This window comes from Paraburkholderia sp. EG286A (assembly GCF_040965375.1).
Taxonomy (GTDB): domain Bacteria; phylum Pseudomonadota; class Gammaproteobacteria; order Burkholderiales; family Burkholderiaceae; genus Paraburkholderia.
In genome coordinates, this window is sequence record NZ_JBFRCB010000003.1 from 1,193,050 (window position 1) to 1,250,169 (window position 57,120).

General features: G+C 60.9%; 48 protein-coding genes and 3 pseudogenes (2 of these 51 cut by a window edge). 15 read left to right on the plus strand and 36 right to left on the minus strand.

All coding sequences use genetic code 11. The features are described from left to right. The 8 genes from AB4Y35_RS18220 to dcm all read right to left on the minus strand — a co-directional run. On the minus strand, positions 1-629 hold the 5' portion of the coding sequence (locus AB4Y35_RS18220; RefSeq protein WP_368701981.1) for an alginate export family protein. Its footprint begins 835 nt before the window's first position; the window shows 629 of its 1,464 coding nt (coding positions 1-629); its start codon is at positions 627-629; its stop codon lies beyond the left edge, outside the window. Between the two features lie 89 nt (positions 630-718). Further along, entirely contained in the window at positions 719-1,483 is a 765-nt protein-coding gene (locus tag AB4Y35_RS18225; protein ID WP_368701982.1) for a YoaK family protein, read from the minus strand. A gap of 99 nt (positions 1,484-1,582) precedes the next feature. Next, on the minus strand, positions 1,583-2,500 hold the full coding sequence (locus tag AB4Y35_RS18230; RefSeq protein WP_368705314.1) for a glyoxalase: 918 nt from the start codon (positions 2,498-2,500) through the stop codon (positions 1,583-1,585). Positions 2,501-2,522: 22 nt separating this feature from the next. Then, on the minus strand, positions 2,523-2,969 hold the full coding sequence (locus AB4Y35_RS18235) for a DoxX family protein (RefSeq protein ID WP_368701984.1): 447 nt from the start codon (positions 2,967-2,969) through the stop codon (positions 2,523-2,525). Position 2,970: 1 nt separating this feature from the next. Beyond that, positions 2,971-4,869 (minus strand): amidohydrolase, encoded by a 1,899-nt coding sequence (locus AB4Y35_RS18240; RefSeq protein WP_368705315.1) that lies wholly within the window; start codon positions 4,867-4,869, stop codon positions 2,971-2,973. After that, entirely contained in the window at positions 4,866-5,156 is a 291-nt protein-coding gene (locus AB4Y35_RS18245; RefSeq protein ID WP_368705316.1) for a DUF1427 family protein, read from the minus strand. Before AB4Y35_RS18245 ends, AB4Y35_RS18240 begins: the two co-directional genes overlap by 4 nt. An 80-nt stretch (positions 5,157-5,236) precedes the next feature. Continuing rightward, positions 5,237-5,890: a hydrolase gene (locus AB4Y35_RS18250; RefSeq protein WP_368705317.1), complete on the minus strand. Its 654-nt coding sequence runs from the start codon at positions 5,888-5,890 to the stop codon at positions 5,237-5,239. Between the two features lie 1,183 nt (positions 5,891-7,073). Further along, positions 7,074-8,420, minus strand: a complete 1,347-nt coding sequence (dcm, locus tag AB4Y35_RS18255; protein WP_368705318.1) for a DNA (cytosine-5-)-methyltransferase — start codon at positions 8,418-8,420, stop codon at positions 7,074-7,076. A 356-nt stretch (positions 8,421-8,776) separates the two neighbouring features. Here dcm and AB4Y35_RS18260 point away from each other — a divergent pair, with 356 nt between their 5' ends. From AB4Y35_RS18260 to AB4Y35_RS18270, 3 genes and pseudogenes are all read left to right on the plus strand, one after another. After that, positions 8,777-9,397 carry a hypothetical protein gene (locus AB4Y35_RS18260; protein ID WP_368705319.1) on the plus strand — a complete coding sequence of 207 codons (621 nt, stop codon included), beginning with the start codon at positions 8,777-8,779 and terminating at the stop codon, positions 9,395-9,397. 524 nt (positions 9,398-9,921) lie between these two features. Continuing rightward, on the plus strand, positions 9,922-10,572 hold the full coding sequence (locus tag AB4Y35_RS18265; RefSeq protein ID WP_368705320.1) for a hypothetical protein: 651 nt from the start codon (positions 9,922-9,924) through the stop codon (positions 10,570-10,572). A 170-nt stretch (positions 10,573-10,742) separates the two neighbouring features. Further along, positions 10,743-10,874 (plus strand): annotated as a pseudogene (locus AB4Y35_RS18270) (NAD(P)/FAD-dependent oxidoreductase); the annotation flags it as partial. On the opposite strand, the gene AB4Y35_RS18275 reads toward AB4Y35_RS18270, so the two are convergent. Further along, complete coding sequence (locus tag AB4Y35_RS18275) at positions 10,854-11,159, minus strand: hypothetical protein (RefSeq protein WP_368705321.1); 306 nt, start codon at positions 11,157-11,159, stop codon at positions 10,854-10,856. The pseudogene AB4Y35_RS18270 and the gene AB4Y35_RS18275 sit on opposite strands and share 21 nt — an antisense overlap. A gap of 869 nt (positions 11,160-12,028) precedes the next feature. Between AB4Y35_RS18275 and AB4Y35_RS18280 the strand changes: the two genes are divergently transcribed. After that, positions 12,029-13,684 (plus strand): hypothetical protein, encoded by a 1,656-nt coding sequence (locus AB4Y35_RS18280; RefSeq protein ID WP_368705322.1) that lies wholly within the window; start codon positions 12,029-12,031, stop codon positions 13,682-13,684. 283 nt (positions 13,685-13,967) lie between these two features. On the opposite strand, the gene AB4Y35_RS18285 is transcribed toward AB4Y35_RS18280, so the two are convergent. Beyond that, positions 13,968-14,528 (minus strand): TetR/AcrR family transcriptional regulator, encoded by a 561-nt coding sequence (locus tag AB4Y35_RS18285; RefSeq protein ID WP_368705323.1) that lies wholly within the window; start codon positions 14,526-14,528, stop codon positions 13,968-13,970. Positions 14,529-14,842: 314 nt separating this feature from the next. Between AB4Y35_RS18285 and AB4Y35_RS18290 the strand changes: the two genes are divergently transcribed. After that, positions 14,843-15,082, plus strand: coding sequence for a DUF2442 domain-containing protein (locus AB4Y35_RS18290; RefSeq protein WP_368705324.1), 240 nt, complete (start codon positions 14,843-14,845; stop codon positions 15,080-15,082). A 262-nt stretch (positions 15,083-15,344) separates the two neighbouring features. Beyond that, positions 15,345-15,641: a hypothetical protein gene (locus AB4Y35_RS18295; protein ID WP_368705325.1), complete on the plus strand. Its 297-nt coding sequence runs from the start codon at positions 15,345-15,347 to the stop codon at positions 15,639-15,641. 69 nt (positions 15,642-15,710) lie between these two features. On the opposite strand, the gene AB4Y35_RS18300 is transcribed toward AB4Y35_RS18295, so the two are convergent. The 8 genes from AB4Y35_RS18300 to AB4Y35_RS18335 form a co-directional block, all read right to left on the minus strand. Next, positions 15,711-16,112: a hypothetical protein gene (locus tag AB4Y35_RS18300; protein WP_368705326.1), complete on the minus strand. Its 402-nt coding sequence runs from the start codon at positions 16,110-16,112 to the stop codon at positions 15,711-15,713. A 62-nt stretch (positions 16,113-16,174) separates the two neighbouring features. Further along, positions 16,175-16,555, minus strand: coding sequence for an SOS response-associated peptidase family protein (locus AB4Y35_RS18305; RefSeq protein WP_368705327.1), 381 nt, complete (start codon positions 16,553-16,555; stop codon positions 16,175-16,177). After that, positions 16,555-16,821: a Txe/YoeB family addiction module toxin gene (locus AB4Y35_RS18310; protein WP_368705328.1), complete on the minus strand. Its 267-nt coding sequence runs from the start codon at positions 16,819-16,821 to the stop codon at positions 16,555-16,557. Before AB4Y35_RS18310 ends, AB4Y35_RS18305 begins: the two co-directional genes overlap by 1 nt. Beyond that, a complete protein-coding gene (locus AB4Y35_RS18315; protein WP_368705329.1) occupies positions 16,818-17,078 on the minus strand; it encodes a type II toxin-antitoxin system Phd/YefM family antitoxin in 261 nt (86 codons plus the stop codon). Before AB4Y35_RS18315 ends, AB4Y35_RS18310 begins: the two co-directional genes overlap by 4 nt. Positions 17,079-17,878: 800 nt before the next feature. Beyond that, positions 17,879-18,295, minus strand: coding sequence for a hypothetical protein (locus AB4Y35_RS18320; RefSeq protein ID WP_368705330.1), 417 nt, complete (start codon positions 18,293-18,295; stop codon positions 17,879-17,881). A 420-nt stretch (positions 18,296-18,715) separates the two neighbouring features. After that, positions 18,716-19,276, minus strand: a complete 561-nt coding sequence (locus tag AB4Y35_RS18325; RefSeq protein ID WP_368705331.1) for an HAD domain-containing protein — start codon at positions 19,274-19,276, stop codon at positions 18,716-18,718. A gap of 267 nt (positions 19,277-19,543) precedes the next feature. Then, positions 19,544-19,963: a hypothetical protein gene (locus AB4Y35_RS18330; RefSeq protein WP_368705332.1), complete on the minus strand. Its 420-nt coding sequence runs from the start codon at positions 19,961-19,963 to the stop codon at positions 19,544-19,546. 488 nt (positions 19,964-20,451) lie between these two features. Then, entirely contained in the window at positions 20,452-20,922 is a 471-nt protein-coding gene (locus tag AB4Y35_RS18335) for a hypothetical protein (protein WP_368705333.1), read from the minus strand. Between the two features lie 152 nt (positions 20,923-21,074). Between AB4Y35_RS18335 and AB4Y35_RS18340 the strand changes: the two genes are divergently transcribed. The 4 genes from AB4Y35_RS18340 (at position 21,075) to gloA (AB4Y35_RS18355) (ending at position 25,877) form a co-directional block, all read left to right on the plus strand. After that, positions 21,075-21,548 (plus strand): helix-turn-helix domain-containing protein, encoded by a 474-nt coding sequence (locus AB4Y35_RS18340; RefSeq protein WP_368705334.1) that lies wholly within the window; start codon positions 21,075-21,077, stop codon positions 21,546-21,548. A gap of 121 nt (positions 21,549-21,669) precedes the next feature. Then, the gene (locus tag AB4Y35_RS18345) at positions 21,670-22,959 is read left to right on the plus strand and encodes a hypothetical protein (RefSeq protein ID WP_368705335.1); all 1,290 of its coding nucleotides are present in this window, start codon (positions 21,670-21,672) and stop codon (positions 22,957-22,959) included. 11 nt (positions 22,960-22,970) lie between these two features. Then, a complete protein-coding gene (locus AB4Y35_RS18350; RefSeq protein WP_368705336.1) occupies positions 22,971-25,286 on the plus strand; it encodes a hypothetical protein in 2,316 nt (771 codons plus the stop codon). A 195-nt stretch (positions 25,287-25,481) separates the two neighbouring features. Then, positions 25,482-25,877: a lactoylglutathione lyase gene (gene gloA / locus AB4Y35_RS18355; RefSeq protein ID WP_368705337.1), complete on the plus strand. Its 396-nt coding sequence runs from the start codon at positions 25,482-25,484 to the stop codon at positions 25,875-25,877. Positions 25,878-25,933: 56 nt separating this feature from the next. On the opposite strand, the gene AB4Y35_RS18360 is transcribed toward gloA (AB4Y35_RS18355), so the two are convergent. From AB4Y35_RS18360 to gloA (AB4Y35_RS18380), 5 genes and pseudogenes are all read right to left on the minus strand, one after another. Then, a complete protein-coding gene (locus AB4Y35_RS18360) occupies positions 25,934-26,377 on the minus strand; it encodes a hypothetical protein (RefSeq protein WP_368705338.1) in 444 nt (147 codons plus the stop codon). 16 nt (positions 26,378-26,393) lie between these two features. Then, positions 26,394-28,373, minus strand: a complete 1,980-nt coding sequence (locus AB4Y35_RS18365) for a hypothetical protein (RefSeq protein ID WP_368705339.1) — start codon at positions 28,371-28,373, stop codon at positions 26,394-26,396. Further along, entirely contained in the window at positions 28,367-30,307 is a 1,941-nt protein-coding gene (locus tag AB4Y35_RS18370) for a hypothetical protein (protein WP_368705340.1), read from the minus strand. Before AB4Y35_RS18370 ends, AB4Y35_RS18365 begins: the two co-directional genes overlap by 7 nt. Beyond that, positions 30,267-31,712, minus strand: a complete 1,446-nt coding sequence (locus AB4Y35_RS18375; RefSeq protein ID WP_368705341.1) for a hypothetical protein — start codon at positions 31,710-31,712, stop codon at positions 30,267-30,269. The genes AB4Y35_RS18370 and AB4Y35_RS18375 overlap by 41 nt, the downstream gene beginning before the upstream one ends. Before the next feature lie 122 nt (positions 31,713-31,834). Continuing rightward, a pseudogene (gloA, locus tag AB4Y35_RS18380) lies at positions 31,835-32,185 on the minus strand (lactoylglutathione lyase); the annotation flags it as partial. 183 nt (positions 32,186-32,368) lie between these two features. Here gloA (AB4Y35_RS18380) and panE point away from each other — a divergent pair. Then, positions 32,369-33,319: a 2-dehydropantoate 2-reductase gene (gene panE, locus AB4Y35_RS18385; protein WP_368687554.1), complete on the plus strand. Its 951-nt coding sequence runs from the start codon at positions 32,369-32,371 to the stop codon at positions 33,317-33,319. A 48-nt stretch (positions 33,320-33,367) separates the two neighbouring features. On the opposite strand, the gene rsmA is transcribed toward panE, so the two are convergent. The 4 genes from rsmA to AB4Y35_RS18405 all read right to left on the minus strand — a co-directional run bounded on the left by rsmA (position 33,368) and on the right by AB4Y35_RS18405 (position 39,101). Further along, on the minus strand, positions 33,368-34,195 hold the full coding sequence (gene rsmA, locus AB4Y35_RS18390; protein ID WP_368687553.1) for a 16S rRNA (adenine(1518)-N(6)/adenine(1519)-N(6))-dimethyltransferase RsmA: 828 nt from the start codon (positions 34,193-34,195) through the stop codon (positions 33,368-33,370). A 15-nt stretch (positions 34,196-34,210) separates the two neighbouring features. Further along, positions 34,211-35,233 (minus strand): 4-hydroxythreonine-4-phosphate dehydrogenase PdxA, encoded by a 1,023-nt coding sequence (pdxA, locus tag AB4Y35_RS18395; RefSeq protein ID WP_368705342.1) that lies wholly within the window; start codon positions 35,231-35,233, stop codon positions 34,211-34,213. A gap of 21 nt (positions 35,234-35,254) precedes the next feature. Beyond that, on the minus strand, positions 35,255-36,622 hold the full coding sequence (locus AB4Y35_RS18400; RefSeq protein WP_368705343.1) for a peptidylprolyl isomerase: 1,368 nt from the start codon (positions 36,620-36,622) through the stop codon (positions 35,255-35,257). 94 nt (positions 36,623-36,716) lie between these two features. After that, positions 36,717-39,101 (minus strand): LPS-assembly protein LptD, encoded by a 2,385-nt coding sequence (locus AB4Y35_RS18405; RefSeq protein ID WP_368687550.1) that lies wholly within the window; start codon positions 39,099-39,101, stop codon positions 36,717-36,719. A gap of 247 nt (positions 39,102-39,348) precedes the next feature. On the opposite strand from AB4Y35_RS18405, the gene AB4Y35_RS18410 reads away from it, so the two are divergent. Further along, entirely contained in the window at positions 39,349-40,422 is a 1,074-nt protein-coding gene (locus AB4Y35_RS18410; protein ID WP_368705344.1) for an aminoglycoside phosphotransferase family protein, read from the plus strand. Positions 40,423-40,484: 62 nt separating this feature from the next. Further along, a complete protein-coding gene (murU, locus tag AB4Y35_RS18415) occupies positions 40,485-41,195 on the plus strand; it encodes an N-acetylmuramate alpha-1-phosphate uridylyltransferase MurU (RefSeq protein ID WP_368705435.1) in 711 nt (236 codons plus the stop codon). A gap of 47 nt (positions 41,196-41,242) precedes the next feature. Here the strand turns inward: murU and AB4Y35_RS18420 are convergent, their stop codons facing one another. Then, positions 41,243-43,159, minus strand: coding sequence for an ABC transporter ATP-binding protein/permease (locus AB4Y35_RS18420; protein ID WP_368705345.1), 1,917 nt, complete (start codon positions 43,157-43,159; stop codon positions 41,243-41,245). A 290-nt stretch (positions 43,160-43,449) separates the two neighbouring features. On the opposite strand from AB4Y35_RS18420, the gene AB4Y35_RS18425 reads away from it, so the two are divergent. Beyond that, entirely contained in the window at positions 43,450-43,845 is a 396-nt protein-coding gene (locus tag AB4Y35_RS18425) for an acyl-CoA thioesterase (RefSeq protein ID WP_028206008.1), read from the plus strand. 40 nt (positions 43,846-43,885) lie between these two features. Here the strand turns inward: AB4Y35_RS18425 and AB4Y35_RS18430 are convergent, their stop codons facing one another. Together AB4Y35_RS18430 and AB4Y35_RS18435 are read right to left on the minus strand one after the other, a co-directional pair. Further along, entirely contained in the window at positions 43,886-47,398 is a 3,513-nt protein-coding gene (locus AB4Y35_RS18430; protein WP_368705346.1) for an EAL domain-containing protein, read from the minus strand. Positions 47,399-47,646: 248 nt separating this feature from the next. Continuing rightward, positions 47,647-48,129, minus strand: coding sequence for a nitrate reductase associated protein (locus AB4Y35_RS18435; RefSeq protein WP_342921235.1), 483 nt, complete (start codon positions 48,127-48,129; stop codon positions 47,647-47,649). Between the two features lie 175 nt (positions 48,130-48,304). Here AB4Y35_RS18435 and fdhD point away from each other — a divergent pair, with 175 nt between their 5' ends. Further along, positions 48,305-49,174 (plus strand): formate dehydrogenase accessory sulfurtransferase FdhD, encoded by an 870-nt coding sequence (gene fdhD / locus AB4Y35_RS18440; protein ID WP_368705347.1) that lies wholly within the window; start codon positions 48,305-48,307, stop codon positions 49,172-49,174. A gap of 14 nt (positions 49,175-49,188) precedes the next feature. Here fdhD and AB4Y35_RS18445 read toward each other — a convergent pair whose 3' ends face one another. The 6 genes and pseudogenes from AB4Y35_RS18445 to clsB all read right to left on the minus strand — a co-directional run. Continuing rightward, positions 49,189-49,959 carry an enoyl-CoA hydratase gene (locus AB4Y35_RS18445; protein WP_368705348.1) on the minus strand — a complete coding sequence of 257 codons (771 nt, stop codon included), beginning with the start codon at positions 49,957-49,959 and terminating at the stop codon, positions 49,189-49,191. A gap of 103 nt (positions 49,960-50,062) precedes the next feature. After that, positions 50,063-51,262 (minus strand): acetyl-CoA C-acyltransferase, encoded by a 1,200-nt coding sequence (locus AB4Y35_RS18450; protein ID WP_368705349.1) that lies wholly within the window; start codon positions 51,260-51,262, stop codon positions 50,063-50,065. A gap of 34 nt (positions 51,263-51,296) precedes the next feature. Beyond that, positions 51,297-53,738 (minus strand): 3-hydroxyacyl-CoA dehydrogenase/enoyl-CoA hydratase family protein, encoded by a 2,442-nt coding sequence (locus tag AB4Y35_RS18455; RefSeq protein ID WP_368705350.1) that lies wholly within the window; start codon positions 53,736-53,738, stop codon positions 51,297-51,299. Between the two features lie 129 nt (positions 53,739-53,867). Beyond that, positions 53,868-55,655: an acyl-CoA dehydrogenase C-terminal domain-containing protein gene (locus AB4Y35_RS18460; protein ID WP_368705351.1), complete on the minus strand. Its 1,788-nt coding sequence runs from the start codon at positions 55,653-55,655 to the stop codon at positions 53,868-53,870. 70 nt (positions 55,656-55,725) lie between these two features. Further along, a complete protein-coding gene (locus AB4Y35_RS18465) occupies positions 55,726-56,325 on the minus strand; it encodes a TetR/AcrR family transcriptional regulator (RefSeq protein ID WP_028206015.1) in 600 nt (199 codons plus the stop codon). 242 nt (positions 56,326-56,567) lie between these two features. Next, positions 56,568-57,120 (minus strand): annotated as a pseudogene (gene clsB, locus AB4Y35_RS18470) (cardiolipin synthase ClsB); its annotated part runs 740 nt beyond the window's last position; the annotation flags it as partial.

Here is a 57,120-nt window from a genome sequence, read left to right on the forward strand (position 1 = left end):
TGCCTCACATTAGGCCCGTCGCGAACGGAAATAAACCGTTGCAGATCGAACGCCATCTCCTGGCGGCCAACGCGGAACTTCAGCGTGCCGGGCCCGAATGGACCTGCCCAAGCGACGAAGGCCTGTTCCAGGTCAAGCGGATTTTTGTCGACAGGCGTCACCGTGTCCTTGCCGAAGGGCCTCGCATCTTCGAGTTGCGCAAAGAACTGGAGATACGGGCCAATACGCGCATCAGCACTGACCTCCGCACGCTGTATCACGTACGTATCCGGATGCCCCATGCCGATGCCGAAGAGCGGCGCATCGTTGACCTCCAGTCGCTCACGCAGATTCGCGCCGAGCGACAGATACGAATGGGGATCGCCACCTAGCGGAATGTATTTGAGGCTGTCGAGCGGTTGTCGGGGCACGCAGTCTTCTGCAAGCACAGACCAGTCTTCCTGCCAGCGGTTGAACTCCACTACAGGCCGTTTCGCGGTGCATTCGGCGGCCGGGGTATCGGCGGTTGCCGGTTCCTGCGTGCTCGCCCGCGCGTTGCCGCTCGACGCCAGCACCAGGGCGCCAATGAGAATGGCAACGTACGCAAGCGCGCCCACACCTGCGAACGGCCAAGGCCACGCACGCGTCATAGCATCTCCGTGTCGTGAGACGGGTGCGATCGGATGCGCGCCATACCCGTCAGGGGATATCTGAAATGTGATCCGTGCTGCCCGATCGATCAAACGCGCTCGCTGTGACAGTCGGCAGCACGGCCAGGCCTGGCCGGCTTTTTCCTCGCGTCTGTCGCCGTTGCGGAGGCATCCAGTTGCGTCTGTGCGCCGCGTGCAGTCCTCAAAGCCAGACACAAGAGCGCAATGCAGGGCAGCAGCAATGCCGAGAACCCTACGTGCTGATACGCGAGTGCGCCAAGGATTGCTCCAGTTGCAAACGCGAGAATTGTCGGCAACATCTTCCCCAGACGCGTTCGCGCGACCGTTCGCGCGTCGGATGGCATCTTTTGGGACAGGATGTCGACCGTATCGAGCACGGCTTGCGTAACGTTGCCCGTCATCACGGTGTTGGGCACGCCGGGACGCGGGACAAGGCGGTCGTGCGCATTCTGTACGCCCATTGCCGCGGCGCCGATCATCCCGCAAACAATGACGGGCGTGCCATTCGCATGCACAACGGGCGAGACGCCAACACCCGCGAGGCAAAAAGCCAGCATGAGGGAGGCCTGGAAAATGTAGAGAACGCACCCCGCCCGGTTGGAGGTCGCGGGTTCGACGCGCTTCACAATCACGCTGCTGACGGCGACGCCTGAGACGAACGCAGGGAATGCCATCAGCTTCATGAACGCGCCCTGGCCGAACCCTGCCGCCTCAGCACCGATCAGTACGAAGTTGCCCGTTACGTGTGCGGTGAACAGCCCGAATAGCGCCACAAAGCTGAGCGTATCCACATAGCCCGCAATGCCTGCGAGCAGGTTGTCTTCAGAATTCATCGCTCGTGTCCCGTCCCAGGAATGGCATCGGATCGAACTGCGTGGACACGCTCGCCAAACATCGCTGTGTCGGCAAGCAGCTGACGCTTCTCGCCAAACTCACTGCGCAGTTGTATGAATCTCGGCAATGTAACCACCCGGGAACTGCACCAGTGCCGCTTCACGCTGATCGGAAGTGAACGGCGGAACCAGCACTGTCACTCCAGCCGCCTTTGCCTTTCGCAGCGTGTCGCTGAGATTCGTCACTTCATAGCCCGTCATCTCGCGGCCAAAGGGATAAGGCAGGTGCCCATCTGTCACGAGCACCGTCATCTTGCCGAATCCCGACTCGATTCGCACACGCCGGTACGTCCCGCCCGGTTGGCCAATCTCGACGCCAGGCGCGTTGCGATCATCGGACACGACCTTGCCATGCGAAAAGGCGACGAAGTTGCGAATCAGCATATTGGCGCGCGCAGGCGACACGTACACCCGGTTCTCTGGCACCGTCTGCAAAGCAGCGTAGTTCGGCGCCTGGGTGTGCCAGTACAGTTGCATGCTGACGCCGCCCGGCCAGGTGATGATCGCGTCGCGGCCGATCGGATCGGGGAACGTCGTCACAACGGCGTCAGCGTGGTGTCGTGTAGCCGATTTGACGGCGGCGTCGATGTCGGACACGAGATACCCTGTGCGCTCGCTGCCGAACGGATACGGGACAGGGGTCTTGAAGCCGAACACCGACAGCGTGCCGACCGGCGTGAAGACAAGTTGCGACATCGTCTGGCTCGGCGCGGGCGTTACCTGAAAAACGCCCTTCTGAGACTTGTGACCGCCGAAAGTCGCAACGACACTATCGGTGAACTTGTCGAAGTCTTCCGGCGCGACATAGACATGCGTGGTGTCATATTGTGGCCCCACCGCGATATGCGGTTCTGCAACGGGATGTGGAATTTTCGGCGGTGCGGCCAACGTGACCGACGACGCCGCGAGAAGAATGATGGCGAGCGCGGTCACTGCCTGGGAACGGAGGTTACGCATGGTGTTGAGCGTCCTTTGAAGTTTACTTAACGCCGGCACGGCCGGAGGAATATGTATTGCCGGCAAGGCATGTCGTCATGACGAGTGCAGCGATGAGTCCGAGATGCTCGAAGAATCCGTTCAACGCGAAAACACGCGGATCGCCTGTCAGGTTCCAGAAGTCGTTCGCGACGAGCATCGCTACGGCCGTCAAGACTCCCAACCCGCCCGCGCCCAGCCACACGAACCGGTTGAGGATCACGCAGGCCGAACCGCCAAGCTCGACGACTATCGCGAGCGCTGCCCACAGCCATCCCGGATGCAGGCCGAAGTGTTGCTGCTCGAGCATGGCGCCATGAAAATTCGCGAGCTTAACGACGCCCCCGATCACATACATGGACACGAGCGCCGAGCGCACCACTACCGGCTGCCAGCGCTGTGCGAGCAGCGTCGCGATCCACGGTGGATTTCCTTGTGCGTGTGTGCTCATGTCAGACCGCCCAGCAGGCACAGCCGAGCGCGCCCCAGAACGAACGCAGATCGGAGGTCGGTGCGCTGTTCGACCACGCGCGCGCATGGTTGTGACCATGCACGGCGCAACCGTTCGAGCAAGCACACGACGACGCCGCAATTTGCTGCAGCGAAGCTTCAGCCTCAACTCCGGCCTTCGAATCCTTCCATGCCGCGAAGCCACCGAAGCGCCGCACGGGCGACCAGTCGGGCATCGCCGGAGGCGGCGCGCTGTCGTCGAGATGAGAGAACGCCGCAGCGCCATACACGATGCGGCCGCCCACAATCGTCAGCTCTGAAACTGTGTTCGCGATGTCGTCCTCGGGGCACGCGAAGAAGTCGCGATCGGGAACGATCAGGTCCGCGAGTTGACCCACGGCGATCTGGCCTTTCCTGCCTTCCTCATTGGAAAACCAGGTGACCATCTCGGTCCACATCCGCAGCGCCGTATCGCGGTCGAGACGATTACGCTGCGGATAAAGGCGCAGCCCGCCTACCGTTTTGCCCGTCACGAGCCACGCAAGCGACACCCACGGGTTGTACGATGCGACACGAGTGGCATCCGTGCCCGCAGACGTCCGAACCCCCTTCTCGAGCATGCGCGCGACCGGCGGCGTGGCCTCAGCCGCGGCCGAACCGTAACGTTCGACAAAGGACTCTCCCTGGTATGCCATTCTGTGTTGAACGGCTACGCCCCCGCCGAGCGCGGCGATTCGATCCATCGAGCGCTCGGATATCGTCTCCGCGTGGTCGAAGAACCAGTGGATGCCATCGAGCGGAATGTCGCGATTGACTTTCTCAAAGACGTCCAGCGCACGGCTGATGGTCTCGTCGTAGGTTGCATGCAAGCGCCACGGCCAGCGGTTTTCGGCGAGCACGCGCACGACCTCTTCCAGTTCGTCTTCCATCTGCGCCGGCATGTCCGGTCGCGGCTCGCGGAAGTCCTCGAAGTCTGCTGCGGAGTACACCAGCATCTCGCCTGCACCGTTGTGCCGGAAATAGTCGTCGCCCTGCTTGTACTTCGACGCTTTCGTCCAGTTCAGGAAGTCCTGCTTCTCCGCCTTAGGCTTCTGCGTGAACAGGTTGTACGCAAGGCGCACTGTCATCTGCCCTTCATTGGCAAGCTTCTGTATAACTTCGTAATCCTCAGGATAATTCTGAAAACCACCGCCCGCATCGATTACGCCGGTCACGCCAAGCCGGTTCAGCTCACGCATAAAATGGCGAGTCGAGTTTACCTGATAGTCGAATGGCAGCTTGGGACCCTTCGCCAGCGTCGCATACAGGATCGACGCATTCGGCTTCGCAAGTAGCAACCCAGTTGGGTTGCCATTGCCGTCGCGCATGATCTGTCCGCCGGGCGGCTCCGGCGTGTCCTTCGTATAACCGACCACACGCAGCGCCGCAGCGTTCAGCAACGCCCGGTCATAAAGATGCAGGATGAAGACAGGCGTGTCGGGTGCAACGGCATTCAGCTCCGCGATGGTGGGCAACCGCTTCTCGACGAACTGCTGTTCGGTGAAGCCACCGACCACGCGAACCCACTGCGGTGGCGGAGTCACTGCCACCTGGCGTTTGAGCATGTTCATCGCATCGGCCAGCGAGCGCACGCCGTCCCACCGCAGTTCCATGTTGAAGTTCAGGCCGCCGCGCACCACGTGTGTATGGTTGTCGATGAGTCCCGGCAGAACGGAACGTCCCTTCAGGTCAATCACCTTTGTCGCCGTTCCGGCCAGCGACATGACGTCGGCATTCTCGCCAACAGCCGTAAACTTGCCATCCCTGATCGCGACCGCGCTCGCTGTCGGGTTCGCCCGGTCTAGCGTCGTAAAGCGGCCGCTGTGAAGGACAAGATCAGGGGTAATTGCAGATGCTTTCATGAGTGCCGCTCCTTGCTATCGGCATTCTCTCGGCTAGCCTGTTCCACCATATGACCGCGCAGCGGCATGACGGACAGGGACGGCGCACTGTGCGACTCTTGCGGAGCCGTCGAAAGTGGCGAACCGAAAAAGAGATGCTTGCTTACGGGAATGATCTGCTCGCCGCCCAAAATGCCGAGCAAGCCGACGAGCGCGACAAGCGGAGGTGCCGGTGAACGCACACGAATCAGGTTATAAATCACGCCGACCAAGATGCCGGCTAACAGTGACAATAAATAGGCTTTCATCGACACACCTTGGTCGCATCGTCCGAGCATGAAAACAGCGGCTGGCGCGCGAGCGCGCCAGCCTTCGCCGCCATTTAAGGTCAGTGACCCTCGCTACCGCCGAACATCGTCTTCGCGTAGACAAGGCCGAGACCGTAACCGCCGCCGTGCTGGATCGACGTCGCCACAGTCTGGTTGTACGTTTCGCTGCGTGCCCAGTCGCGTTGCAGTTCGAGCAGATATTGCAGCGAAGTCATGGGACGAGCGCCTGCCTGCACCATGCGCTCCATCGCTCGCTGATGGGCTTCGTCGCTCACGTCGCCGCATGCATCGGCAATCACATACGCTTCGAAGCCCTGATCGATCGCGGACAGCGCCGGACCAACAATGCACACGCTCGTCCACAGACCCGCGAATACGATGCGAGGCTTGCCGATTGCATTGACGCGGTCGGCGATACGCTGGTCTTCCCATGTATTCATCGACGTGCGGTCGATGATGTCCGTTTCCGGGAAAACCGATTTGATCTCGTCGAAGATTGGGCCGGAAAAAGTCTTCGCGGCAACCGTAGTCAGAATGGTCGGGACAGCAAACTCCCTGGCGGCGTTTGCTACGAGCGCTGCGTTGTTACGCAGTACGACTGGATCGATCGACTTCGTCGCGAAGGCCATCTGCGACTGATGGTCAATCATGATCAGCGTGTGGTCGGCCGGTGAAAGCAGTCGCTCTCCCGGTTTGGCTTGAGCTTGAGGCATGTGTTCTCCAATGTGGAATCTGCAAACGTGACATTGTGTGATGAAGACCGATCCATGCTGCCGGCGCTACCGGAGTTCACCGCAGCGACTGGGCAGGATGTGATCCATCACCTAACGAAAGAGCGGCGACGCAATCGGTGTTGTTGGGTCGTCTCGGATTCGTTGGCAGAATGATGCCGTGGGGTTCGAGGTGGAACAACGACAGGTTCGGTTCATAGGTCTGAACCAACTCGGAAACTGTGGAAGGTCAGATGGATTTCATCGCACGAATGAAGAAAGAAGTTACCGACTACTCAATCCGGGGGCACGAACAGATGAACGGGTTTCGATGTTCAGTGGAATCGGAGGCGACCTAGCGCCAACAACGCGCGAGTGTTGTTCCCAAGCCTGACATTCTTCCACGCTCTCTGAGGCAGGACGTCGCGCTGCCTGCTGATTTCTTGCGCAAAAGAGAAGTCCTGCAGGCGACGGCATATATTTTTGGAGCGCTTACCGCGCTCCTCTGCTTCCTTTATGTGCATGTGCACTACTAGATTCGGCCAATTCATGGAAACGCGCTTCTGTGCAACGCTTTGACAATGACGATCAAGACCTTTGCCTTACAAACGACTGCCGGTACAACGCCGTTACTTGTCAATTCAGTTTCAAAGTCCGCGCTGGGATTGTCAGCAAAGCCGTTGGAGTGAGATGGCCAAGCTACGTATGTTGCGCGTGTCTCTGCGCGTCGCCGAAGCCGGCAGTATTACGGACGCGGCCAACGTTCTCGATTGCGGCGTCGCGTACATCTCGCGCGTCGTTTCGTAACTTGAAGATGATTTGCACGCCAGATTGTTTGACCGGTCGGTCAAGCGATGAAGATTACATTGACGACTGCTGCGACGCGAATACTAATGCGGAGGCGGCGGGTGTCCGCGGGATCAGGGGTCCAAAACTGGGGCGGACCATAGATTTTCCGTGCGTGAGCTAGCGAATTTCTCCGGGGAAATGTGAAACGTAACCGCGCTGCTTAGATAAGTTTTCTTATAGTGACGAGGCGTGCGCCGAAGCCGTTCCAGATGAACAGATCCTCGGCGACGCGTGGGGTAATCTGCAGCCGGAGATGAATCCGCTGACTCACTAGCCACGAACCCGAACTCCAATAACTCCATCTTCGGCCTGAGGGCTTGCGCTGCCGACAATGGGCCTAGGCGCAGTTCACGTGTGCGTGACAGAGCGCTTCGCCAATCCTTGTCACCAAGCCCACCACCAAGGCGTTGCCCATCAGCATCGCTCGCGCCGCGTCTGAAGCCCGACCATGTTGCGTGAACCCGCGCGGGAAGCCATTGAGCTCTTCGAGTTCCTCAGGAGTCAGGCGGCGAACAAGGCCGGAAGCCTCTCTAACCGCATGCTTCGTTCTAGACGCGGTCGAGCCACCTTCCGACGTGATGATGGTCCGCGATGGACGGTCCAAAGGGTCAGGGAACGCCATCGCCCCTTCCGCATACTCATACGCAAAGCCATCTTTCTCACGCGGCACCCTCTTGGCAGCCTTCGCCGCCAACCACTTCGGCGCGTCCTCCTCCCGCACATAGAACGCTGTCGGCACTGGTCCCGTCTTGCGCACAACATCTCCGAGCGTTAGCGGAGAGACCGAACCTGTAAAGGCGCTGAAGTCGTCAATTGCGTTTGCCTTCGCCGTACCTGTCCATACTTTGCCGGCAACCATGATTCCGCTGTTTGCAAACCGGCTCTTGCCGTTCGAAAGCGGCCGATACGTGAGCTGCTCGTTGAAAGGCTCATCGCGCAAGGTCAAAGCTGGAGCCGATGCGTCAAGCTCATTCACCAGTGCCGCGGAGAACGCGCGGCTCAGAACCGATTGCTTAAACCACGTCGCACCACCCTCGCCAACGCCACTAGCAGCCCGCTCAGCAACGCCGGTGGTAACGTGGTATGCGACGATGAACACTCGCCGGCGGCGTTGCGGAAAGCCGTAGTCAGCGGCGTTGACCACACGCCACTCGACCGCATAGCCCATGCTATAGAGCGTGGACAATACCATCGCGAAGTCACGACCTCGGCACGCAGCAGGAGACGAGATGAGACGGTCGACGTTTTCAAGGACGAGGTACTTCACTGGCTCGCCTTCTGCGATTCGCTGCCTCAGCAGTTCGGCAATCGACCACCAGAGCACACCCTTTTTGCCTTCAATGCCCTGCGACTGCGAGAGCGGTTTGGCTACAGAGTAGTCTTGGCAAGGAAAACCTCCAACGACGACGTCGGGGCGAGCCTTGCGAATCGCTGTGCGTCCTGCTTCGGATTTCAGTACCTCGGCGATGTCCTCGTTCAAGTGAACGTCGCCCTGCCACCGAGCTTGATATACAGCGCTTGCATGCTGGACCTTTTTGCCAGGTTCCCACTGATTGCTCAACACGATTTCGAAGGGGTTGCCGTGCACTTGCTCAAGGCCGAGCCTGAAGCCACCGACACCGGCAAAAAGTTCGACTACGCGAAGCGGGTTCTGAAACTGGTACGACGTGTTGACTGCTGCCACCGTGGTTCTCCGAGGAAGGACGATGGGCAGTCAAGGGAGACGTGTTTATATTTCCGTCGAGGTAAATTTTTAGAAGACGGTCAGGGTTCGGATTCGACAATGGCGCGAAGCTACTTCGGTAGCGAGCGAAGTTCCGTCGATGCGGATGACGGCATCGGGGCGTGCGCTCGTCGCAGGCAAAGCAACGCCGTGTGCGTCGGAGTAGCTGTGCGCACGTGAGCAAAATTTCCTTGGCACGCGCTAATTTCAGAGCGCTCGCTATATGGTGAGTGCCGACTTTTAGTTGACGGCATGAATTCAGACCTCGACCGGTCCAGACTGGCGAGGCTTTAGGCACCTATCAAATTGAGAGAGAAATGACGGACGTAGCTCACAGCATCAACTGCATCCAACTGACCGGCCGCTCCGCATCGGAGGCACTGGACTACATCCGGCGATATGCGCAGGAAAATGGCGGACTTGTGTGTGCCCAAGTTCCCGCGGCGCAACTCCCGCCTGAAATTCAAGGCGTACTCGAGGAGGTGGCATGCATTTGCATCACGACGCCAGCAGAGCTTGATGAGAGCAGTGAGCCGCTCACGGTCGAATGCTTTGATGTGTACAACATAGATGGGCCGAATCTTCCGGGCATGGCAACGGTATGCCTGGTTGGAGGGAGAATCGAGTTGGACGCACGGAAGCTTTCGTTGTTCGACGCCCTTGAAAGCACTTTTCCTGTGGTCTTTGTGCACAAGACTTCGTGGACATTTATTGCGTATCCATGGAACCCGTCTACGGACCTCGATTTGCTTCAATGCGCAATGATGTCCTCTGGCGAAAACCACAGGCCGCTTCGCGACGAAAACTGTCTTCAGGGGCAAGCTGACTACGTCAAGGCTGTACGAGCGAAGTGCCGCCCGTCCTGGTATGGAAGCATGTACGACGCTAAGGAGTTGATTGAATCTAAGGGGCGCGAGCTTAAGGTGCGTCGAAACTAGCGAAGCCGATCATAGTCAGGCCGGAATATCGGCATTAAAGGTTATGTCGTTTTCTGAATTCCTTTGGACGGTTCTTCTCGCAATCCCTTTCGATAGATGTCTTCCACCGAAACGATCGCGGCCAGAAGCTATTCACTAGCGAGCCCACTGATGCCCACCTCCGTCAAACGGGTAATGAGCGCCGGAGCCGGAATTTAAACGTTGTTTATGAGCAGCACACTGCTTGCGGGGAAATCCATTTCGTCGCCGCCCGGAGACGCAAATTTCGGCTTCGAGACCGATGGAATTTAAAACTCTCGTCCTAGACGTACATGTCGCCCGTCTCATATCCACATCAACAGTTCGAAGCCAGGCGGATTACTCCATATATTCAGTTGAGGATGTTCCTTGAATGCAGTCGCTATATAGGCAAGACGCATGGTCCGAATGCGTCGTCAACCTGCGGCACGGTGCGTTGAACTGTGCTAAGGAACAAACTAACTGGCAACAACTGGCTAACTAGAAACCGTCAGGAACTCATAGACATGCAAGACTTTGACTACACTCTTCTCAACGTCGGCGGCCTGCGCCTCGCGCATGAATTTGCGTCGGAAAATCAGCTCGCCGGAAAGGTGCCTGGGAACCTGCCGATTCTCACGTGCCCCCTGGATGAGAATCTGTTAGCAACCGTTCAGCGTCAGAAGACCGGCGTCTGCTTCGGATATGGCAGCATGGGCGTAGGTGATGACCGACTCCTCACGTTTCGTCTACAGGTCGGTGGCATTCAGATTTACTGGCTTGCCGATATCACTGACCCGGAGGTATGGAGCGCAATGGACCTGTGGCATCGACAGCGGTATCTCCCTCACGCGTTTGAGACGGCAGTCGGAGGTCGCGGACTTGTGGGTGCGTTCGGTCGAGTTGGAATCGGCTCGGATGCACCAATCATCGGGGAGTATCGGACACTGCAGTGCGCGGAGGAACCCGATGGGATGTGGGAAAACTTGACTTACGTTGCTGCAAGCGGATTCATGCAACTTCATGCGAGCACCGACATTCCGGGCGTCCGCCTTGAGAACGTTCTTGTCAACGTGCTCGTAACAAAGCGGTACATGCCGCGCATTCAAGGAACAGTCTTCTCAGAGAAGCCGACAATCGCAGTTCGAGGAAACGCTGGAACGAGTGGAGTACACTGATTTCACCCCCTCATGCTTTTGATGGAAAGTCTCGCGTCCAATCTGATTCGAAACGCACGGCCATCTTGGTCGTGCTTTTTTTATGTCCGACCTGCCACGGTTAGCTGACCAACGCTAGACACGGGGCGCTGCTCAAAACCCGAAATGTGCTCATCGAGCGCGGCCCCGTTGAAGAGATGAGCGTTCCCGGAGTCTTTGCCGCAGGCGATGCCGCCACCGCTTGGGCAAATGCCTCATTCGCCGCTGCAGCTGGAGTTGCCGCCGGCGTCGCTACTCACCGCTCAGTCATTTTCGGCATCTAGACCCGACAGTCCCGAGTCATTGGAAAGAGAAGTCGCCTCGGCGGCACTCGGAGGCCTCGGCTGCGCAACAAAATCAGCAGCTTCAAGGACGACCCGGCAGCCGTTTTGTGGCAACGTCTTCTGCTTGATGGCTCGAGCGATTCGCGGGTGGTTAAGCTGGAATGCGAGCAGCATTTCCTGCTGGGTCTGATTCGCCATGGCCACATAAACTCCGAACGTAGCTTGCAAGGTCACCTGTTCGCCAAACTGCGTCAGCGGATGCGCGCGGAAGGTGAGCCAAGTCACAAAATTTTTATTGAGCCGCTGGTCAGGCTTGGTTCTGAGAATCGCGTCGTACGTCCCGACGTTGTCGTCTGTAATTCAGAGGAAGTGATATGCGTCGTAGAACTGAAATACACACCTACGTGTCGTCTCCACTGGAGAAGCCATAACGTGACAGGCTGCGCCATCAGTTGCTTCAGCTCGATAGTCTGCTGTCGGGAAACAACGTCGACCGTGAACTCATAATCACGACCGATTCTGGACTCACAGATTGCGCGCTGGAGCAGAAGAACCTGTGCATCAAGCGGGGGCTCAAGAATGAGTGTCCTGTTCGCCTTCGCCAGTCCAGCCTCAACGAACAGTGAATGGGCCGACCTACACGACATCGGGCGCAGCGAGCGGAAGCCACTCCTTCGTTACGAGCTTGTGTGTGCTCGTGTCCCACGCCATGTACTGCCCTCTTAATTTGTTTTTCGAGATTGCACTTGCGGCCCATTGCAGGCAGCCAACAAACCACGGCCCGAACGCGGAGATTATGTGGAATTCATAAACGTGCCGCGATGTTAGCAATTGTCCATTCGCCCGATTGGAGCCTCAACAAAATCGCAGGAATTGGAGATTTATTTGCTAACCAGGCTTCTGTACAAAAGCTAACGTCTGAGTGCAGGCGTGCAGCGCTTTGCGAAGCGTAAACGTCACCTTTCAAAAACCGTCTTTTTCTCCTATACATATCCTTGCACACAACAAACAACTAACTTACATTTCGCGGACCGGGGTCGGCAGCAGATAGTCCTCATGCTGCTGACCACTCTTCCTTTACTCGTCTCGCTTTGCAATTTGGGCAGAAGGCTACACCGCCTGCGCTGTGCAAAGCACCACCGCAAGGAGTGGACATGGAAGCGAGATTACACGGCACGGATGAGACAACTGAGGCGTCTGGTTCTGCGGCACTTCATCGCGATGACAACCGCACGGTTCCACCGGGTCGCTTGCTTGGAGTCACCGCAACGGGGCCGGTCTATCGGGGGCTACGCGAATATACACTTGCACCCGTGGCAGGAATTTTTGCGACACTGCAAGAACTCGCGCAGCGAATCGACCGGGATGATGCAGTCGTCACGTCGTCTATTGCGAAGCGAGTTGCGGGCAAAGACGCCTACCAGGCCTGGCTCACGCTCTCCGTTTCGTGCGCAGCTCAGCTTGCGCAATTGAGTCCACGTGGCCGAATCAAATTTCTTAGCTTGGTAATTGCATTCATTAGAATGACTAAGCGAAGTGCCGGGCTGGAAACCATCTACACTGGTGCCATTAACGCGACTTGGCCTTGGCTCTCTGCCTCTACCTGCAATAGCGTATTGGCCTTGGCAGAAGGCTGGAATTCAAAATCTGAAGTTGCCCAGCGTCATCCTGTTGCTGTTGTTGACGTGAATCGGCGCACCGCTGGAATCTACGGGGCGGGTAAGCTTGCTCAGCTTGACCTGGCGGATTGGCGTGCGTCCCAGTCCCTTCAGCAGGATGGTCTTTTGCCCGGGAATACCGGTGGGCTGTGTGACGCGCTTGGCGAGGCAATGAAGAGCCCACTTGAACGAGCTATCGACCAGTTTTTTGGCAGTGATTCCTCGGGCAGGGATAGCGCCGGTTCATTGATGCCGGGGAAGGACACATCTGGCGTTCCGGGAGGATTGCCGAGCGCCGGTGATTTACCGGGCCAGAAGAACTCAGCTGGGGGCCGCGGTCAAAGTATGGAGGACAAGGCATCGGACCTGATGGGCAGCTCCAAGTCTGGTGGTATCCCCGGCGGCTTGCCGAGCGCGTCAGACCTACCGGGCCAACACAAGGACAGCAAACCCGGCAAGTCTATCGAGGCCACGGTTGACGGCCTTCTTGCCGGCGCGCCGACCAACGAGTTTTCGGGTGGCGGTGTGTCGAGCTTCTTGCGGGAGCACGGCTCAAGTGGATTCAAATCTGGCATCTTCGATCGAGCGACTCCCGGAGGGCCATTCGCGCCGCCAGGACAACTTGGCATCAATGGCAGAGGCGGAGAAAAGGATGAGGACGAGGCCAATATTGCGAATGGCGTTATTGCCGTTGGGGCTACTGTAATCGCAGTAGCGCTCGTTCCGGAGGTACCCCTCATCGTAGCGGGGGCCGCTATTGCCGTGGGTGCCGCCGGCGGGTGGCTAATCGGAATGGGACTGAGCGGCGTCATCCATGGCCACGACAAACCAGAGCCACCAAAACACGAGCCTCGTAAGGGTGACCTCTATCCCGACCCATTCGGAGAAGGCGGCGGCAATCCAGCACAGTTACCCGCGTTTGACGGGTCCGGAGGCGGCAATCCCGCCACGCTACCAGACATTGATGGGCACGGTGAAGGGATGCCCAACACGATATGGGGAAAACCTACTGGAGGCGCCTCAATCTGGGATGATAGCTTCGGGGGACATGGACCGACAGTGAAGCCCGAAAGCTTCGCCGTGCCCGCGCTCGTCGGTCCGGGGCTGATGGTTGACGTTGTGCAGGTCGGACGCTCAGCACTCCGTTACTAGCGGCTATTCTCAAACACCCGGAAATCGTGTTGCACGGGTGTCCGTCATGTTTAGCCGCTTCCGAATGACTTCAGGCGCTTGTCCTCGATGAATTTGAGAAGCATTCCTACCGATATTTCGAGAGGCGGGGTGTTGCTATTTTCGCTTTCGACGGCGGGGTCTATTGCCTCGAGCTCGCGAATGACACAGGCGCGCCGGGCGTTCGACGCTGATTGGCTCATTTCATCACTTTATGTATCGGGACTAAAACGAAGTGGTGCGGTCTGGTTCAGCGACTCGGACCTCACGGCTTTTTGTTACGCGCTGTGCTCACAAAGCGCTTTGCCAGAATCTGTACTCGCTGCTCGAGAACCTCCGTTGTCGGTTGGTCTGCGAGAAGCCCGTCAAGCGCCAGGAGAAAAACCTCAGCTGCCGCGGCGTCTCCCAGTACCGTCGTGACACATTCATGCGCCACCGCTCGATGCAGAGCATCGACTTCCGGGTCTAGCCGCTCACAGACGTCGAAGAACTCACCTGCCATCGGAGCGCCGAGCATTTCTTCCCATGGCTCGAGGACCATCAGTCGACACACATCCATAAGACGCGATAGCTGAGCGTCGGGGCCCGAAGCAGCAGAGCGGGCTGCTGGGTGTCGGGAAACTAGCCAGTCAGTGAAGACCGCTATGAATATCTGCTCCTTGTCCTTGAAGACGCGGTAGAGCAGCGTGCGTGAAATACCGGCACGCTTTGCAATGTCATCGAATGACGTCTTTGCGAATCCGAAATTGAGGAAGCACCATCGAGCGGCGTCGAGGATGCTCCTCCGACGCGCAGCGACCTGTTCAGGCGTATGTGTGGCTGTCATGTTCACACTTTGACAATTATTGTTTATATTGTCAATGTCGGCACAAAAAAAACGTGCCTCAGTGCGCGCCGGCAGTTACCGGAATTGCACCCAGTCCACAATTCTCACGACTTCTCGCGACATTTGAGAATTCTCGAGCCCGGTGAGAATTCCTAGACCCAGCTTGAGATTGCCGAAGCGGCCTGCTGCTCGTGCCCTAATGACAGCCACGAGGTCGCCCGATAATCTCGGTAACGTCGGGATTTTTTCTTTGCTTGGGTGAGAGCCAGGAGCGACCTATTCTGTAAGTCCCGTCTGCCACCAAGAGACTCGCCATGGAACCCTATGCAATCGACGTGGCCTTCGATGGGCCGACGATGTACATCGACTTGTCTGATGGCCGCGCTATCCAATTGCCCCTACGCCTGTTCCCTATTCTCGACGAAGCATCCCGCGAGCAGCGCGAGCACATCGCAATCTCTCTGGACGGCCAGCAATTATTCTGGCCCGAGCTCGACGAGGACATGAGCGTCACCACCCTGCTAAACGCTCTCGCGCACAAGACCATGCATTGAAGTATTTGGGAACTTTCGCACTTGCTGACTTGTGCCTCTTTGTCTCAAATGCTCCGAATAACAACAACCAATCTCGCAGGTCAATGCGGCATCGATGTTGAAACAATGCTTCAACATCGATGCGCCGAGGACGAAAATCGGGGAGTTACCGACCGTTACAGATTAGCGCGAAACGTTGCATTTCCGGGTGGGTCGAGCGACTAAGCTTCATTGAGCCGTCTCACAGTCGGGGCAAATTGGCGAACCGACGGGAAGTCACATCATGAAGTACGCAATCTCGCTGCTGTCAATCGCTGTGACCGTCTGCGCACCCGCGTCAGCAGCTTTGGCTCAAGCCAATGTTGGTGGCTACTACAACCCGATTCCTGCGCCACCACCGCCGGTATTTTACCAATCCCACTACGCCCCCCCGGGGGCCTATGGGGCGCCGGGCACTTATGTCACCCAGTCCTATCCACCGCCAGTCGTGCACGGGCCACCGGTCGTCGACAGCTATGGTCAGCGGGGCCGTGGTTGGCACAAAGGCTGGGAGCATCACCGCTGGAACGACGATTGGTGACGGGCGACCGTTTGCGTTGAGGACGTCTCACTCCATATCCACCGGAATTGCTCCGATTGGCGCGACGTGCTACTGCGCGGCGCCCTCGATAGGCTGCAGCTCTGCCAGCTTCTGCTCTATGAGCGGCCGGAACTCCGGCGCGGCGGACGGCACGCGCGAGCAGAGCCCGCCAATTTCGTTGTTGCGCTTCATGATGGCCGGCAGCGTCTTCTCAATCAGGGCGTTAATGTCGACCGTCGGCATGGTCAGCCCGCCGCTCGCGCCAAACGACCCCAAAAGGGCCACGAACTGGTATCCAGTGTGGCGCTCCCAGAGCTTGAACGCGGGAGCCGTCAGACGGGAGCGCAGGTCCTCGGGTGCCGAGCGCTTCATAACGGCGTCCCGACTGGAGTCCGTCCGGTCGAAGATGAAGACGTAGTGCGGGGTTTTGCCCGTATTGATGGCGTCAAAGATGGCCCGGTTATTGGCCATGGCGGCCGCCGGCTCGCGTGTCGACCTTCGTGCTCGTGCTGCATCTAACCCACGTGCGTCGCTCATTCCCACCGCCTGTTCATTTGACACCCTCGACCTCTGATGTAGTCGCTCGAGCCTTGGCCGCTCTCGTGGGAGCGGGACAAGCTTCTGCATGCATCGACTGGAAACAAGTTCAGAAATGACCGCGCCTCGTCCATTGAACGACTGGCGAGCCAGCCGTCGTAGTCCGACGGCCGGACAACGACCACAGAGCGCTTCTCGTCTCCGGGTTTGTGAAATCGGCGCATCAGGGCGTGCTCGTTCGAGTTGACCGTTAACATCGCGCACGAAAGTGATTTGCCCCCCTCGCCTTCATCCCACTCCCGCCAAAGACCTGCGATGCCGAAGGTCTCGCTTGACGCCATCCGATGCGCCAACGCATTTTCCTTGGTGTTGACCATCAGTAGCGGTAGCGGCACGAAACGATGTTGATTTGCGTGTTTGCTACTTCGTAGACCAAACGATTCGTTTCATCAATGCGGCGCGACCAAAAACCAGTCAGGTTTTCCTTCAACGGCTCAGGCTTACCGATACCTTCGAAGGGCGAGCGCTGCACGTCCCCAATGAGTTGATTGATGCGCCTTAACGTCTTTTTGTCTTGCCCCTGCCAGTAGACATAATCGTCCCAAGCCTCGGCAGTCCACATAACGTTCAAAGCGCCGCTCATTCGGTGTCGTCAACCAGCGTGCGGGGCTGTAGTGTACCCGCGCGCGCCTGCGCAATGGAGCGCTCAAGATGGGCTACGTTTGCCGGGGAACGCAGAAGATGGACCGTCTCCATCAAGCTATCGTAGTGCTCCTGGGACATGACAACCGCATTCGGTGCGTCGCGGCGGGTAATGAGGGTCACGTCCACGTCCTCAACAACCTGGTCGATGACGCGCTTTAGATTGGCGCGAGCGTCGGTGAAAGGGATGGTACGCATATGTCCTCCTTCGCGATTGACCTGTACCGATACAGGTACAACTCTACCATGTGCTAACAGACGAAGAGGCGCGTGGGGACTGGTATGCGTACGACATGTGCGTCTACCGGTTGGACCACACGAAGCGTGACCGCAACAGCATGGTGGCTCCGTACGTTGACCCTCCCGCGCCAGATTTGCCTTGGCAGCGTGAACGCAGACTGCGCGCTGAACGCGCCCGGTATGGGCTTCCCCCTTTTGTGACCCCGCTCGATGACGAGTTACGAAGGTTATGGCGTGGGCACCGCTCGGAGCTTGTGCGCAAACTAGCCCTGGAGGTGCAGTGCGGCCGCTACGCTATCTCCGAGATTGAGGCCCTCGCAGCCGAAGGCTATTGGCGCATGCAAAAGGACTACGCAACCGTCGAGGACGCGAAAAAGTCCTTGGGCCGCCTACGGCGGCGTCTCATGCAGGAACTGCAGCGCATTGGTCCCATCAAATGGCAACGCTGAGAACGAAGTTTCGACGATGCGGACGGCACTCTCCGAGATGCGACGGCATCTTGGAGGGTGCCACTGTCAGATTGGCGGCGGAAGCCGTGCTTCGTAAAAAGCGACTCGTTGTCCGAGTTCGTCGGGGTGGTGCTGCAAGCAGGCATTTCACGTCGCAAGATAGACTAGTTGCGCTAGGGCGCACACAAGGGGCATCGACGCCGCGAGGTCGTGTGCAAGGTATGAACCGACACGGACCAACACCGTTATTGCAGGCGGAGGCGGCCGATGAAGTTTGTCGTCGGGCATCGGGACGCCTACTAGCTAGCACTACACGCCACTCACGTTGGCTCGCAAGACATTGAGCACAATGGTCACCGCGCTGTCATCGGGTTGATACCGAACGCGTTCGGTATCCCAGGCTGGGGTCCGGCTCACAATGGTCGCTGTCGCTTCGCCATTGTGCGCATATACGTCCAGGCGAATCAGCGGCTCGACCTCGGTATCGCCGCGGTTTTGGCGACGAATGAACACGGTTAAGCAGTCGCTGCGCGGGGGCGGCGTCGTGTACCTCTCGGCACACATCTCTAGCAGTATCCACGCCTCTTCCAACGGAGAGAATGGCGGCCTTCCGTAAGGGGTGACACCGCCCTCAATGGAGCATATCTTCGCGAAGGGTGACATTATTCCGAGGAACTCGCCGTCGTACAGGGATATTTCAAGTAAACGTTCGTCGTCGTGTGCCATGATTGCGACCTCGTCGGTACTCGTCAGTTAGGCTGTCAGCGAGACCCAGAGCAATGCGATAGCGCGCTCCTCGGCGTAATGCTTGCAGCGGTGATTTGTCGCCCAGTGACCCTCTCCGTGCCATGAGCAAGTCGAAAATCAATTCGGGTGGCAAGACTGGAGGCAGGCGTCGGAGCAGCTTGGTAAGCCGACGTCGATTGAGAAAATGTTCGGCAAGAAACGCCGGGTAGCGTCGGCTACCTTCGACTACGATGGCAAATACAGCTCGGCAACGCTCTTGTCGCGCGAGTTCCGTGCGTGAAATGCCTTTGCGCCGGCAAAACTCGTCCGCAGCCAAAAGAATATTTTTGCGCACAAAACTTCGACGCAGCCGCCTGCTGTCTCGTGCGACATCGGCACGAGTCCTATAGTGCATCTTCCTCATTCGCGCACCATTGCTGCCAGCTTTGCTTGTAGCTCGTCGCGGACACGCGGCGCGCTGATACCAAGCTCCGAATCAGTGTGCACAAGTTGGTCACGGCACCACGCGGGCCACGCCTCGTCATCATCGTCAAGTGCAAGCCACCCTCCCGGACGTCTGCGCAGCACGTCCGACCATATCTGCCATCCACGCGGCGCAGCGGCATAGGTCGCGGGGTCCATGCGGCTATGGAAAGTGGCGCCAATCACTCTCGCCTGAAGTGCCGGTGTTAGCCCGCGAGACACACGCCGAATGCTGCCTCTGTACCGCCTTATCCAGCTTGTAGAAAGGACAACTTTCACATCCGGATACGGAACGAGCAATTCAATTAGTATTCCGACATTTTCGAATAAGTGATGACTGGGACGATTCAGGAGAATTGGTCCACGCTTGGGGTGTGCATAAACAGCATCTGGGTGCAAAACGCCGTCATAGTCGAGATAGACCACGAGGCCGCCGCAGCTGCGCGGGGGCGGGAAAAGGTATGCCTCGCCGGCCAAACCTGTCAGCATTCGTACCATCCGTATTCTTGCGCTTCGCAGGCCGGCCTGCGCATGCCCCTGAGTACAATCCGTCGGCGCTTACGGCAATATGCTTCCGCTATTGTGCGAAGCACGTATCTCTCACAATGCAGTACTTCGCTTTGCTCTCGCGTCACCTTGACTGGCCGCAAGACTTGCTTTCGGAGCAGCCAATTGCGCAGATACTGCGGTGATACGAAAAGCAGTTGCACCAGCTCTGCCAGCGACATCAGTTCACGCTGCTTCCCTTTCAATGCGTCAATGGCCTCATCCTTCCCCACGCAACATTGCCGATAGCACCTTGCGGATGATGGAAACGACGTCATCATCGGCTTCGAATACCGTCTCACACTCGAAAGTGTGCCCACTGAAGTCCCGTGAGACTGATTTTGCCGTGCCGCGTAGCAGCTCGATATCCACATTGAACAATGGTGCCAAGTTGCCTCTGTCTTTTCGCCAAGCAAAAACGGTGAGGTCTTCCTGTGTGGGACAAGGCGTACTGTACTTGTCGGCACACAGCTCCAACACTCGTATTGCCTCCCCCCAAACAGTGAGGGGAGCGCCATTTTCGAGGATTACACCTCCCTCAAGTTCGCAAAGCAGCGAGGCTTTGCCGGTCCGAACGCCCTCGTGGATCGTTATTTTCAGGCCCGCGCTTTCGTCAGGGTGGTCGTCTTTTACGTGCATCGAAGCCTCAGGAGCGCAACAGCTTTACGGTGTCGTCGTACATGCACACAGCAAGGCGACACGCGTCTCGGAGTGAGATGTCCGGAAGCGCCGGCGTCGTATCAGCGGCCCACTTCGCAAGCTTTATTACCTCGCCAGAGTCCTCCGAAGACGCACCGAGCGCCGCGAGTCCAATCCGCAACAGTTCGTCGTTCGGATGTACCCGTCCCTCCATTTCAACCCCACGTGCTTCAGCGACTGCGCATAGGCAAAAATACGCGGCGTCGAAAGCGCAGCGATATCGCGTTAGGCTGGAAACCCGGTTGTTGTGTGCATCGCGTAGATATGCTGAGCTGTATGCAAGCCGTGGATGTTCGACTTCCACGCGCGGGCGACCGCCGCGAATCAGGCGACCGATAAGCCACCCGAGCAACGCAGCCGCTGTGGGCAGCCCAAGTAGCAAAGCGCCTTGTTCGAACATGGAATTATTCATCCCCGGCAAAGCAGCTTTAGGGGGTAGTTGGTGGCGAAGCCGACTCACGAAGCTTGCAGTGCCGCGCAACCATCCTTTCAAAGCGCTTGATCAGGCGTTCTCCTTCACGCTTCGTCAATGCATCAAAGTAGACGCTGCAACGCTCGAGTGCTGCGAGCTCCTGGTCCGTCAGGTCGCTTATCGATACAAGCGCGCCTTCCGCGACAGCGTGAGCTTCGATTGCGTGAAGCCAAGTACGGCGTATCAGATCGTGCTCGACCCGAAGCAGCTTTTGAATGCGGTCGTCCGGTGCCACGGATGCAAGGTAGAAAAAGACCTTTCGACCTAGCCATCGAAGCAGTTCTAAGCGCCACTCGACCTCCCCTGGCATTTCCTCCGGGGTGAGCTCGTACGAACGACCAGCTACTTCCATCGTAGCCGGTGCCCCTGCGCGCGACATGACCGCGCGTACGGTCGCAGGGACGTAACGCAGTTGAAGCACTTCCATACCATTCTCGAGTCTCAAGTTCGCTAGCCCAATGTGGGGTATCGGCAATGCACGACAGCGCTGAGCTCCTGCTCTATCGCTACAGCTCGCGGATCGGGCTGAGCATTTTGAAGTGCGAGTCCTGAGTTCCGAGGCGCTTGGCGTCCATCCCCATGGCTCCAGCCGCCAAGAAATTGCGGCGACATGCCCGTCGGGATGGAATTAGTGTAGATGCAAACTCTGTAGATGTAAACTCTGTAGTCGCAAACAATGTAGTCGCAAAATATGTAGATGAAAAGGCTGTAGATTCATCGTCTTCGTTCGGCGATGCTTCGCTTATGAACGAAAACCTCTTGCCCGAGCAGATAGCGCTGCGCCAGCGGCTGTCCTCGAACTTAAAAAGGCTCCGCGCAGCACAGAAAATTTCGCAGGAACGACTTGCCGACCTTGCTGGGCTTCATAGGACCTACGTAAGCCAAGTGGAGCGCATGGTCACAAATGCTTCGCTCGACAACATTGGGCTCCTAGCGAAGGCGCTAGCAAGCGACCCAGGGGAGTTGTTCGCAAAAGTTGAGGAATCAGCGGTTGCACAAGACGCTGGAGGCGTGCCAACGAAGAAATCTAGGCGCGCGATACCTAAAATTTAGCTCGCACCCGACAATCTGAGGCGAGCCAGCTAAAGACGACGTCGGATTGCTAGGTGCAAAGCAGTTCGGGTGCCCAAGGCTGGGCACCGCTAATTTGAGTTGTCAATCGAGATCGGTTGAAATGGAAATCCCTGAAGCGACCGTTGAGAATATAGAAGGCGCGATAAGGAAGCTGGCCGGCCCCGATGCCAACGAATTGCGCCTGCCTGCCCCCAGCACTTTCATGTCGTTCTTTGCCGACGCTGGCCTGCTACAACTCGTCCTCACATGGGCAAGAAAGTCTGCTGACGGCAAAGCCAAGTTCGAAAGCATCATTAACAAGGCGCCCAACTTCACCGAGAGCTTAGAGAAGCTCCTAGGCAGGCCGTACGCACTTGCCGCATGGGTCATGGCGAAGCACCTGCTCGACGCCAATGGGGACCGCATTGGCCGCTCGGAAGGTAAGGTTTTCAGCAACTACCTCGATGCGATGGATGAGTTCGACTTTGCCCGAACTCATCCATCAAGTGATGGCGTCAATCTGCTTTGCGTGCAGGGTTCACCGCGTGAATACATACGCCCGCTGTACGAAGGGGGTAATGGCGAACGGAAGCTGAGACAGTTTGGCGAAATCCGCGTTGTAGTCCAAGCCGCGCTGGCGCACATCGCACAAGACTGGCCCGCCAGAAAGCTGCTCGACATCTCTGAAGCCGCGACGCAACTGACGCGCGAACTCGTCGAAAACTCGGACTGGTGGGCACGTGCCGATGAGCGAGGCGTCTTCTATTCAAAGGGCATCCGCGCAATCACGTTCCGGCTAGTGAGCGTCGACGACGACCGGGTAGAACCCTTCTCGGGCTCCAACACTCATGTCCGAAATTACCTGATACAGAGCTTGGCAGCTGAAAGCAGCGTCCGACATCCGGCGTTAGGAAGCGACAAGAAAGAGGACCTCAAAGAACTGTCGTTCATTGAGCTTTCAATCGTCGATTCCGGCCCTGGTCTTGCCCGTCGTTGGCTGTCGAGTGGCGCCCATGAGAAGCGCCAAATTGCGGACGTGGACGCACTGACACTCGCCGAAGAGGAAGAAGCCGTCGTTGCGTGCTTCCGAAAGTGGGCAACGTCGTCGGGCGATGCCAACCGTGGCATCGGACTCTTTGCGGTGGCACGCCTGCTCCGCAGACGCAATGGCTTCTTGCGCTTGCGAACAGGCAGGCTGTCCTTTCTATTCGGTACCCGCTCAGCGATTGCAGATATCGAGCGGCGCCTGACGTTGGAGCAAAAGGACACTTCCCAACCCTACCTTCAGCTTGTGGACGGGACTCACGTGTTCATGGAAGACGGGAAGATGCTGTTCTTTCTCCGAGCTTGGACGCATGAAGCTCTTGGAGCGGTCGAGGGTACCTCGTTCTCCGTCCTGCTGCCGGTGTAAGGGGAAAAGCCATGTTGATTTTCCCGTTTTCCGGGGCAGCATTCGCGTCTGCATTTCGATACAGCGTCCTCATCTTCCTTGGTCAAGAGCGAGCAGCCTGGCCAGAAATCAGCTCCAAGTTTGGAGATTGGGCAAAGCAGAACGTGGTACCGCCGCGAGCGCTTCTGGTCGCCACTCAAGCGCACGCGCAGGCATTGCGCGATTCAATTCGTGACAACAGCGCGAAGGGGTACACCGAGATTCTCGCGAAGGGCGAACTCACGATTGGCGGGTTCGACAGCTCTGGCAACGTCGTGGAACTGAGGATTGAGGAGCCCGCTGAAGGCGAAACGGCCGACGCTCTCGACCTAACAAAATGCTTCGCCTGTGCAACGACAGAGTTTCTCGTACAGGCAAGTCGTAGAGGCGATGTGGTAGTTGCGGCGCCGCCGGGGTTCTACTTCGCGAAGCAATCGGACCGCTACGCGAGTCACTTCCTGCGTGCGGAATCGTTGCTGAGTGGCACAAGTGAAATTGAACTGCTCGCATTGACCATGCTGCCGCGCTTCTCAAAATTCTGCGCAGAGGAGCAGTCGCCAACTACCGTCCGCATCTTCATTGACTCCATGGCTATCTGGCCCGTCGCGCAGATGGTCGTTCAAATGCACTGCGCCGGGAATGAAGGGGCTAGACGCTGCACAATCGAAAGCTTCCGGGGCTACGAAGGACTCGAGGACTGGGGCGTGCAGCCCGGCGACGCTTTCGTCATCATCTCCGCGTCAACATCGGGCGGCCTCGAGGAAAAGGTACGAGACAAACTTGGTAAGTCAAAGAACGTTCAGCTCGTAACCCTGTTGGGGCTCGAGTCGAGCACGGACAACGACGGTGCGGCCGCAACGGAAGGCGCGCAATCGTCGTATTTGTACCGAGTACCCCGCAAACTCTCTGGCGAACCAGGCCTCGACGGATTGCAGCCGGAGTTTCTGCCAAACGTCACCAGCCTGCCCGCTGGCGCGGAGAGCGTACGCGTCATCGGCGAGCGCTTTTTGAGTCACAACAACAAACCGAAGCTGGTTCGCCTGGTTCACAAGTCTCTCGCCGCCGGAAACAAGCGCACTCTAGCCGAACTGGCGGATGAACACATGGTGCTCGTCGGCGAGCGCAAAGCGGTGGGAAATAAATGGTGGTCGCTCTCACTTGACGTCAAGCGATTGATGGCGCGATACACCGTTGCGAGCGCGGAAGGCGATTGTCAACTTCAGGATTGGATCCGCAACTATGCAGCGCCGGGCCCTACCGTTATCGTCTACCCGAAGGATTTGACGAGTGGGGAGCCTTACAATTTCCATCTTGCGCAACGGATTGACGAAATACTGAAAGAACGCGCGCCTGGAACTACGACGCGCATCGTTGATCACCTCACGTTGGAAAGGCCGGACGAGGAACTCGCCGCCTTCCTGAAGTACGCGGCTGCAATTGTCGCCAGCCCAATCGTGTCAAATGGGTTTATCTTCAAACAGATAAGCGCGACGCTGCGTATCGTTCAAAGGTCCGGTCCGAGGCTCTACATTGCGCTAGCCGTCCTACCAGAGTCTGAGACTCGGTTCAAAGAGCTCACGAGCGATATCGGCTCTAATTCTGCCGATAGCGCTTATCGGTTTAAGCATGCATTCGTGCTACCCGTGGGACGTGTAGACAAGGCTATCAAGTGGGATGATGAAGTAACGCGTATCGACGAACTCATCGAAACCTGCGAAGCAAATCACATCGACGTGCCTGAACGATTGACTCGCCGGCGCGATGCATTGCAAGCATCGGACGGACTCTCTGACGAGCTAGCTTTTTTGCCCTCTGCACGAGGAGAGCCACAACCGCTTTCGGCCGGATTTCTGCTCTGGAACGCCGGTCATACCCTAGCGGGCGATAACTTCGGCGCCGGTGTACTTCTTACGGTTGCGGCCTTCCTCGAAGCATCGCGATGCGCTCGCTCCGGTGACCCAGAAACGTCACTCCGCAGTGGCGTGTTTCAGCAGACATTGATTGAGCCGGCGACGTTCACACGATTCAACGACGGTGCGATTCAAGCCGCCCTGCTCCGCGCGGCCTATTCGTCCGAACTGGACTATTCGGTCGATAGGGGCGCGAGCAGAGATATGGCGCGCCTAATAGCAAAGTTCATTGAGCTCCATACGTCCGCTGCCGGTAGCGCGGCCCCAGAATTCTTGCTCGCGCTCATCTTGAAGAAGTTGAAACTGCACCAGGATGACCTACCAACAATACAAGATGCCTGTGCGAATCTTACCGGTTGGCTCGGGACGTTGAGCGAGATGCTTTTCCAACGCGATTGAATTGAGTGAGCGTGTCCGCTCGCATACACGCGCGGACACGCTCTCTGCGCAGCGGACCCGGCTCCCACAATTGCCATCCGCTCCAGAGCCTTACGCCCGATTGACGCCGTTGGATGCGGAAAGCAGAACGCCCTCATATCCTCTACAATTTGAAGACGTCGTCGCATTTGTCGACGCGCCATCAAAGGACTATTCATGCGAATCCTGCATACTATGCTTCGAGTGGGCGACTTGGACACGTCCATCCGTTTCTATACCGAAGTTCTCGGCATGCGCTTGCTTCGAAAGCACGACTACCCTGACGGGAAGTTCACGCTAGCTTTCGTCGGCTACGAAGATGAGTCCGAGGCAGCGGCTATCGAACTGACCCACAACTGGGACACAGACAAGTACGACTTGGGAACCGGATACGGCCACATCGCGTTGGAGGTGGAAGACGCGTATGCCGCATGCGAAGAAGTTAAGAAGCGCGGTGGCGTGGTGACTCGCGAAGCTGGCCCCATGAAGCACGGCACTACCGTGATTGCCTTCGTAGCGGACCCGGATGGCTACAAAATTGAACTGATTCAGAAAAAAGGTCGCGTCGACTGAGTCTCATGCCGCGCCGGCTTTCCCTAACTCGTACGTCAGAGCACCGCAGCCGGCACTCATCTTTCCCTTCGGATGTTCGTTGCACCGCGAGTGCGCTTCAAGGCTGCGAGCTCTGCCTTTAAGTTCTCGTTCTCGGTTCTGAGACTATCCCGCTCCTCTTTCAACGCCTGATTTTCATAGAGCAAGGACACTTCCCGCCCGAGTGCTTCCTGGTACATTCGGAAATTTTTGGTGTCCGTAACCTTAGCCTCGTCAGCCACCGCGGCTTTTTGCGGCCCCGCTTCCGCTGACAATATCTGCTCCTCTTGCTCCTTGGCTGCTGCTTCAATCGCGCGGATTAGCTCGTCGAAGCTTGCTCTGCTCTTCTTGATAGTCCCCTTTCCGCGGCCCGCTTCTAAGGATACAGCGTCGTTTGATATGCGCGTGCCAGCGGGAACTCGCAGCGTATCCCCTTTTCGCAGCCGTTCGAGCGCATCCTTGTACTCTACAATCACACTCATTCCCTGCTCTCCTTGATTAGCCGAATTTCCTAACTCGGTACTCCTTCAGGGCGCGCAGGTCTTCTTCTTCTGCGGAACGCTCCATCGTACCCGGAGTGAGACGCTCAACAAAGATGATTTGCCGTTCGATGACAGCATCTAGTTTCGACTTCTTGATGCCAGCTCTGGGACAATCGATACAGCTGATATACGACCTCATTGCGCGCTTATCGCAAGGCCCCGGCTTCCCACATCCCCCAAGACTCGTCTCCTGATACGCAATTTGGCCAAGTGCAACCTGCTGCTCGATGAACTGGAGACTATCGACTATTGTTCCCACTCCCTGAGACCGAACATGTCGGTCAACGAAGGCCGCCAATGGCCCCGCCCACTCTTCGCGGGAGTGAACCAAGTCTCGCAAGAAATGAAGTGCTTCAGCCGTCGGCTGGCTTTCTTGGTACACACCACACATATGTTGGCCGTCCATCTTCAGGATGTCTCTAGCGCTCGCGCTGCCGTTTGAGTAGAACTCCGCAAGCCCAGCTGAGACATGCTTGAGCATTCTTCGAATGGTTGTCGAGCTTACCAATCCAGACGCTTTCCCATATAGAGGTAGTGAACGTCTGAACTGATTCCAACGCATTGGCCAAGTCGCGCCCATCTTGAATTGCGGCTCCTTTCGCCACGCTCTAAACTGGTCGATCTCTTCGAGTTCTTTTAAATCGTCATCTCGAATTCGGAGGTCCGCGCCGTGAAAAATCTTCCAATGACGACTAAGTCGCACAACCAGCGGACGGTTTGGCCGCTTGGGCGCCCTTCTACCGCGATACAGGTATCCGGAACTTAAAAACAATAAGGTTTCGTTTCCATTTAATTTTTTAGGAAGCTTAGGGAAGTAGCTGCGCGATATTTTATAAATGAATTTGCATATCCTTTGAGCACACTTAACGAATCTCTCACTTTCTCTGCATGTTACCCAATATGCCCCCTTTGGAATTCCACCATTTGATTTTGTCATCGTTGATACTATAAGATAGTATTTCAATCCATCTAAAACAACGGTTTTCAAACAATTATATTTCGCATAGGCTAGTTCCTTATTTCTTGCCCCGGAGAAAGCATGAAGAAATGTCTTACACGTAACTTGAATACAAGTGATTGCACTCATAAGGTCGTATGTGTGAACTCCTAAGCCACGATCGGCTAGATATCCTCGCAACTCCTTTGATACAACGCCCTGAAGTTGCTTTTGGCGCTCATGGTACGCAGACGACGCCATGTGCCCCAAGACCCTGCTCCGGCGAGAGCGTGGATCCGTTAAGAGCGTTTCAAGCCTACTCAACAGTTCAGTTTCCACCGCCTCAAAATCCGATAGCTCATTCACCAGTGCTGTAAGCGCCTCTTCATAAATGCGCGTCGGAATTGGCGCAGTTTGCAGATTTTTGCTTTGATTGGCCTTGGCAATCTTTCGGATGGGGATTTCCGCTTTGACCGAGAAGATTTGAAAACCCGTCATCTCCGCCCTCATTCTTCGGAGCATCGACGCCAAGGAGAGCAATGTTTTTGCGTAACTTCCACCTGCACATCTAATAAACCAAAGGGCTCGAGTCTTATCAGAGAGGAATTGCTCTATAGTTATGCGACTCTTATAGCAGTACTCCGCCATAGCTCCTATTAATCTTCCGTATATGCACAATGTTGATACAGCGTACGGCGCACCGCTTCTCCTCCAAATAAGAATAAACATTAACTTCTTTGCTGCCAAAATAATGGCCTTCATCCTTTCGTCATAATGACGCCTGCCCCAATAAGCGAAACTAATGACGCTGGACTCGCCGCGCCCATTGTATGGAGATAGGTCCCATTTATTTTCACGAAAGATAGAAAGTACTTCTCCGTTTTTTTGACGACTCACAACAAAATTTTCTGGAGGGTAGAATTTTTGAGTCGCGGACGCCGTATCTGGAGGACAGGATCCCATCGGCAATTCAATCTTGGCCTTATAGATGCTTACCATGTCACATCTCCTGATATTTCATCAAGCATGGCCATCTTCGCCTCCCAATATGGATCGAGTTTGCCGTACTTGTCTACCTCGACGCGCACGCGCGCGACAAGCAGTCGGTGCCGTTCGCTCTTGGCGGCGATTCTATTGAGCAAGTCTTTGATTCTCGCGAGCACAGGCCTGAAAAGGTCTTTCCAGTGCTCTTTTGAACTGCTGAAAGGGCGCGTGTGTAGGATGCAGTAACGCAAACTCAACAACTTGCGTATATCGATCTCGTCTGCAACTATGGTGTGCTCCGCGCAGAACAAGCAGCCCTCAGGTTGATGACAGTCTGGGTTGACAGGTGGATCAGCGAGGGCTGGCGTAGGGTGGTTAATGTTGTTGCAGCCCCCTACGGGTGATGTGTGCTTCGTATCAGCATGCTTGCGGGAAACGAACTTTGCACTGAGCCGCGAAAGAAATTCGCCGGACTCCTTGATAGCGTTGGTCTCTGTACCTGCCGAATATTTGGTTTCGACGACTGCTCGGCTGTTCTGAGCTATAGCGGCAGCGGCAGCCGTGCCGTAGCGATCGACGTTCCAGTTCGTTTTCGTCGAACGCCACTCTCTGCTACCAACTACGACGAGATTTGGAGCGAGGCGCCGGTGTACATGCAGGAGGTCTAGGCTTGCCAGTGGCAATGGTTCGATTCTGAATCCACCATCCGCGCAAATTCCTACTGGCCTGAAGAATAATAGATCGCATTTTTTCCCATTCAACACCCAGTTTCGGAGAGAAAGATACAGGCGAAAACGTGGGAGAAATACGTTGGTAATAGTAAATGTAACGACTACGCCCTTCGCCCTATTTTTGACAGCGGAAAAATCCTGCGTCAGTCGCTCAACCGTAAAGTCGTCGCCTTCCCATTGCAGCGTTCTCACCTGTTCCCAATCCATCCCGGCATTGGCGAGGAACATGTCAACAAACGAGTTCATGGCAACTTTCGCGATAGAAATCCGGGGACCACTTCGCTTATTCTCATTTGCCTTCCCCACCAGTATTCTTGCCTTATGAATTACAGCCTTTGCTACACTCTTAGATTCATAAAGGCTCTTGCATTCTTGGTACGTTCGCAGCCGGCCATTTTCGAAATCGTATGCAAATTGACCGTATCCATTCTGCATGGCAGAACTATTGATCTCTGCAGCCGTCCGGAAGAGCCCCCGTGTAGGGAAAATCCAAATAACGTTATATGGCTGTTGTACGAACGGCGGTACTCGTAGGGCGAATGGCAGACTCTCCTCCTGTAATACGAGGGTCCGGAGACCTTCGAAGAGTAAAAGGTCTATTGCTAGTTGTTGTCCAATGTCTTTCTCAGACCGCGGGACAGTGCCGTTTTCGCCATCGCCGCGGCGCAAATGCGTCAGTCCGTCTGCCAGATGTTCCGCGCCCGTGAGGTACCTGAGACAGGATATCAAGCGGGCCTGTTTGCCCCCTGCGGTATCCTTCGCGATCCGTCCCGTTCGCACTTCGTGTGTCAAATAGTCGGTGTATCCGACAAGGGCAACGGCGATCGTCTCCGCCGATGCAAGCGCATCCGAATCCAGGTTCGCGTCTGCCCAAGCGATGAAGGAGAAGAGAATCTGGCTACAGAGGTATTGCCCCCGCTGGCTCAACCCCTGCCTGATTCCTTCCGACAGCCAATAGATGAACTTCGCCATGAAGCGACGACGGCTCGGGACAAAGGAAGCTAAAACGACCTTCGTCGGTTTCCCTTTCGCTCGAATAGCCCGGCTCTCTCTTTCGAGATAACAGAACGAGCCAAAGTCTCGCGTGAGTCCAGTGTCGCCGAATCGAATCACGACATTTTCTACACTGTGTACTTTATCTCCGACCTCCAAAGGTAACTTGTACTCTCTAATAGGCCTATCGGCCAGATCGTCTTGACCTCCTGCTTGTCTCTTCATCTTCGCTCCAGCCGTCGTTAATTGCTGTCTCGATTAACGCCACTAGATGAGTTTCGTAACGACTCTGGATGTCGAAGAACATTTCTTTATTTGACTTAAAATTAACGTATCTATCCGTGACCTCGAAATTCGAGTGCCACAGGAATTCTCTCAGCCTATCCCGTGCCTGGTTTAGGTTTATGCGTTTCAATGCGACCAGCTCCATCAATTGTTCCCATTTGTTTAATCCTCCGGTGGCCTTAAGGTCATGTGGCCGTAAGGTAAAAGATTCACCAAATTTTAATCGAAGCTTCGGAAGCAATTGTCTGCGAAAGAATGACTGGACGGCAGCCCCCCGGTTTGCCTGACCAGATTCGGTATTCGGGTCATACGTGCTGCGGTCGAATCTTGATTCAAAGTACGGCCGGCCCCTATTGGTTAAAAATAGATAGGCTTCGTCGAGGCTTTGTCCGGCCTTTTTCCGTCGCTTGGCAGCTCGGTCGCTCATTGCGTAAATCTGGACGAGGCGATAGAGGCTGCCGGGAATGTGAAGCACCTTCTTCTGGTTGGCTTTAGTGTCTACGCCAGTGCCAGGTCCGGCTGGAATCCGTACATCGAGCAACTCGGCAAATTTTTCGTCCAGGAAATCTCTTGCACGCAATGTCAAAACGGTCTGGATTCGCGCTGCGGCGATCATCAAAATCAGGACGATTAATATCATCTCCGTGTTTCTACTTCCAACCACTTCGTCTAGCAGAGCGATCTGCTCTTCAGCCGGCAATGGTCTTAATTTTCCGCCATCGACGATATGATCGCTAATGGCCGGCTGTTTCGTCGGGGCACTGATTGATAGGTCAGTCGTTCTGACACTTCGCCTATATCGAGTGCCATCTCGCGCCTCTGTTTCAATATAAACATCATTCTCATCCCAGATTTCTAAATCCGATGGGAGAATTTTGTGAGACTTAAGATTGCGATAAAAGCCGATAACGTTCGCCATTCTCCGGCGGGCGACGCTCCGCTGGAGTGCGCCGGCGTTGATTTGTGCCATTAAGTGGGCGCGATATCGGTAAGGCGGCCGTTTACGCTTGTTGTCTGGGATGCTCAGATAGTCTAGGGATGCGAGTTCCAGAAACCTCTTGAAGTCCGCCAAATCAGTCGCGACGGGCTGTGCGTTGTCGATACCGTTCGCAGGAAGGCCTGCTTCCTCGATGATGTCAATTAGCTGGATGACTGCATGGCTCCAAGGACGCCCACTGGAGTCAACTACGACGGGTACATGGTTGTAGCTTGAGGTGCGGGACTCTCGTTCGGAGAGCGGGAGGGAAGAAAGGGGTCGGTAGAAATATTTGATGGCTTGGCCATCGACGACAACGGAACGAAGCTCTGCTCCGGGGGAATCAGCGTCGCAGGTCTGGCTCAGCACCAGCCTTGGTAGCAGCGTCCTCCTAGTTCCGTCGTGGCGCACAGCGCTCCCCATCCGTCCAGGTCATGTCCATCTTGGTCAAAGTTTTGGTGGAAGTCAAGGTCGGTAGAAGTTATGGGTACATCCGGATCGGTCACGAACGCGATCACCGTAGTTCCGTGCTTCATCGGGCCGGCTTCGCGCACCACCGTCCCACCCTGCTCCTTGATCTTCGCGCAGGCAGCGTAGGCATCTTCCACTTCGACCGCCAGGTGGCCGAAGCCCGTCCCAAGATCGTAGGAAGCCGTATCCCAGTTGTGGGTCAGTTCGAGCACGGTGCCGTCGCGCTCGTCCGTGTACCCGACGAAGGCCAGCGTGAACTTGCCATCGGGGTAGTCTTCGCGGCGCAGCAGTTTCATGCCGAGCAGTTCGGTATAGAACTTGATCGAGCGATCGAGGTCGCCGACCCGGATCATCGTGTGCAGCAGGCGCATGGTGTACTCCGTTTTGCCGTCGTCAAAAAACGGACTGTACCAAAAACGCGCCGGCCCTGCCGGCGCCGGCAAGATATGCCGATTTGCTCTAGCATGGACGCCATCCCGAAATTGCCGCGGCAATTTCGCCAGCCAGGCGTAAGCAAACGCGCAAGCAACGAACATAAGGATCAAGGAGTAGACATGCGAATTCTGGTAGTCGGTGCGGGTGCGACGGGCGGCTATTTCGGCGGCCGGCTCGCCGCTGCGGGGCGTGACGTGACGTTTCTGGTACGCGAGGCGCGCGCCGCGCAACTGCGCGAAGCGGGGCTCGTCATCCGCAGTCCGGCGGGCGATCTGACGCTGCGCGACGTCAAGACCGTCACGCGCGAAGCGCTCGACTCGCAAGGAGGCCAGCCGTTCGATCTCGTACTGCTGAGCTGCAAGGCCTACGACCTCGACAATGCCATCGATTCGTTCGCCGCAGCAGTCGGGCCCAACACGTTGATCCTGCCGCTGCTCAATGGCATGCGTCACCTCGAAGTCCTGCAGGCGCGCTTCGGTACGCAGGCAGTGCTGGGCGGCGTCTGCCTCATCGCGTCCACGCTCAACGACAAGCGCGAGATCGTCCATCTGAACGACGTGCAGGCCATCACGTTCGGCGAACTCGGCGGCGGCGTCTCGGCGCGTGTGCAAGCCGTGGCGGATCAGTTCGGCAATGCCGGCTTTCACGTGAAGGCGAGCGATCACATCCTTCAGGAGATGTGGGAGAAGTGGGTGTTCCTCGCGTCGCTTGCGGGCAGCACGTGTCTTTTCCGTGCTCCCATTGGCGTGATTCTCGCTACGCCTGACGGCGCCGCGATCATCGAGCGCCTGTTCGCCGAATGCCGCGCGATCGCAGCCGGACACGGCCACGCCGTGCGCGACAGCTTCCTCGAGCGTTCGCGGGCGATGCTGTTCGCCAAGGGTTCGTCGCTCACCGCCTCGATGCTGCGCGACGTGCAGAACGGTTCGCGCATCGAGGCCGATCACGTGCTCGGCGACCTGATCCAGCGTGGCGGCGCGGCACCGCACGCGTCGAGCGAGCTTTCGGTGCTGCGCGTCGTCTACAGCCAGCTCAAGGCCTACGAGGCGCAGCGCGCGGAGGCGGCCTGAGCGACGACGCTTAGTGCACCGGCAAGGCGGCGGCGCGCCACGCGCATATCACGCGCCGCCAGCCCCTTCCAGCGCCTGCGCGAGACTCACATACTCCTCGACGGGCACTTCCTCGGCACGGCGCGCCAGGTCGAAGCCTAGCGCGTCGAAATCGAGGCGCTCGCGGTAATCGCTGAGCGTGTTGCGCAGCATCTTGCGGCGCTGTGAGAAGGCGGCCGTCACGAGTTCGCCGAGCATGGCGTCGTTCACCTTCGGCAGTTCGTGCGGCGCGTAGGGAATCATGCGTACGATCGCCGAATCCACCTTGGGCGGCGGCTGGAACGATTCGGGCGGCACGTCGATCAGCTTGTCGATCACGTAGCGGTACTGGAGCATCACCGTGAGACGGCCGAACGCCTTGCTGCCGGGCTCCGCCACCATGCGCTCGACCACTTCGTTCTGCAGCATGAAATGCTGGTCGATCACACGCTCGGCGAACGTGGTGAGGTGAAACAGCAGCGGGCTCGAAATGTTGTACGGCAGGTTGCCGACAATGCGCAGCGAGGGCTTCTCGCCCGGCGCCGCGAGCGAGCCGAAGTCGAACGCGAGCGCGTCGCCCGCGTGGAGTTCGAGCAGCGGGCCGAACTTCTTCGTGAGGCGCGCGATCAGGTCGCGGTCCAGTTCGACCGCGTGCAGCGGCGACTCGGGCGTGGCGAGCCGTTCGATGAGCGGCTCGGTGAGCGCGCCGAGTCCCGGCCCGATTTCGACCATGCGCTCGCCGCGCTGCGGGCGGATGACGTCGACGATCGAATCGATCACGCCCGTGTCGACGAGGAAGTTCTGGCCGAAGCGCTTGCGCGCGAAGTGGCCCTGATGCTGTCTGCTGCTATTGGACATCTTCTCTGGAATCAATCAGATAGCACGCCGGTGGCGCGCCATCGAAACGGCGGTGTCGAGGGCGGCGATCAGGCTCCCCGCGTCCGCGCGGCCAGTGCCGGCGAGGTCGAGCGCGGTGCCATGATCGACCGAGGTGCGCACGATCGGCAAGCCGAGCGTGACGTTGATGCCTTCGCCGAACGTCGCGTATTTCAGGACCGGCAGGCCCTGGTCGTGGAACATCGCCAGCACGCAGTCCGCGTCCTTGAGGTAGCGCGGCTGGAACAGCGTGTCGGCGGGGTATGGACCGCGCGCGTCGATGCCTTGCGCGGCGGCGGCGGCCAGCGCCGGCGAGATCGTGTCGATTTCCTCGCGCCCCAGGTAGCCATTCTCGCCCGCATGCGGGTTGAGGCCGGTCACGAGGATGCGCGGCAGCGGCACGCCGAAATGATGGCGCAGGTCATGGTCGATGATGCTCAGGGTTTCGACGAGCCCCTCGACGGTGAGCGCCGCCGACACGTCCTTGAGCGGCAAATGCGTCGTCGCGAGCGCCACGCGCAGCGGGCGCGCGCCGGTGCCCGCCAGCATCATGACCACGCGCGGCGTGTGCGTGCGTTCGGCGAGGTATTCGGTGTGGCCGGTGAAGGGCACGCCGGCGTCGTTGATCGTGCTCTTTTGCAGCGGCGCGGTGACGATGGCGTCGAACTCGCCTGCCAGTGCGCCGTCGATGGCGCGGTCGAGCAGCGCCAGCACATAGCGGCCGTTCGCGGCGTCGAGCTTGCCGGCCTTGGCGGGCGTGGCAAGCGCCACATGCTCGACCTGCACGGGCTGGTTCGCCAGCACGGCGGCCCAGTCGACGCTCGCGGCCTGTGCGCGCGCTTCGAGCAACGCGCTGTCGCCGAGGACGACGAACTGCGCGTCGGGCCAGTGTGCCGAGGCGCCCGCCAGTGCGGCGGCAGTCAGCTCGGGGCCGACGCCGGCCGGCTCACCTGTGGTGATGGCAACGCGGATCGGCCCCGCCCTCCGCGGAGCCGGCGACGACGATGCGGAGGCGTTCATGGCTCGATCCCTTGATGACTCTTAGTTGTGCGGCGGCGTCATGCCCGCGATCTTGTAATCGACGTAGGCGCTGTCGCGCAGCTGGCGCAGCCAGTCGGCGTAGGCCTGCTCCGCCTTGCGCTGGCCGATGGCCTGGCGCGCGAGTTCCATTTGCTGCGCGATCGAGCCTTCGGCGTCGCGGCGGCCCAGCACCTGGATCAGGTGGTAGCCGTACTCGGTGCGCACCGGCTCGCTGAGCTGGTTGTCCTGCAGCGTGTTCATGGCGCGCTCGAATTCAGGCACGGTTTCACCCGGGCTGATCCAGCCGAGGTCGCCGCCCTGCGAAGCCGAGCCGTCCTGCGAGTAGGTGCGCGCGAACTTCGCGAAGTCGCCGCCCGCCGCGATTTCCTGGCGGATTTCGAGCAGCTTCTGGCGCGCCTGGGGCTCGGACATGCCGTCGCCCACGCGCAGCAGGATGTGGCGCACGTGGGTTTGCACGAGCTTGGGCGCATCGGCGGCCGTGCCCTGGCCCTGGCGGCGCTCGACGAGGCGCACGATCTCGAAGCCGTCGTTGGTGCGGATCACCGACGGGTTCACCTCGCCCGGACGCATCGTGGAAGCGGCGGTCACGAATTCAGGCGGCAGCTTCGACTGCGGCAGGAAACCCATGTCGCCGCCCTTGCCCGCGTCGCTCGCCTGCGAGTTCGACTTCGCGAGGCTCTCGAACTTGCTACCCGACTGGGCTTCCTTGAGCAGCGCATTGGCCTTCGCCTGCGCGGCTTCGATGTCGGTTTCCGAGGCGTTCAGCGGCGCCTTGATGAAGATGTGCTGGAAGTGCAGGTCGCTCGACTGGCCCGCGTTCGGTCCGCGCTGGCTCGCGATGTAGTTCGCGACTTCGGCGTCGGTCACCGTGACCTTGCTGTCCACTTCCTTCTCGCGCAGCTTCGAGAGCGTGAGCTCCGTACGTGCGTCGCGCGTGAAGGTGGTCCAGGGCACGCCGGCCGCCTCGATGCGCGCGCGATAGGTGGCGAGATCCATGCCGTTGGCTTGGGCCAGGCGCTCCAGCGTGCGCTGCACGCCGGCGTCGTCGACGGTGATGCCGTCTTCCTTGGCCTTCTGGAGCTGAATGCGTTCGAGCACCATCTGGTTGAGCACCTGCGCGCGCAGCTGCTCGTCGGGCGGAACCGGCGCGTTCTGCTGCTGCAGCCGGTGAGCAATCATTTCGGCGCGGCTGTCGAGCTCGCGCTGGGTGATCACGCCGTCATTGACGACTGCGGCGATCGTGTCGACCGTCTGGCCGTTGCCGGCCGGGAGACCTTGAGCTTGCGCCGGCGCGGCCGGCAACACGCCTGCGACGGCGAAGAGACTCGCAGCGTACGCTGCCAGGCGAAGCTTTTTCATGATTCCCACAGATACTCCAATGTTGGCGGGCACGCTTCGCCCGTCTCTATGCAACCGACACCGCGTTGCCCCGAGGCGCAAGCCATGCGCTCCGGATCACGCGTTATTGATAATCAGTGAAGCGCGAGTCCGGCGGCGCCTGACCCGGCAGCTGCGTGTACCCCGGCACTGCCGTCCGGAACGCCGCCACCAGCCCGTTGTCGACGTTCGACAGTCCCTTGAGCGTAAGCTGCGCGAGAAACCGCGTTGACGAATTCGGCGTGCCCGACGTATTGAGCCCGTTCGCGTAACGCTGCAGGCCGACCCCGAGCACCCAGCAGTCGGCGTCGTACTGCATGCCGACCAGGCCGTCGACGATCCGATGGCCGTTCAGATCGTAGTTGAAGCGGCCCACGGCGTACACCCGGTGCGAGAACGGCCATTGAGCCGAGATCAGAACCTGATTGATCGGCTGGAAGTCGAGCGTCGTGTTCGCGCGCGTGTAGCGGTAGGCCACGTTCAGCACGCGGCTCGTTCCCGGGCTGTACCCGAAACCGATGCTCGCCTTGGTGAGCTGGTTGCTGTCCGCATTATATTGGAACGCCGTTTCCGAAGCGAAACCGGCCCCGATTTTCAGGGCGGCGCCCGCAATCAGGTCCGAATGCGTCGCCTGGCTCGTGCTTTCGCCCGAGTTGAGCGTGACGCGCTGATCCTGGAAGTAGTACTGCTGCGCGATCACGAAACGCGCGCGCTCGTCGCCCGAAGCCGGGTCGATGAAGCGCGTGGTCAGTGCGGCCGTCAGACGGTTCGCGTCGGCAATGCGGTCGTTGCCGACGAAGGTGTTCGGCGTGAAGATTTCCGCGAGGCCGAAGTCCGACTCGGCGGTATCGAAAAGGGGCGCGAACTGCTGGTTGCGGTACGGCGTGTACACGTAGTACAGGCGCGGTTCCAGCGTCTGGATGTAATCCTGACCGAACAGGTGGACCGAGCGGTCGAACACGAGGCCCGTGTCGAAGCTGAAGGTCGGGATCGATTCGGTGAAGCTCTTCGGCGTACCGACCGGCGAGCCGAAGGTCGTGCCCGCCGGGCCGATGTTGCTCAGGTTGTACGACGCGAAGTGCCACTGCACCTTCGGCGTGACGAAGTAACCCGGCCCCATCAGGGAGTACGACACGTACGGGTTGAAGACGACGCGGTCGCCTTCGGTCGCGTTGTCTTCCGTGATGCGGAAGCGCGAGTAGTCGGCTTCCATGCCGTAGTCGAAGCCGCCGACGTTGTACTTCGCGTACTTCACGTTCAACTGCGGCTCGCGGCCATAAGGCGGCGTCGACGACTCGACCGTCTGCCAGTGCTGGTAGCGGCCCAGCACGGACCACGGCCCGTTGTTGTACGTGAGGCCGGCTTCCTGCTGGTACAGCGTCTGAGTACCGTTCAGGAACTGGTTGGCCGGCGACGACAGGTCGGACGGATAGGTGTTGTCCGAGACCTTGTTGTAGTAGACGTAACCGCCGAACCCGTTGCCGAAGTTCTGGTTGTGCTGGATGAACAGCGCGTAGCGGTTCGTCTTCGTGATCGCGTCGTCCGGCAGGAAGGTCCCGGTGATCGAACCCGAGTAATTCGTCGAGAGATACCGGTAGTTGCCCTGCAGGAACACGCCGCGCTTCGAGATGATCTCGGGCGTGAACGTGAAGTCGCGGTTCGGCGCGATGTTGAAGTAATACGGCAGCGAGATTTCGTAGCCGTTCGTCGAGCTGACCGAGAACGTCGGCGGCAGCAGGCCGCTGCGGCGGTCGCCCGAAAGCGGGAACGACAGCCACGGGCTCGCGAAGATCGGCACGTCCTGGAAGAACAGCACGGCGTTGTGCGCGACGCCTTCGTCGCTGCCGGTGTCGAAATCGAACTCGCTGCCCTTGATGTACCACGCCGGATTGGTCGAGCAGTGGCACGCAGTGTAGGTGCCGGTCGTGAGCACCGAGCGCTCGCTGTCCAGCAGGTCGGCGCGCGCGGCGCTGCCCGAGCCGCCCGTGAGCGTGAAATGGTACTTCGGCGCGGGCATGAAGCCCTCGTTCGCCTCGACCTTCAAATGCGCCTCGGGCCCCGAGAACGTCGTGCCGTTCTGTACGACCGTGACATTGCCGTAGGCATTGGCCATGTCGGTGTCCTGGTCGTAGTGCAGGGCGTCGCCCTTCACCACGTTCGAACCCTGACGCAGCTCGGACGCGCCTTTCACGGCGAGGTCGGTGTCCACGGTGCCCGTCGTCGAATCGCCGAGCACGAACGTCGCCGGGTGCTGGCCCGACGCATTGGGGTGATCCTCGAGTTGCGGTGCGATCCGCAGGCTCCACGGGCCGTCCAGCTGCTCGGGCTGCGCGGCCGCGCCCGAAAGCTGGGCGTGCGCGAGCGCGGGCACCAGACCCGGTACGGCCAGGAGTGCCGCGATGAGCCGCCGCTTGCCCGGCACGCCGTCGTCACTAGGGGAGATCGTCTGGAAAAACTGTCTGGGCGGCATGTATGGTTTTGGCGAATCGGCCCGGCCGCCTGCCCTCTCCATGATGGTGGCCCGCCTGGGCACCCGCCTCCCGATGAACCGGATCGAGGCCGGGCTGCAAACAAATAATTACAATTCATCGCCCCCCTGGAGCGACGATGAATGCGGCGAGCGAACCGTCATGCGGGCTTTGGCGCGAGTCGCGTCAAAAAAGTCGTGGGGTATTATATGGCAAGACGTTGATCCACTGATTTTGCCTCTGGCTTTCATGACCTTTTCTGCCGCGCATTCTCCCGCCGCTTCCCCTGGCGCCTCGCCGACTGACAATCGCCGCGACCTGCTCGCCGCCTGGCTCGGCGGCCACGCCGGCCAGTACGCCCTCGACCTCGCAACGCTCGCCCCGGCCTCGGCCGACGCGAGCTTTCGGCGCTATTTCCGCCTCGCGAGCGCGGGCGCACACGGCACGTCGCTGATCGCCGTCGACGCCCCGCCGCCCGAAAAAAGCCGCGAATTCGCCCAGATCGCGCAGCTGCTCGAGGCGGCCGGCGTCCACGTGCCGCGCGTGCTCGAAGCCGATTTCGACGCGGGCTTCATGCTCGTGACCGATCTCGGCACCGCGCCCTACCTGAATGCGCTGCAGGAAGCCGGCCCCGGCGCGCGTTCGCGCGAACTGATGCGCGACGCCGTCGACGCGTTGATCCGCTGGCAGCTCGGCTCGCGGCCCGGCGTGCTGCCGGAGTTCGACGAAGCCTTCATGCGCCGCGAGATGGAGCTGATGCCCGAGTGGTATCTGGAGCGCCATCTGGGCCGCAAGGTGGACGAAGCCACGCGCGGCGTGCTCGATCGCACCTTCGCCCTGCTCGTGGCGAGCGCCCGCGCGCAGCCGCAAAGCTTCATGCTGCGCGATTTCATGCCCCGCAACCTGATGATCGCCACGCCCAACCCCGGCGTGCTCGACTTCCAGGACGCCGTGTACGGCCCGATCACCTACGACGTCGTCTCGCTGCTGCGCGACGCGTTCCTGAGCTGGGACGAGGAGTTCGAACTCGACTGCTTCGCGCACTACTGGGAGCGCGCGAAGAAAGCGGGACTGCCCGTCGATGCCGACTTCGGCGAGTTCTACCGCCAGCTCGAGTGGATGGGCCTGCAGCGCCACATCAAGGTGCTCGGCCTGTTCTGCCGCATCAACTATCGCGACGCCAAACCGCATTACATGGCCGACCTGCCGCGCTTTCTCGCCTACGCGAGCAAGGTCGCGCACCGCTACCGCCCGCTCGCGCCGTTCGCGCGGCTCATCGACGAGCTGCAGGGCAGCGCCGTCGAAGTCGCTTACACCTTCTGAAACGGGCCGTCATGACCGAATCGAATCACACGCCGGCCACGGCGGGCCACGGCCGCACCGCCATGATCTTCGCCGCCGGACGCGGCGAGCGCATGCGCCCGCTCACCGACACCTGCCCGAAGCCGCTCCTCGCCGTGGGCGGCAAACCGCTCGTCGTGTGGCAGATCGAGCGGCTCGCCGCGGCGGGCTACACGCGCATCGTCATCAATCACGCCTGGCTCGGCGCGCAGATCGAAGCCGCGCTCGGCGACGGCGAGCGCTTTGGCGTGACGCTCCACTATTCGCCCGAGCCCGACGCGCTCGAAACGGCGGGCGGCATTGCCCAGGCGCTGCCGCTGATCGAGTCGACGGGCACGCCCGAGGTGTTCCTCGCGGTGAGCGGCGACGTCTACAGCGCCTACGATTTCGCGCGCCTGAACTCGCACGCGCAAGCGCTCGCGGCGCAAGCGCAGCCGGGCATGCATCTCGTGATGGTGCCGAATCCGCCGTTCCACCCGAAGGGCGACTTCGCGCTGGGCGCCGACGGCCGGCTCGCGCTCGACGGCGCGCCGCGCTACACGTTCGGCAATATCGGCCTCTATGACACGCGTATGTTCCGCGATCTCGCGCCCGGCACGAAGCGCGCGCTCACGCCGTACTATCGCGAGGCGATTGCGCAAGGACGCGTGAGCGGCGAGCTATACGAAGGCGTCTGGGAGAACGTCGGCACGCCCGCGCAGCTCGAGGCGCTCGACGCCGCGCTGCGAGATTCGACCCGCGCGCACCACGGCTGAAACCGGCAACGCAAAGCGCCGCGCCAACGCCGGCGCGGCGCGCTTCTTCAGTGTCCGCCCGCCGCCGGCAACTCCACCTGCCCCTGTTGTGCCTGCGACTGGGACGCTTCACCCGCCTTCTGCTGCTGAAGCGCCCACATCTGCGCATAGTGGCCGCCCGCGTGCAGCAATTGCGCATGCGTGCCGCGCTCGACGATGCGCCCGTGATCCATCACGATGATCTGTTGCGCGTGCACGACGGTCGAGAGCCGGTGCGCGATCACGAGCGTCGTGCGATCGCGCGCGATCTGGTCGAGTTCATGCTGGATGGCGCGCTCCGAGCGCGAATCGAGCGCTGACGTCGCCTCGTCGAACAGCAGGATCGGCGGATTCTTGAGCAGCGTGCGCGCGATCGCCACGCGCTGCTTCTCGCCGCCCGAAAGCTTCAGGCCGCGCTCGCCCACAGACGTGTCGTAGCCCTTGGGCAAGCTCTCGATGAACGCGTGAATGTGCGCCGCGCGCGCCGCCGCGATCACTTCCTCGCGGCTCGCCGTGGGCCGGCCATAGGCGATGTTGTAGTAGATCGAGTCGTTGAACAGCACCGTGTCCTGCGGCACGATGCCGATCGAGGCGCGCAACGAATCCTGCGTCACATCGCGGATATCCTGGCCGTCGATCGTAATGGCGCCGCCGCTTTTGCCAGGATCGGAGCGATCGAGATCGTAGAAGCGGAACAGCAATCGCGCGAGCGTGGACTTGCCCGAGCCGCTATGCCCCACCACGGCCGTGGTCGTGCCCGCCGCAATCGTGAAGCTCAGGTCGTGCAGAATCTGGCGCGACGGCTCATACGCGAAGTTCACGTGCGCAAAGCGCACCTCGCCGCCGCGCACCGCGAGCGCCTGCGCGCCGGGCACGTCGGCCACTTCACGCTCGACAGTGAGCAGCGTGAACATGCGGTCCATGTCGGTGAGGCTTTGCTTGAGCTCCCGATACACCACGCCGAGAAAATTCAGCGGAATGTAGAGCTGCAGCATGAAGGTGTTGATGAGCACGAGGTCGCCGAGCGTGAGCCGCCCCGCCATCACGCCCTGGGTGGCGCGCCAGAGGATGAACACGAGCCCGGTGCCGATGATCGCCTGCTGCCCGAAGTTGAGCGCGGAAAGCGAGTGCTGCGACTTGATCGCGGCCTGCCGGTAGCGGTGCAGGTTCTCGTCGTAGCGCTTCGTCTCCCACTCTTCGTTGCCGAAGTACTTCACGGTCTCGTAGTTGATCAGCGAATCGATCGCGCGTGCGTTGGCGCGCGAATCGAGCTCGTTCATGGTGCGGCGGAAATGCGTGCGCCACTCCGTCACCTTCACCGTGAACACGATGTAGGCCACGAGCGCGATGAGCGTGACGATCGCGTAGTACGCCTCGTATTTCACCGCGAAGAAGCCGAGCACGAGGCCCACTTCCACGAGCGTCGGCAGGATGCTGTAGAGCGAGTACGAAATGAGCTGTGTGATGCCGCGCGTGCCGCGCTCGATGTCGCGCGACATGCCGCCCGTCTGCCGTTCGAGGTGAAAGCGCAGCGAGAGCGCATGCAGATGGCGGAACACCTTGAGCGCGAGCTGGCGCACGGCGCTCTCGGTCACCTTCGAAAAGAGGATTTCGCGCAGTTCGGTGAACAGCGACGTCGACAGACGCACGACGGCGTACGCCACCACGAGCAGTCCGATGCCGCCCGCGAGCACGATGCCGGGCGCGTGCTCGGCGCGGCCGAGCGCCGTGAGATGGCGCACCGAGGCGAGACCGTCGACGATGTGCTTCATCACGATCGGCACGCCGAGGTTGGCCACCTTCGCGCCGATCAGGCAGGTGAGCGCGAACGCCACGCGCCATTTGTAGGCCGTGAGGTAAGGCAGCAGCGAAACGATCGTCTGCCAGTCGTTGCGCGGCCCGGTGGCGGGCAGCGCGGGTTCGTTGGAAGCGGGAAAGCGGCGCATGGGGCGAGATGCCTGTGCCAGATGGCGCGCCAGGGCCGGTTCGGGGACCGGAAGCTGGCGCGGCGCAAACGGCGCGGCGAGTCAAGTGGGGCTGTTGTGAGGTTCCTGGCGACGGGTTTCGCGCAGGTGGAGGGCTCGAATCGACCGCCCGCCGCGCCTGATGCTTTCCCGTACAATTCCTGATCAACGTATTGTCGCAGAAGGCGGCGCGCGCCGCTGGGCGCCCCAGGCGGGCCCCACGCCCGCGCCGCAACGCCTTGCGCCGTTCGATCCCTTTTCATGGAAGCCCGATGACCGACTCCTTCCCGCTCCCCCAAAAATCGCCTGCGCTGCGCGTCGTGCCGCAGCCTTCGGACGCCAACGTTCACGGCGACGTCTTCGGCGGCTGGATCATGGCGCAGGTCGACATTGCCGGCTCGATTCCGGCGAGCCGCCGCGCCAACGGGCGCGTCGCGACCGTCGCCGTGAACTCGTTCGTGTTCAAGCAACCGGTGTTCGTGGGCGATCTGCTGAGCTTCTACGCCGACATCGTCAAGACCGGTAACACCTCGGTGACCGTCGAGGTCGAGGTGTACGCGCAGCGCATGCGCCTCCAGGAGGAAGTCGTCAAGGTGACGGAAGCCACGCTCACCTATGTCGCGACCGGCGCGGACCGCCGCCCGCGTCAGCTGCCGCCGATCGAATAAAAGGCAACGCAGCCGCGAACGCCCGGCCGCGGCGCCGGGCTTAACCCGTCCATGCGAGCCCGGGCGCTTCCTCGTAGGTTGCGCTCGCGCGCAACAGTGCCGCGGCCTCGTCGCCGGGTAGCGGCGGCGCGAAGAAGTAGCCTTGCAGCTCGTCGCACGCGCGCTCGCGCAGGAAGGCGAACTGCGCCGAAGTCTCCACCCCTTCCGCGATCACCTGCAACTGCAGCTCGTGCGCCAGCGCGATGATGGCCGCCGTGATCGTTTCGTCGTCGCTGCTCGTGCCGATGTCGGCCACGAACGAGCGGTCGATCTTGAGCCGGTCCACCGGCAGACGCTTCAGGTAGCTCAGGCTCGAATAGCCGGTGCCGAAGTCGTCGATGGCGATGCCGATGCCCAGCGCGTGCAGCTCGTTCAACATCGACACGGCCTCTTCGGCATTGCGCATGAGCGTGCTCTCGGTCAGCTCGATCTCGAGCCAGCAGGCTTCGAGGCCGGTTTCCTGCAGCACGTCCTTCACGAGTTGCGCAATGTCGCGCTGGTGGAACGTCTTCGCCGAGAAGTTCACGGACACGCGCACGGGCGGCAGCCCCGCGAGCTGCCACGCGCGATTCTGCCGGCAGGCCTCGCGCAGCACCCAGTCGGAAAGCGGGCCGATCAGGCCGCTCTCCTCGGCCACGGGAATGAACTGCGCAGGCGAGACGAGCCCAACCTCCGGATCGCGCCAGCGCACCAGCGCCTCCATGCCGATGATGCGCCCGCCCTCGATCTCCACCTGCGGCTGGTAGTGCAACAGGAACTCGCTGTCGCGCAGCGCGCGGCGCAGGCGCCGCTCGAGATTCAAACGCGCGCCCACATTCGCGTTCATTTCGGGCTCGAAGAACTGGAACGTGTTGCGGCCCATGTCCTTCGCGCGGTACATCGCGACGTCGGCCTTCTTCATGAGCGTTTCGGCGTCGTTGCCGTCCTGCGGGTAGACGCTCGCGCCCATGCTGCAGCCCACATACAGCTCGGTGCCGTCGATCCACACGGGCTCCGAGATCAGCGAGCGCGCCCGCTCCATCCAGCCGATCAGCGACTTCTCGTCGATGGTGTCGGTGAGCACGATCACGAACTCGTCGCCGCCGTGGCGCGCGACCGTGTCGGTCGTGCGCGTGCAGCGCTGCAGCCGCTCGGCCACCACGCCCAGCAGCCGGTCGCCCACGCTGTGGCCGAGGCTGTCGTTGACGTTCTTGAAGCCGTCGAGGTCGATGAACACCACGGCCACGCCCGTGTCGTGCCGCTGCGCCGCGAGCAGGGCGTGCTGGAGACGGTCGCGCAGCAGGTTGCGGTTGGGCAGCAGCGTGAGGCTGTCGTAGTTCGCCTGGTATTCGAGCTGCTCCTGGTAGCGGATCAGCTCGGTCACGTCGTTGATGATGCCGATGTGATGCGTGATGCGGCCATCGAGATCGGGCACCGGCGCGATCAGCAGCTGGTTCCAGAAGAGCGCGCCGTCCTTGCGGTAGTTGCGCAGCACCGCGCTCACCTCGCGATTGGACAGCAGCGCCTTGCGCACCGCGATGAGGCCGTCCTGATCGCGGTCGTCGCGCTGCAGGAGGCGGCAGTCCTGGCCGATCACCTCGGCCGGATCGAAGCCCGTGATGCGGCGAAACGCCGGATTCGCGTACTCGATCAGATTGCTGCCGCCCGGGCCCGGCGCGGTGATCAGAATGGCGTTCACGCACGCGTCGAGCGCGCGGCTTTGCAGGCGCAGCGCGAGGTCGGCGCGCTTGCTTTCGGTGGTGTCCGAGTACGAGCCGAGCACGCCGATCACGCGGCCGTCGCCGTCGAGCAGCGGCAGCTTGCTCGTGAGCGTCGTGCGGTGCAGGCCGTCGATCGTATGGTTGTCTTCATAGTTGATGCGCGGCAGCCCCGACTCGATCACCTCGCGGTCCTGTTCGCGCATGCCGTCGGCGTAGGCGCGCCACGGCAGGTCGTCGTCGGACTTGCCGATGATCTGCTCGGGATACGCGAGCCCCGCGTCGCGCGCAAAGGTCATGTTGCAGCCGAGATAGCGCGACTGCGCGTCCTTCCAGAAGATGCGCTGCGGGATGTTGTCGATCACCGACTCGAGCATCTGGTTCGAGCGCTGCGCCTCCGCTTCGGCCTTGATCTGCTCGGTCACGTCGTCGGCGAGCACGAACACGGCATCGCGGCCGAGGAAGGTGAGCGAGTGATGCGAGATGTCGGCGCTGATGATCGAGCCGTCGCGGCGCCGATGGTGCCAGATGCCGGCCATCATGCGCACGTTCTGCGTGAGCGTGTCCGAGCGCGTGAGGTGTTGCTCGAGCCGCGAAACGTCTTCGGCGGGACGGATATCGCGGATCGTCATGGTGAGGAACTCTTCCTCGCTGTAGCCGTACTGCTGGATCGCGGCGGCGTTCACGGCGAGAAAGCGCAGCGTTTCGCGGTCGAACACGTACATCGGCACCGGATGCGCGTCGAACAGGCCCTGAAAGCGCTCGCTGCGCAGGCGCATGCCGCTCACGGCGCGCAGCTTCTCGCGGGCGGCGCTCTCGCGCGCGCCGAACGTGCAGATGAGGAGCGTCCCACCCGCGAGCATCGTCACGATCAGCAGCAACAGCGCGCGGCCGCCCGAGCGCGCCGAGTCGGCGAGCGCGGCGGCGAGCGCCAGGTCCTCGGCGCGTTGCAGCGACGCGATCTGCCCGTCGAGCTGATCCACGAGGTTGTCGAAGCGGATGTATTCGCCGGCGAGCCACGCGGCCGTGGCGGGCGACGGCGTTGCCGGGTCGGGCGCAGCGGTCGCCGTGATGGGGTTCTGGGCGCCGTTGGTGACAGCCGGTGCCACCGTCAGGGTATCCAGCGTCACGGCGCTCGCCGCCTCATCCGCTGCGGCGTGCAACGGCAGGATCGTGCCGGTCACGACATGACCGGCCATGCGCGCGTCTGCGGTGCTCCCGGGTTGAGCCGTCTTCGCGGCGCCGGCGTTGCGGGCGAGCGCCTCGCGGCCCCCCCACGGCGCCGCGGGCGAGCGCGCGGCATTCGCGGGCATGGCCGTGCCGAATTCCTGGCTGGCCGCGCCATCAGCCGGTACCGCCTGCGCTGCCACGGTCCCGCTCGCCCCCGCCGCTACGGCCGCCTGCCCGCGCTCGTCGGTAACGCGTTGCTCGGCGCGCGCAAGCGTCACGTCGATCTCGTTCGCAATCGTGGCGCCCTGCCCCGCCAGCGCCTCGAAACGGGCCGCGAGGTCGGCGTTGCCGGCCAGCTCAGTGCGCAGGGCGCGGGCGGTTTCGTCGAGCATGGCGGTGCGCGCGTCGTGCGCGGCGGCTGACTCCGGCTGGCCCTGCACGGCGAAACGGCCCAGCGCGCTCACGCCGCTGCCAAGCGCATCGCGATAGCGGTCGAGGTCGTGACGGATCGTCGCCGCCTGGCTCGCGCGCTGGTCGATCTCGCGCTGACCGTCGATCTGCGTCCAGGCGACAAAAGCGTTCGCGCCAACGGCCGCCGCGACGACGGCCAGATTGATGAGTTGGCGCTTCGAAAAAAGAAGGTTCATGAATGCCGAGCGTCGTTCGCGCCCGCGCCGTGAGCGCGGGATGATGGGTCACGACTGCGCGCGACCGGTCGGCGCCTGACGCGCCAACCCGAAATAACGGCAGGGCCGGCCGGGTCTTGAGGGTCAAGGTGGAGAAAGAAGCGGAAAACGACCCGCGGCGGCGCGAGGCTGCCGCGGTCAGCGGGAATCGGGTAGGGATCGACGATGAATCGTGACGGGCAGGCGCGGCGGGAATCAGCGGGTGAGCATCACCGCGGCACCGCCAGCCCGAACTCGTGCATCGCCGGCGCGAAGTCGTGATTGCTCTCGGGCTTGCGCGCGAGCTTCGCGAGCACGTAGCGCTGGAACGGGTCGAGCTGCGCCCAGTCCTCGAGGCCGGGCGCCTGCAGGCTGGCAAGCTCGGACTGCAGCGCAATGCCGCCGGGCACCGCATTCACGTCGCGCCAGGCCGGCGCTTCTTCGGGCGCGAACCATTCGGGTTCGACGTTCGCGTGCGTGCGCATCATCTCGAAGAGCGCGTGGTCGAAATTGGGCTCGATCTGCGTGTCCTCGTCCACGGGGAAACACGCCAGCAGCCGGCGGTCCTCGTAAGGCAGCAGTTGCCATTGCGCGAGCGAAATGCGCAGACCAAAGCGATCCAGGTTGAAGCGCACGCACATCGGGATAAAGGTGAGGTTTTCCGACGAGTCGACCTCGAACCGGAAAAGCAGCGGAGCTTCGTTCAATGCCATGACGGTATCCTCGCGAGGCGGGCATAAGCGCGGGCGGCCCGCTTGAGGTATTTTAGAACCTTCCGCGCGCGGCGCGGCCCCGCTGTCCCCCGGCGGTGCTGCGGTACCGCGCCGCACAAGGACTGATGGAGTTTTGCGCTTGCCCCTCTCAACTCGCACCCCAACCCGCACGCCAATGAGCACCGCAGACCGGCCGCAGATCTCGACGACGAATCCGCCGACGCATCCCCTCGAAACCGACGGCCAGCCTGGCGCCATCGAATTGCGCGTGCATCGGCACCGCGGCGGCGCCGTGGAAACGCGCAAGGACCACGTGGGCCAGGAATGGCCCGTCGCGCTGGTTTTCAACGGCATCTCGCATGCGGTCATGATGTGCACGCCGCGCGACCTCGAAGCGTTCGCCGTGGGCTTCGCGATCTCCGAAGGCATCGTCGGGCGCAACGCCGATATTCAGGACATCGAGGTGTACTGGCACGAGGATGCGGACCTGCCGCATGCCGAAGTCCACTTGACCGTGGTGCAGCAGGCGTTCGTCGAGCTCAAGGAAAAGCGCCGCGCGCTCGCCGGGCGCAGCGGCTGCGGCGTGTGCGGCATCGAGAGCATCGACCTGCTCGATCTCGAACCCGAGCAGGTGCCCGATACGGGCTTCATTGCGCGCCTGGCGCCCGACGCCATCGCGCGCGCCGCACGCGAGTTGCCGCAACACCAGGCGCTCACGAAGCTCACGGGCGGCCTGCACGCGGCCGCGTGGTGCGACGAACACGGCGCGATCCTGCGCGCCTTCGAGGACGTGGGCCGCCACAACGCGCTCGACAAACTCATCGGCCAGCTCGTGATGGAGCGCGCCGACTCGCAGCAGGGCTTCGTCTTCCTCTCGAGCCGCGCGAGCTACGAACTGGTGCGCAAGGCCGCGCGCGTGGGCATTCCGATGGTCGCGACGATCTCGGCGCCCTCCTCGCTTGCCATCGCCATCGCAAAGCGCGCCGGACTGCGGCTCGTGAGCTTTTGCCGCGAGTCCGGGTACGTCGATTACGAAACGGCCTGAAGCGCCGTTAGCGCTCAATCGAACTGCCGGAAATCCGGCTTGCGCTTTTCGAGGAACGCCGTGAACGCCTCGCGCGCTTCGGGCGCGAGCAGCATCTTGCCGAAGTGCACGAACTCTTCGCTCATACGCGTCTTGATCTCGTGCGTGTCCGCGCGCTTCATGAGCGACTTCGTCACGCGCAGCGACGACGCGGGCAGCGCCACGAGCTTCGCCAGTTGCGCGCTAACGAACGCGTCGAGTTCGGCCGTCGGCAGCACGCGGTTCACGAAGCCCATGCGATGCGCTTCCGCCGCGTCGAAGGTCTCGCCGAGCAGCAGCTTTTCCGCCGCGCCCTGGTGGCCCGCGATGCGCGGCAGCAGCAGCGACGAAGCCGCTTCGGGACACAGCCCGAGTTGCGAGAACGGCACGGCGAAACGCGCGTTGTCGGCCGCATAGACCATGTCGCAATGCAGCAGCAGCGTCGTGCCCACGCCGATCGCCGGCCCTTTCACGGCGGCGACGAGCGGTTTCTCGAACGCCGCGATGGCGTCGAGAAAGCGGATCACGGGCGAATCGGCGCCCGCGGGCGGCCCCTTCAAGAAGTCTTCGATGTCATTGCCGGCCGTGAAGATCTCGGCGTGGCCGCGCAGCAGCGCCGCGCGTACCGAGGCGTCCTTGTTCGCGCCGTTGAGCGTGTCGGCCATCGCCTGATACATCGCGGGCGTGAGCGCGTTCTTGCGTGCAGGCCGGTCGATGGTGATCGTGAGCACACCGTTTTCGTGTGCTACCAGGATTTCGTTGCTCATAAACCTGTCTCCTCGTATCCCAATCGTGATACGAAAAACGGCCCGCAGACCGCGAAGTCTGCGAACCGTGTCGATAACGCCAATGCGTCAGTCGGATGTACGCTTACAGCCGCTCGATGATGCCCGCCGCACCCATGCCGGTGCCGACGCACATCGTCACCATGCCGTACTTGTAGTTGCGGCGGCGCAGGCCGTGCACGACCGTCGAGGCGCGGATTGCGCCCGTCGCGCCGAGCGGGTGGCCCAGAGCGATCGCGCCGCCAAGCGGGTTGATCTTCGAAGGATCGAGGCCGAGGTCCTGGATCACCGCCAGCGACTGCGCGGCGAACGCCTCGTTGAGTTCGATCCAGTCGAGATCGTCCTGCTTCAGGCCCGCGGCCTTGAGCGCCGCCGGAATCGCTTCCTTCGGACCGATGCCCATGATCTCCGGCGGCACGCCGCGCACCGCGAAGCTCACGAAACGCGCGAGCGGCGTGAGATTGAACTGCTTGAGGATCTTCTCGGAGACGACGATCAGCGCGCCCGCGCCGTCCGAAGTCTGCGAGCTGTTGCCGGCCGTGACCGAGCCCTTGTTCGCGAACACCGCGCGCAGCTTCGCGAGGCCTTCGAGCGTCGTATCGGCGCGCGGGCCTTCGTCGAGCTCGATCAGGCGCTTCTTCACCTTCACTTCGCCCGTGGCGAGATCGGGCGTGCGCTCGATGATCGTGTACGGCGAGATCTCGTCCTTGAATTCGCCGGCCTGCTGAGCGGCGAGCGCGCGGCGGTGCGATTCGACCGAGAACGCGTCCTGCGCCTCGCGGCTCACTTTCCAGCGCTCCGCCACTTTCTCGGCCGTGAGGCCCATGCCGTAGGCGATGCCGATGTCTTCGTTACGATCGAAGATGTGCGGCGAGAGCGACGGCTTGTTGCCCATCATCGGCACCATGCTCATCGACTCGCAGCCGCCTGCGATCATCGCGTCGGACTCGCCCACGCGGATGCGGTCCGCGGCCATCGCGAGCGCCGTGAGGCCCGATGCGCAGAAGCGGTTGACGGTCACGCCGCCCACGCTCTGCGGCAGCCCCGCGAGCAGCGCGCCGATACGCGCCACGTTCAGGCCCTGCTCGGCTTCCGGAATCGCGCAGCCGACGATGGCGTCTTCGATCACGCTCGTGTCGAGGCCCGGCACCTGCGCCACAGCCGACTTGATCGCGTGAACCAGCAGCTCGTCCGGGCGGGTGTTCCTGAACACGCCGCGCGGCGCCTTGCCGATGGGCGTGCGGCTCGCGGCGACGATGTATGCGTCCTGCAACTGTTTGCTCATCTCTTACTCCAGTATCTGGTGTGCGTCGTGCCGCTTAGTTGCGCACCGGCTTGCCGGTTTGCAGCATGCCCATGATGCGTTCCTGCGTCTTCTGCGTGCCGAGCAAATCGACGAAGGCGCGGCGCTCGAGCTTGAGCAGCCATTCTTCGTCGACGAGACTGCCCGCCTCGACGTCGCCGCCGCACACCGCTTCCGCGATACGGCTCGCGATCAGGAAATCGTGGTCGCTGATGAAGCGGCCGTCGCGCATGTTCACGAGCGATGCCTTGATGGTCGAGATCGCCGAGCGGCCCGCCACCGGAATCTGCGTGGCGCGCAGCGGCGGACGGTAGCCCGCGGCGGAGAGTGCGCGCGCTTCCTTCTTCGCCGTGTCGAGCAGTTCGAACACGTTGAAGACGATCGTGTCCGAAGGCTTCAGGTAGCCCATTGCGCGGGCTTCGTGCGCCGAGGCCGAAACCTTCGCCATCGCCGCGTTTTCGAACGACTTCTGCAGGAACCGGAGCAGATCGCTCGGTGCCGCGCCGATCGCCTGCGCGGCTTCGGCTGCGCGAATCGCCGCTTCCTTCAGGCCGCCGCCAGCGGGCACGAGACCCACGCCCACTTCCACGAGGCCGACATAGCTCTCGACGTGCGCGACGCGCTTCGCGCTTTGCAGCATGATTTCGCAGCCGCCGCCGAGCGCGATGCCCGACACCGCCGTGATCACCGGCACGTTCGCGTACTTCACGCGCAGCATCGTGTCCTGGAACTTCTTCACAAACGGCTCGATGCCCTTCGCCCCGCCCATCATGAACGCGGGCATCGCCTCTTCGAGGTTCGCGCCGGCCGAGAACGGGCCACCCGGCGCGCCGAGCTTGAGCGACGTCGGTTGCCAGATCACGAGGCCCTTGTAGCCGTCTTCCGCGATGTCGATGGCCTTCACGAGGGCGTCGAGCAGGGCCGGGCCCATCGTGTTCATCTTGCTCTTGTACGAGACGATGACGACGTCGTCCTCGCCCGCGCGGTCGTCCACCCAGGCGCGCAGGTTGTCGTTCTCGAACAGCGTCTTGCCCCAGGTCTTCGGATCGCGTGCGCTCGTTTCACCGAACAGCGCCGCGCGGAACACCTGGCGCTCGTACACCGGCAGATTCGAGCGCGGCACGAAGCGCGCTTCGGCGGGCGACCACGAGCCCTCCGCACCGTGCACGCCACCGTTCGCCGCGACCGGGCCTTCGAACACCCAGGCGGGCAGCGCTGCATTCGACAGCGCCTTGCCAGCGTCGATGTCTTCCTTCACCCACTCGGCGACCTGCTTCCAGCCCGCGGCCTGCCAGCCTTCGAACGGACCTTCGTTCCAGCCGAAGCCCCAGCGGATCGCGAGATCGACGTCGCGCGCGTTGTCCGCGATCGACTGCAGATGCACGCCGATGTAGTGGAACACGTCGCGGAAGATCGACCACAGGAACTGCGCCTGCGGATGCTGCGTTTCGCGCAGCAGCTTCAGACGCTCGGCGGGCGGACGCTTGAGGATGCGGCCCACCAGCTCGTCGGCCTTGCCGCCGCCGTCGACGTACTCGCCCGTGTTGGCGTCGAGCACCTTGATGGCCTTGCCTTCCTTGCGATAGAAACCGCCGCCCGTCTTCTGGCCGAGCGCGCCCTTCGCCACGAGACCCGCGAGCACGGCCGGCGTCTCGTAGACCGGGAAGAACGGATCGTCCTTCAGGTTGTCCTGCATTGTCTTGATGACGTGCGCCATCGTGTCGAGACCTACGACGTCGGCCGTGCGGAACGTCGCCGACTTCGCGCGGCCAAGGCGCGCACCCGTGAGGTCATCGACTTCGTCGAAACGCAGGCCGAACTTCTTCGCCTCGGCGATCACCGCGAGGATCGAGAACACGCCCACGCGGTTCGCGATGAAGTTCGGCGTGTCCTTCGCGCGCACCACGCCCTTGCCCACCACGCTCGTGAGGAACGATTCGAGCTGGTCGAGGATTTCGGGCTTCGTCTGCGTCGTCGGGATCAGCTCGACGAGGTGCATGTAGCGCGGCGGGTTGAAGAAGTGCACGCCGCAGAAGCGTGCCTTCAACGCATCGTCGAAGCCATGCGAGAGTTCGGTGATCGACAGGCCCGAGGTGTTGGTCGCGAAAATCGCGTTCGGGCCGAGGTGCGGCGCGACCTTCTTGTAGAGGTCGTGCTTCCAGTCCATGCGCTCGGCGATCGCCTCGATCACCACGTCGCATTCCGCGAGCTTCGCGATGTCGTCTTCGTAGTTCGCGGGCGTGATGTATTGCGCGTCGTCCTTCACGCCGAACGGCGCGGGCGAGAGCTTCTTGAGCGTCTCGATCGCCTTCAGCGCGATCGCGTTCTTCGGGCCTTCTTTCGCGGGCAGATCGAACAGCAGCACGGGCACGCGGGCGTTGATCAGGTGCGCGGCGATCTGCGCGCCCATCACGCCGGCGCCGAGCACGGCCACCTTGCGAATATTGAGGTTGCTCACGTTGTTCCTCCAGCGGGTATGCAATGTCGAGCGGATTGAGGTGTGAGGGCGGCGCGCATCGACGTGGGCCGCCTCTGGACATCGTGTTGACTGGGCGCGCGCCTTCGAAAAGCGCGCGCCCGTTGGCTCTTAGAACAGCGCTTCGTCGACTTCCATCAGCGTCTTCGAACCCGCGCGCGCCTGGCGGATCGACGTGGCCGTTTCGGGCAGCAGCTTCGCGAAGTAGAAACGCGCCGTGGCCAGCTTCGACTTGTAGAACGGATCGCCCGAGCTTTCCTTGTCGAGCGCGATGCGCGCCATACGCGCCCAGAAGTACGCGAACACGAGATGGCCCGCCGTGCGCAGGTACGGCACCGCGGCCGCGCCCACTTCGTCCGGGTTCTGCATCGCCTTCATGCCGATTTCCATCGTGAGCTTCTGCATCTTGTCGCCGATGTCGGCGAGCGGATTCACGAACTCCTGCATTTCCGGCTTGATGCCTTCGGCTTCGACGAAATCCGTCACGAGCTTGCCGAACTTCTTGAGCTTCGCGCCCATGTCGCCCAGCACCTTGCGGCCCAGCAGGTCGAGCGACTGGATCGTATTGGTGCCTTCGTAGATCTGGTTGATACGCGCGTCGCGCACGTACTGCTCCATGCCCCACTCGGCGATGAAGCCGTGGCCGCCGAACACCTGCATGCCGAGGTTGGTGCTCTCGAACGCGTTGTCGGTAAGGAAGGCCTTGATGATCGGCGTGAGCAGCGCGACGAGGTCGGCCGCTTCCTTGCGCTCGCCTTCGTCGCCGTGCGAGAGCTCCTTGTCGATCTGCAGCGCCGACCAGTACGTGAAGGCGCGCGCACCTTCGGCCCAGGCCTTCTGCGTGAGCAGCATGCGACGCACGTCCGGATGCACGATGATCGGGTCGGCGGCCTTCTCGGGCGCCTTCGGGCCGGTCAGCGCGCGCATCTGCAAGCGCTCCTTCGCGTACACGAGCGAGTTCTGGTACGCGACTTCGGTGAGGCCGAGGCCTTGCATGCCGACGCCCAGGCGCGCCGCGTTCATCATCACGAACATGGCGTTCAAGCCCTTGTTCGGCTCACCCACGAGCCAGCCCTTTGCGCCATCGAGATTCATCACGCAGGTCGCGTTGCCGTGAATGCCCATCTTGTGCTCGATCGAGCCGCACTTGATGCCATTGCGCTCGCCCACTTCGCCGGCTGCCGTGGGGATGAACTTCGGCACGACGAACAGCGAGATGCCCTTGGTTCCCGGCGGCGCATCAGGCAGACGCGCGAGCACGAGGTGGATGATGTTCTCGGCCATGTCGTGCTCACCGCTCGAGATGAAGATCTTCGTGCCGGTGATCGCGTACGAGCCGTCGCCGTTCGGCTCGGCCTTGGTGCGCAGGATGCCGAGGTCGGTGCCGCAGTGCGGCTCGGTCAGGCACATCGTGCCGGTCCACACGCCTTCGACGAGCTTCGGCAGATAGGCCTTCTGGAGTTCGGGCGTGCCGTGCGCATGCAGACACTCGTAGGCGCCATGCGAGAGACCCGGGTACATGGTCCACGCCTGGTTCGCCGAGTTCAGCATTTCGTAGAGCGCGTTGTTCACGAACGCCGGCAGGCCCTGGCCGCCGTAGTCGGGATCGCAGCCGAGCGCGGGCCAGCCGGCTTCGACGTATTGCCTGTACGCTTCCTTGAAACCAGCAGGCGTGGTGACGACGCCGTCGCCGGCGTAGGTGCAGCCTTCACGGTCGCCGACCTGGTTCAGCGGAAACAGCACCTCGGAGCAGAATTTGCCGGCTTCTTCGAGCACCTGGTTGATGGTGTCGGCGTCGAGGTCGGCGTGCTTCGGCATCTGCTTCACTTCGCCTTCCACGTTCAGCAGTTCGTGCAGAACGAACTGCATGTCGCGCAGCGGCGCGGTGTACTGTCCCATGTCTTCTCTCCAAAATTTGAGCTTCGGGTCCCTCGCGCGCCGCCGCGACTTCGATGTTGCGGCCTGGGCGCTACTGGGTCTCGCTCTGATACGAAACAATCAGCTTCTCGAACGCGGCCCACGTATGCTCGACCGCGTCCGGCAGATGCAGGAAGCGGCCGTCATGATGCAGGCCGAGCGTCACGCTATACAGTTCGAAGAGCATCAGCGCGGGATCGGTCTCCTTGCGCAAATGGCCTTCTTCGATTGCCTGCGAAATGGCCCTCAGGAGCGCCGCACGCCACATCGACACGCTGGCGACCAGCGTCTCGCGCACCTGGCTGTCCGCGCGGTCGTCGTACTCGACGGCGCCGCTGATGTAGATGCAGCCGGTCGTGACTTCGTGAATGCGCTTCTCGAACCATCGCGACAGCATCGCACGCAGACGCGGCAAACCACGTGGCTCGCGCAAACTCGGAAAGAAGACTTCTTCCTCGAATCGACGGTGGTACTCGCGCACCACCTCGACCTGCAGGTCTTCCCGAGACCCGAAGTGAGCGAAGACGCCACTCTTGCTCATCTGCATGCGCTCGGCGAGCAGGCCGATGGTCAGGCCTTCAAGGCCATCGCGACCTGCGAGGTCGAGTGCTGCATCCAGAATGGCGGCTCGTGTCTGTTCGCCTTTTCGCATAGCTTTCTTTACCGTAACGATGTGGCCGCGATGTCGCTGTCAACTGCTCATTAACTGCTTACATCTCGGCCTGAATTAAATCGAACGGCCGTACTATTGTTGAGGACAGCCGTCCGCGAAACAAGGACTTTATTAGAAACCGATTTCTAACCGGTACTCTAATTTTCGGGGTTCGTGCGCCGTGCGCAAGCCGACATTCTCTCGATTGCACATGCGCGGATTCGTATGGCAGCGTTCTCTTTCTAGTCGTAGCCGCCCACGGTGATGAGTTTCATGAGCGCACGATAGAACGCCCACGCGAGCCAGTTCACGGCGCGCACGTGCCACGGCCGCGCCTCGTAACGCGCGCGGTCGATCTGCGCGGCGTCGCCGAACGCGGCGAGGATCTCGCCGCGCAGCTGTTCGATCTGCGGATGCTGCACGAGCAGCACGTTGGCCTCGTTGTTGAGCACGAGGCTGAGCGCATCGAGGTTCGAGGAACCCACGGTGCCCCAACTCGAGTCGACGACGGCCACCTTGCCGTGGAGCATCGTTTTCTCGTACTCAGCAATCTGCACGCCCGCGCTCAGGAGCTGGTGATAGAGGAACGGCACCCCGTAGTCGAGCACCTTGAATTCCTTTCGTCCGACCAGAAGCTTGACCGCCACGCCGCGCTCCGCGGCGCTCACGAGCGCGCGACGCAGCCGCCGGCCCGGCATGAAGTACGGATTGGCGAGCAGCACTTCCTTGCGCGCCTCGCCGATGGCGTCGAGATAAGCCTTTTCGATCGCGCGCCGGTTCACCACGTTGTCGCGC

Excerpts from the sequence above, each read along its gene's own strand:
- AB4Y35_RS18225 (WP_368701982.1), bottom strand. The coding sequence starts at position 1,483 with ATGAATTCTGAAGACAACCTGCTCGCAGGCATTGCGGGCTATGTGGAT.
- AB4Y35_RS18230 (WP_368705314.1), bottom strand. The coding sequence starts at position 2,500 with ATGCGTAACCTCCGTTCCCAGGCAGTGACCGCGCTCGCCATCATTCTT.
- AB4Y35_RS18235 (WP_368701984.1), bottom strand. The coding sequence starts at position 2,969 with ATGAGCACACACGCACAAGGAAATCCACCGTGGATCGCGACGCTGCTC.
- AB4Y35_RS18240 (WP_368705315.1), bottom strand. The coding sequence starts at position 4,869 with ATGAAAGCATCTGCAATTACCCCTGATCTTGTCCTTCACAGCGGCCGC.
- AB4Y35_RS18245 (WP_368705316.1), bottom strand. The coding sequence starts at position 5,156 with ATGAAAGCCTATTTATTGTCACTGTTAGCCGGCATCTTGGTCGGCGTG.
- AB4Y35_RS18250 (WP_368705317.1), bottom strand. The coding sequence starts at position 5,890 with ATGCCTCAAGCTCAAGCCAAACCGGGAGAGCGACTGCTTTCACCGGCC.
- AB4Y35_RS18260 (WP_368705319.1), top strand. The coding sequence starts at position 8,777 with ATGACGGACGTAGCTCACAGCATCAACTGCATCCAACTGACCGGCCGC.
- AB4Y35_RS18265 (WP_368705320.1), top strand. The coding sequence starts at position 9,922 with ATGCAAGACTTTGACTACACTCTTCTCAACGTCGGCGGCCTGCGCCTC.
- AB4Y35_RS18280 (WP_368705322.1), top strand. The coding sequence starts at position 12,029 with ATGGAAGCGAGATTACACGGCACGGATGAGACAACTGAGGCGTCTGGT.
- AB4Y35_RS18285 (WP_368705323.1), bottom strand. The coding sequence starts at position 14,528 with ATGACAGCCACACATACGCCTGAACAGGTCGCTGCGCGTCGGAGGAGC.
- AB4Y35_RS18290 (WP_368705324.1), top strand. The coding sequence starts at position 14,843 with ATGGAACCCTATGCAATCGACGTGGCCTTCGATGGGCCGACGATGTAC.
- AB4Y35_RS18295 (WP_368705325.1), top strand. The coding sequence starts at position 15,345 with ATGAAGTACGCAATCTCGCTGCTGTCAATCGCTGTGACCGTCTGCGCA.
- AB4Y35_RS18300 (WP_368705326.1), bottom strand. The coding sequence starts at position 16,112 with ATGGCCAATAACCGGGCCATCTTTGACGCCATCAATACGGGCAAAACC.
- AB4Y35_RS18305 (WP_368705327.1), bottom strand. The coding sequence starts at position 16,555 with ATGGTCAACACCAAGGAAAATGCGTTGGCGCATCGGATGGCGTCAAGC.
- AB4Y35_RS18310 (WP_368705328.1), bottom strand. The coding sequence starts at position 16,821 with ATGAGCGGCGCTTTGAACGTTATGTGGACTGCCGAGGCTTGGGACGAT.
- AB4Y35_RS18315 (WP_368705329.1), bottom strand. The coding sequence starts at position 17,078 with ATGCGTACCATCCCTTTCACCGACGCTCGCGCCAATCTAAAGCGCGTC.
- AB4Y35_RS18320 (WP_368705330.1), bottom strand. The coding sequence starts at position 18,295 with ATGGCACACGACGACGAACGTTTACTTGAAATATCCCTGTACGACGGC.
- AB4Y35_RS18325 (WP_368705331.1), bottom strand. The coding sequence starts at position 19,276 with ATGGTACGAATGCTGACAGGTTTGGCCGGCGAGGCATACCTTTTCCCG.
- AB4Y35_RS18330 (WP_368705332.1), bottom strand. The coding sequence starts at position 19,963 with ATGCACGTAAAAGACGACCACCCTGACGAAAGCGCGGGCCTGAAAATA.
- AB4Y35_RS18335 (WP_368705333.1), bottom strand. The coding sequence starts at position 20,922 with ATGGAAGTGCTTCAACTGCGTTACGTCCCTGCGACCGTACGCGCGGTC.
- AB4Y35_RS18340 (WP_368705334.1), top strand. The coding sequence starts at position 21,075 with ATGGCTCCAGCCGCCAAGAAATTGCGGCGACATGCCCGTCGGGATGGA.
- AB4Y35_RS18345 (WP_368705335.1), top strand. The coding sequence starts at position 21,670 with ATGGAAATCCCTGAAGCGACCGTTGAGAATATAGAAGGCGCGATAAGG.
- AB4Y35_RS18350 (WP_368705336.1), top strand. The coding sequence starts at position 22,971 with ATGTTGATTTTCCCGTTTTCCGGGGCAGCATTCGCGTCTGCATTTCGA.
- gloA (WP_368705337.1), top strand. The coding sequence starts at position 25,482 with ATGCGAATCCTGCATACTATGCTTCGAGTGGGCGACTTGGACACGTCC.
- AB4Y35_RS18360 (WP_368705338.1), bottom strand. The coding sequence starts at position 26,377 with ATGAGTGTGATTGTAGAGTACAAGGATGCGCTCGAACGGCTGCGAAAA.
- AB4Y35_RS18365 (WP_368705339.1), bottom strand. The coding sequence starts at position 28,373 with ATGGTAAGCATCTATAAGGCCAAGATTGAATTGCCGATGGGATCCTGT.
- AB4Y35_RS18370 (WP_368705340.1), bottom strand. The coding sequence starts at position 30,307 with ATGAAGAGACAAGCAGGAGGTCAAGACGATCTGGCCGATAGGCCTATT.
- panE (WP_368687554.1), top strand. The coding sequence starts at position 32,369 with ATGCGAATTCTGGTAGTCGGTGCGGGTGCGACGGGCGGCTATTTCGGC.
- rsmA (WP_368687553.1), bottom strand. The coding sequence starts at position 34,195 with ATGTCCAATAGCAGCAGACAGCATCAGGGCCACTTCGCGCGCAAGCGC.
- pdxA (WP_368705342.1), bottom strand. The coding sequence starts at position 35,233 with ATGAACGCCTCCGCATCGTCGTCGCCGGCTCCGCGGAGGGCGGGGCCG.
- AB4Y35_RS18405 (WP_368687550.1), bottom strand. The coding sequence starts at position 39,101 with ATGCCGCCCAGACAGTTTTTCCAGACGATCTCCCCTAGTGACGACGGC.
- AB4Y35_RS18410 (WP_368705344.1), top strand. The coding sequence starts at position 39,349 with ATGACCTTTTCTGCCGCGCATTCTCCCGCCGCTTCCCCTGGCGCCTCG.
- murU (WP_368705435.1), top strand. The coding sequence starts at position 40,485 with ATGATCTTCGCCGCCGGACGCGGCGAGCGCATGCGCCCGCTCACCGAC.
- AB4Y35_RS18420 (WP_368705345.1), bottom strand. The coding sequence starts at position 43,159 with ATGCGCCGCTTTCCCGCTTCCAACGAACCCGCGCTGCCCGCCACCGGG.
- AB4Y35_RS18425 (WP_028206008.1), top strand. The coding sequence starts at position 43,450 with ATGACCGACTCCTTCCCGCTCCCCCAAAAATCGCCTGCGCTGCGCGTC.
- AB4Y35_RS18430 (WP_368705346.1), bottom strand. The coding sequence starts at position 47,398 with ATGAACCTTCTTTTTTCGAAGCGCCAACTCATCAATCTGGCCGTCGTC.
- AB4Y35_RS18435 (WP_342921235.1), bottom strand. The coding sequence starts at position 48,129 with ATGGCATTGAACGAAGCTCCGCTGCTTTTCCGGTTCGAGGTCGACTCG.
- fdhD (WP_368705347.1), top strand. The coding sequence starts at position 48,305 with ATGAGCACCGCAGACCGGCCGCAGATCTCGACGACGAATCCGCCGACG.
- AB4Y35_RS18445 (WP_368705348.1), bottom strand. The coding sequence starts at position 49,959 with ATGAGCAACGAAATCCTGGTAGCACACGAAAACGGTGTGCTCACGATC.
- AB4Y35_RS18450 (WP_368705349.1), bottom strand. The coding sequence starts at position 51,262 with ATGAGCAAACAGTTGCAGGACGCATACATCGTCGCCGCGAGCCGCACG.
- AB4Y35_RS18460 (WP_368705351.1), bottom strand. The coding sequence starts at position 55,655 with ATGGGACAGTACACCGCGCCGCTGCGCGACATGCAGTTCGTTCTGCAC.
- AB4Y35_RS18465 (WP_028206015.1), bottom strand. The coding sequence starts at position 56,325 with ATGCGAAAAGGCGAACAGACACGAGCCGCCATTCTGGATGCAGCACTC.